Here is a 57,671-nt window from a genome sequence, read left to right on the forward strand (position 1 = left end):
GGCTCCCAGTAGACGACTGGGTTGATAGGCCGGATATGGAAGCCCTGTGAGGGGTGGAGTTGACCGGTACTAATAGGCCGAGGGCTTGTCCTCAGTTGCTCGCGTCCACTGTGTTGTTCTGAAACAACGACTGCCTTGTCGGCGGGTCGACAGTTTCATAGTGTTTCGGTGGTCATAGCGTGAGGGAAACGCCCGGTTACATTCCGAACCCGGAAGCTAAGCCTCACAGCGCCGATGGTACTGCAGGGGGGACCCTGTGGGAGAGTAGGACGCCGCCGAACAATTCTTCGAGAAAACCCTCGCCGGGGCACCCGGCGGGGGTTTTCTGCATTTCCGCACGCGGACCGGGCGTGGGGGAGCCGCGGGGGGAGGACGCCGCGGGGCCTTCCGGTGGGGGTGGGCCGGGCCGGGTCCGGCGGGGGAGGTGCCGGAGAGGGGGCGCTGCGGCCGCGGAGGCGCCGGGGGAGGGGGCGCCGGGGAGGCGCGGTGGTTCAGGGGGTCGCGGATCTGCGGAGCTGCCGGAGGCAGGCGGCGATCTCGGCCGGCGTCGACGGGCCGAGGGCGTCGGCGAGGCGGCCGTTGTGGAGGAAGACGACGCTGTCGGCGCTGGCGGCGGCTTCGGGGTCGGTGGTGACGAGGACCGCCGTGACGTCGAGGGCCTGGACCGCACGGCGCAGCGAGGCGCCGACGGCGCGCGCGAGTTCGGGCGAGTCGTCGTGTCCGGGGGCGTCGACCAGGAGCAGCCGTGGTGAGCCGGCCAGCAGGCGGGCCAGCATCGCGTTGTGCTGCTGTGTCCGGCCGAGCTTGCGCAGCGGCCGCCGCCAGAACCAGAGCCGGGTGACCCGGCTGATCTGCCAGGCCTGGCGGCGGCCGAGCCGGGGCGTGCCCGGGTCGACGAACTCACGGACCGTCACGTTCGGGTGGACGGGCTCGTGTTGGCCCCAGAGCGCGCCGACGGCACCCCGTTCACCGTCGGCCCAGTGGACCGTGCCGGTGGACGGGGTGGTGAGGCCGGCCATGCACTCCAGCAGCGCCGTGGTGCTGGCGCGTTCGTCCCCCATGACGGCGCAGAAGCGTCCTTTTCGAACGCCGAGCGAGAACTCGCGCAGCACCGCCGTGGGACCGTTCGTGCCCGGGTGGATTTTCGACACGTTTTCCAGCGTGACGGCACAGCCAGGTGCGGCTTCCCGCTCGGCCGGTGCTCCTCCCATCATGAATCCGCTCCCAGGCTTCCGTAAATGATGCGTGCGGCGACAAGGCATCGTGCTTGCATGCCCCGAACCTACTCGCTCGTAATGGGTTTAGGCCATGCTGCCCGCATCCGTTTGTATGGTGCACTTTCCTAGACCATGCGTGCCGGATCAGGATCGTGCCGGTGGTGGTGCCGCCGGTTCGTCGGTTCGGGGATCGTCGGAATAGGGCGAATTGTCAGAGAATTAGTCAGACCAGCGGATCTCCGCGCAGAAGGGCCCCGCCCAGCGGGGTCAGCGTGTGGTGGACCTTGTTGAGCGAGCGCAGCGTGGTGATGAGGCCGGCGGCCCGCAGGACGGCGGTGTGCTGGCTCGCGGCGGCCGTGGAGATGCCCACCAGCTCGCCGACCTCGGTGGTGGTGCAGGTGGTCGTCAGGACCTGCAGGACGGCCGCCCTGGTGCGCCCCAGGAGGGCTCCCAGGGCCTGGTCGCCGTCGGGCGCCGGATCCCACAGGTTCTCCCGCTCGCGGGGGACCGGGATGGGGTAGAGCAGCAGCAGGGGGCGGTTGCCCTGCTGCTCGATGAGGATCGGCGACCGGGAGAACAGGAACAGCGACGGGGCGATCTCCAGGCCGGTCGCCTCGAGCTTGATGTCGTTCCCGGTGCCGGGGACCTCAAGGACCGGCGGGCGCCAGCGGATCGCCGGGTGGAGCGTGCTGAGCAGCTGGTCGACCCCGCCGCTCATCATGATCTGCGCCCGGGCGTTGCGGTCCACCTCCAGGAGGGTCGAGACCTGGCTCCAGTACGGCTCGACCGCGATGCGGTGGAATGTCTCCAGATCGCGCAGGACGCGCGGTCGGAAGTCGGTTCCGGAGCCGGCCGAGGCGGAGTGTTCGAGAATTCGGTAGAGGTCCGGGAAAGGTCGTACGGTGCGGGCGAGTTCGGCCAGTGCCCGGCCGTCCCGTTCACCCGCGACCCGGCGGCGCCAGGAATGGAAAACCGGTCCTCCGCCGCCCGTGGCGAAGGTTTCCAGTGCGCACAGTGCCTCTCTCATCGGATCCGGATGTGCGGCCGACGACACTTTGGCCAGACTTGCCGGACTGAAGAATATGCGTCGCATTGCCAAGTCCCCCTTGAGGTCCGACGCGTTCGTGATCGGAGGTAATCGTTCTCAGGCCGGCATGGCGGCTGCTTCGATCACGTCCTCGGACGCACGGTCGGGCTCGTCGGGGAGAATCGGATAGAAGAGCGTCGGTCCGTCGGCAATGGCGTGGTCGTCCACCAGGACCGGGGAATCCGGCGCCAGGAAGTAGGACGGGGCGATCGTCAGCCCGACGTCCTCCAGCCGCAGGTCCTCGCTCTGCCCGGGAATCTCCAGCGAGCAGGTGGACAGCCGGAGCGTCGGGTGGAGGGTGCTCAACAGGCTTCGCGCGCCGCAGTCCTGGAGGATTTCCAGCCGCTTCGTGCGCTCGCTCTGGACGGTGTGCGAGATGACGTCCCAGTGGGGGGCGACCATGATGCGGTAGAAGGACTCCAGGTCCCGCAGGAGGCGGGTGTCGGCGCTGGTCCCGCCCTGTCGGGCGCGCCGGATCATGGTGTCCATGTCGGGGAACGGGCGGATGGTCCGGGCGAGTTCGACGAGCCGCCGGGTGGAGCCCAGGCGGTGGGCCGGGGCGAGCCGGCGCGCCGGGCCCGCGGGGCGGGTTTTATGCCATCGCAGCCGGCGTTTCGACTGGCGGTGTCGGGAGGCCAGCAGGTCCAGGGCGAAGAGTGATTCGCTGACCCAGTCAGGGGTCGGCATGATACGCGTTCTCAACAGGCTTGCCGACGTGAAGTGCAGACGTGGCACGAGTCCCCCATGAATGCCGTTGATGTGTGCGGGTCGGGAACGGGATCCACGGTGAGGTGGAAAGCCGACCCTGCGGTTCCGCAAGGTCGGCATGGCCATGCCCGTTCCCGTACCTACTACGCTACGTCGCACTTTAGGGGGGTGACAGTCGAGTCTTCGCCAGTTCGAAGGTGCAGTTCTCTGCACCTGATCCGGATAGCGGACTCGACTCGCTCCGCCCGCCTCCCGAGGCGGTCGTGACCCCAGGGGCGGAAGTGACGAGAGGGGCCGGAGGGGCCGGTGGGGTGATCGGCGCGGGCCCCTCCGCGGGGCCGGACGCGGTGACGCACCCGGGTCCGGACACGGGTCCGCGCCCTCGGCGGACCAGCCAAGAGCGCGGAAGTTCCTCCGGCGCGGGACCGATGTCCCGTCAGAGCGTGATGAGCACGTTGATCAGAACGCCAACGGCGACCACGGCGAGGACGACCCAGGGCCACATGGGGCGTTCCTTAGTGGGCTTCCAGCCGGTCGAATCGGGCATGACTGCTCCTGGCTTGTATTGGTACGGGGAGGTTTACGGCCGGGCCCCTCGGAAGACGGGGGACCCAACGAGGGGCCCGGCCAAGGGAATCGGTGCGGGAACTGTTTGTGCCCTGTTCACCGATTCCGGTCTGGGTTCACCGCGGCGCTCGACGGGAACGCCGGCGGTGACGCTGGTTCGGAAGACCAGTCCTCACGGGTAGTCGTGGTGGTCGAGGCAGGTCTGGCGCAGTTCCTTGATGCGGTCGTTCTGCTCTCCGATGTAACCCACCACGGTGCGCGCCGTACCCTTCTCCCGGATGTCGGCGTTGCGCATCTTCTCGGCGGTCGAGTGGATCGCGTCGCGGAGCTTGTCGTCGGGCGCCTGTTTGGACAGCCCGTCGAGCTCGTCGGCCCGCTCGCGCATCTTCTTGCGGGCCTCGTCCACGTTGTCGGGGAACGGGTCGGTGAAGGTCTTGCCGAAGATCTTCGCGCACAGCTCGATCCGGTCGGCCGCCTTGGTGCTGACCTCGCAGGCGGACGTTCCCGCGCCGACCAGGAGCGCGGCGGCCAGGGCCAGAACCGCTGTTCTGCTCCGCCGGCCTCCTGGCCCGGCCCCGCGGCTCCTCCGCGTGGGGTGCATGCTTCCTCCCTGGCTCCCGTGGGATCCGATGTGATGTGCCCGTCCTCCCGGCGTCGCTGCCGCCGTCGGATGACTCCATCCTGACGCCCGGCGAAGTGGTTTTCATGGGGGCTTACTTCCGATCGAAGGTGCAGTTCTCTGCACCTTTCTTCGTGCACGCCGGCGACTGTCCTGCGCGTTTTCGGCCCCGCTTAAAGACGTGGTGGGGGGTGGGCGCGGACATGGAGGCTGAGATCCGTACGGCCGGGGCGACGGGCGGTACCCGGGGTTCCGCCCCAGGGCCGTGCTGCACGGGGAGCGCAGGAGAGAGGGACGACGATGGGCCCAGCACGGACACTCGCGGAGAAGCTGTGGGAGCGCCACGTGGTGGCCTCCCGGCCCGGCGGACCGGACCTCCTCTACATCGACCTGCACCTGACCCACGAGGCCACCTCGCCGCAGGCCTTCGACGGGCTGCGGCTGGCCGGCCGCGGCGTCCGGCGCCCGGGGCTCACCCTGGCGCTGGAGGACCACAACGTGGCCACCACGCCCGACGCGGTCCTCGACCCGGTGAGCCTCGTCCAGCTGCGGACGCTGCGCCGCAACTGCGCCGAACAGGGCGTCGAGCTCTACTCGGTGGGACACCGGCGACAGGGCATCGTGCACGTCGTCGGGCCCGAGCTCGGCCTGGTCCAGCCCGGCATGACGATCGTCTGCGGAGACAGCCACACCGCCACCCACGGGGCCTTCGGCGCGCTCGCCTTCGGCATCGGCACCAGCGACGTCGAGCACGTGCTGGCCACCCAGTGCCTGGAGATCGCCCGGCCGCGCACGCTCGCCGTCGAGTTCACCGGCCGGCTCCCCGCGGAGGTGGGGGCGAAGGAGCTGATCCTCGCGCTGATCGCCCGGATCGGCGCCAACGGGGCGCAGGGACACCTCATCGAGTACCGCGGCGAGGCGGTGCGCGGGCTCTCCATGGAGGCCCGGATGACGCTCTGCAACATGAGCATCGAGGCCGGTGCCCGGGCCGGGATCGTCGCACCCGACGACACCACCCTGGAGTACCTGCGCGGCCGCCCGCACGCCCCCACCGGGGCGCGCTGGGACGAGGCCGTCGCCGACTGGGCCACCCTGGTCACCGACCCCGGCGCGGTGTTCGACCGTACCGTCGAGCTCGACGTGAGCGCGCTGACCCCGCTCGTCACCTGGGGCACCAACCCCGCCCAGACCGTGCCGCTGGCCGACGTCGTCCCGGACCCGCGCGGCTTCGCCGACCCGCTCGAACTCGCCTCCGCCGAAAGGGCGCTGGAGTACATGGGGCTGCGGCCCGGCACGCCGATGCGGGACCTCGCCATCGACGTGGTCTTCCTCGGCTCCTGCACCAACGGCCGGCTCGAGGACCTGCGCTCCGCGGCCGGCGTGCTGCGCGGGCGCAGCGTCGCCGACGGGACCAGGATGCTGGTCGTCCCCGGCTCGATGCAGGTGCGCGCCGAGGCCGAGGCGGAGGGGCTGCACGAGGTCTTCCTGGCGGCCGGTGCCGAGTGGCGCCTGCCCGGCTGCTCGATGTGCCTGGGCATGAACACGGACCGTCTCGAGGGCGTCGAGCGCTGCGCCTCCACCTCGAACCGCAACTTCGAAGGCCGGCAGGGCGCGCGGGCCCGCACCCACCTGGTGTCGCCGGCGGTCGCCGCCGCCACGGCGGTGGCCGGGCGGCTCGCGGCCCCCGCCGACCTGGCCTGACCGCCCCCGGCCCGGCCGGAGAGAGGACAGCACAGCATGGAACCCTTCGTGGAACACCACGGACGCGCGGTCGCCCTGCGCCGCGACGACATCGACACCGACCAGATCCTGCCCGGAGAGTTCTGCAAGCGGGTCACCAAGTCCGGTTACCAGGACGGGCTGTTCGCGCGCTGGCGGGCCCAGGGCGGCTTCGTCCTGGAGGAGCCCCGGCACGCGGGCGCGACCGTCCTGCTGGCCGGCCGGGACTTCGGCATCGGCAGCTCCCGGGAGCACGCCGTGTGGGCGCTGCGCGACGGGGGCTTCCGCGCGGTGGTGGCCACCGGCTTCGGTGACATCTTCCGCCGCAACGCCCTCAACAACGGGCTCGTCCCCGTCGACCTGCCGACCCCGGTGGTCGAGCCGCTGATGGACCTCGCCGAGTCCGCCGGGGGTCTGACGGTCACCGTGGACCTGCGGGCCGGCCTGCTGCGCTGGCCCGGCGGCGAGCACCCGTTCACCGTGGACGACCGGGCCCGTGCCCGGCTGCTGGAGGGGCAGGACGTGATCGCCGAGACGCTGCTGCAGGACGCCGCCATCGCGGCCTACGAGGCCCGCCGCCCGGCCTGGCTGCCGGAGATCCCGCGCGGCGCCTTCGACCGTGCGCGGCAGCAGCCGGCCGACGCGGTGGCGGGGGCGGCCCGATGACCGCCACCGCGCACCGCGACGCCGGCCGGCCCGATCCCGCGGCCCGCCCGGTGGGCGCCGGGCGGGTGGACGCGATGCCCGGCGGCGGACTGGCCGCGCTGCTCCTGGAGGGGCTGCCGCCGGGCACCGTCGACCTCGCCGTCGGCACCCCGGCCTACCCGGACACGCCGCCCGGGCTGGTCGAGGCGGCGGTGGCCGCGCTGCGCCGCGGGGTCCACCAGTACCAGGACCCGGCCGGCCTGCTCGCCCTGCGCGAGCGGATCGCCGCCGCGCTGCCCGGGGCGCCCGACCCGGTCGGCGAGATCACCGTCACCGTCGGCGGCAGCGAGGGCCTGGCCGTCGCGCTGCTCTCGCTGGTCGACCCGGGCGACGAGGTGATCGTCTTCGAGCCCTTCTACGAGAACTTCCTCAGCGCCGTCGCGCTCACCGGCGCGCGTCCGCGACCGGTGCGGCTGCGCGAGTCCGACTGGGGCGTCGACCCGGAGGAGCTGGCGGCGGCGTTCGGCCCGCGCACCCGCGCGGTGATCGTGAACAGCCCGGCCAACCCCACCGGGGCGGTCCTGGACCGCGCCACCCTGGACCTGCTCGCCGAGCTCTGCGGCCGCTGGAACGCCACCGTCGTCTCGGACGAGGTGTACGCGGGCTACGTCTACGAGTCGGCCGGCTACCGCTCGGTCGCCGAGGTCGAGGGCCTGGCCGACCGGTCCGTGGTGGTCGGCAGCCTCTCCAAGAGCCACTCGGTCAGCGGCTGGCGGCTCGGCTTCCTGCGTGCGGCGCCGGCCCTGACCGCGCTGCTGCGCAAGGTGCACGTGGCGACCACCGGCGGCGCCGCCGCCGCCCTGCAGCACGCCGCGGCCGACGCGGACCTGCTGCTGCCGGACCGCTGGGACCACGCGGCGGGGATGCGCGAACGGCGCGACCGCACCGTGGCCCTGCTGCGGGACGCGGGCTTCGCCCTCACCCGGCCGGCCGGCGGCTGCTACGTGCTGGCCCGGATCGACGGGCTGACCGACGAGCCCAGCCCGCGGTTCGTGCGCACGCTGCTCGCCGAGACCGGCGTGCTGGTGGCGCCGGGCACCTCGTTCTTCCTCGACCCGGCCGACGGCGAGCGCTACGTCCGGGTCGCGTTCAACCGTCCGCTCCACACCCTCGACACCGCTGCCGAGCGGCTTCGCGCCCGCAGCCCGCAGAAGGGAGTCACCCAGTGACAACCGCCATCAGCATCTCGACCGAAGCGCGGTACGACGGGTTGGTCCTCGGGATCTCCGCCGACACCACGGGCAACCGGCTGGTCGACCTCGGCCGGGAGCAGGGGTCGTTCATCCGCGAGCGGATCACCGAGCACGGCGCGGTGGTGCTCAGCGGCTTCGACTGGCAGGAGTGGCCGGAGCTGGACACCTTCGTCAACGCGGTGGTCGGCCGGCCGCTCGACTACACCGAGCGCTCCTCGCCGCGCACCGAGCTGCACCCCGGGGTGTTCACCGCGACCGACCACCCGGCGACCGAGGAGATCTTCCTCCACACCGAGCAGTCGTACAACCTGAACGTCCCGCGCTACCTGTTCTTCTTCTGCCGGCAGGAGTCGCCCGACGGCGGCGCCAGCCTGCTGGCCGACTGCCGCGCCCTGTACCGCGGGCTGCCCCGGGAGACCGCCGAGCGCTTCGAGCGCGAGGGGTACCTGCTGGTCCGCAACTTCCGCCCCGGCCTGGGCCTCTCCTGGCAGGAGGCGTTCGGCACCAGCGACCCGGACGAGGTCAAGGCCTACTGCGACGCCAACCGGATCGAACTGGAGTGGCTGGAGCGCAACCACCTGCGGACCCGCCAGCTGCGCTGGGCGGTCGCCGCCCACCCGGAGACCGGCGTCCGCTCCTGGTTCAACCACCTGACCTTCTTCCACGCCCGCACCCTGCGCGAGGACGTCGCCGACTTCCTCCTGGAGGAGTACGGCCCGTGGGGCATGCCGACCAACACCTTCCACGCGGACGGCAGCGAGATCCCGGACGAGGTGGTGCACCAGCTGCAGGCCGCGTACCGGGAGCAGCAGGTCGACGTCAACGTGCACACCGGTGAGGTGCTGGTCGTGGACAACATCAGCGTGGCGCACGGGCGGGCGCCGTTCGTCCCGCCGCGCGACCTGTTCGTCAGCATGGCCGGGGCGCACGCCTGGTCGGAGCTCCGCCCGGTGGAGCGGACGTCGGCGCCGGCGGTGGCGCTGCCGACCGCGCCGCGGTGACCGCGGCCGGCACGACGGCCGACGCCGCCGACGCGGTGGCCGCCGAGCCGGGCCCGCCGCCGCTCGCCCGCAACCGCGAGTACAACCTGTTGTGGACCGCGAACGTGGTCTCCCAGCTGGGCGCGCAGGGCACGCTGATCGCCTACCCGCTGCTGGTGCTGGGCCTCGGCGGCTCCGCGTTCGAGGCCTCGCTGGCGGAGTTCGCGATCGCGGGCTCGCGGGCGCTGGCCGCGCTGCCGGCCGGCGCGCTCGCGGACCGGGTCAGCCGCAAGGCGCTGATGCTGGTCTCGGAGCTCGGGCGGGCCGTGGCCCTGGGCCTGCTGGCGCTCCTGGTGGCGCTGGGGCACGCGCCGCTGGCGGTGATCCTGGTGGTGGCGGTCGTCGAGGGGGTCTGCACCTCCCTGTTCGGCACCGCCGACCAGGCGCTGCTGCCGGGCGTCGTGCCGGCCTCGCAACTGGCCGACGCGGTGACCCGCAACACCGCCCGCTACTACCTGGCGACCATCGTGGGCCCGGGGATCGGCGGATTCCTGTACGGCGTCCAGCGGTTGCTGCCGTTCCTCACCCAGGCCGTCACCTCGGCGCTCGCCTTCGTGACGCTGCTGTTCCTGCGCCCGCCGGCGCCGCTGCCCGCCGCGGACGGCCCGGACGCCGGCCGCGGGGACGCCGCCGACGGGCCCGGCGAGGGGCCGCAGGAGAGCACCCTGCAGGCGATGGCCGCCGGGCTGCGCTGGCTGCGCGGCAACCGGCCGGTGCGGGCCACCGTGCTGCTCGGCACCGCCTTCAACCTGGTGTTCAGCGGCCTGCTGATCACCGTGGTGGTGATGGCGCAGCAGGACGGCCGGTCCGGCGCCGAGATCGGGGCCATCGGGGCGCTGATCGGCGCGGGCGGCGTGCTGGGCGCGCTGTCGGCCGGAGTGCTGCGCCGCTCGCTCACCCCGTTCACCGCGCTGATGGTGCTGACCTGGGCGAGCGCCGCCCTGGTGCCGCTGCTCGCGGTGGTGCCGACGGGCTGGCCGGCCGGGCTGGTGCTGGGCGCGGCGGCGTTCCTGGCGCCGACCGCGACCGCGCTGGTGGCCGGCCACCAGATGATGGTCACCCCGGACGCCATGCGCGGCCGGCTGGCCGGTCTGATCGGGGTGTCGATGGGCGCCGCGGCGGCGCTGGGCCCGCTGCTGTCCGGGCTGCTGCTGGAGACCGTGCACGGGGTGCCCACCGTGTTGAGCTGTGCGGCGGCGTTCCTGCTGATCGCACTCGGCGTCGCCGCCACCCCCGCGGTGCGCGCCTTCCCCGCCCTGCCCGACGACCGGGGGCATCCGCCCGGGAGTTGAGGCCCGGGATCCGAGGTCCGGGGAACAGCGGACAGGGGCGGCGCCCGAACGGCGCCGCCGCTGTCCGTCTTCGCGCGTGCCGGCCCTGACTTGCCTAGTCCGTCACCGTGCTGATCGTCCGTCAGGCCCGGAGGTAGGTCAGCACGGCGAGGACCCGGCGGTGCCCGCTGTCCGGCGTCGGCATGTCCAGCTTGGAGAAGATGTTGCCGATGTGCTTGTTCACCGAGCTCTCGGCGATGAACAGCATCTCGGCGATGGTGCCGTTGTTGCGCCCCTCCGCCATCAGGGCCAGCACCTCGCGTTCGCGCTGGGTCAGCGAGGAGAGCGGGTCGTCGCCGGCCCGGCGGACCATCAGCTGCGAGATGACCTCGGGGTCCATCGCGGTGCCGCCGTCGGCGACCCGCTCCAGCGCCTGCAGGAACTCCTCGGCGCGCCCCACCCGGTCCTTGAGCAGGTAGCCGACCCCGGAGGCGCTCTGCGCCAGCAGCTCGGTGGCGTACGCCCGTTCGACGTACTGGGAGAGCACCAGGACGGGCAGGTTGGGCAGTTGCTTGCGGGCCTCGACCACGGCCCGCAGGCCCTCGTCGCGGAAGGTGGGCGGCAGCCGGACGTCCACCACGGCGACGTCCGGGCGGTGTTCGAGCAGCGCGGGCAGCAGGTCGTCCCCGTTGTCCACGGTGGTGCACACCTCGTGGCCCTCGCTGTTGAGCAGCAGCACCAGCCCCTCACGGAGCAGGGCGTTGTCCTCGGCGATCAGGATCCGCATGGAATCTCCACCTTCAGTACGGTCGGGCCCCCGGTCGGGCTGAACAGCTCGGTGGTCCCGTCGAATGCGGCGACCCGCCGCCGGAGTCCGAGGATCCCACTTCCGGCGCCCTCGGTGGCGCCGCCCTTGCCGTCGTCCTCGACCCGGATCGAGATCGCCTCCGGGGCGATCCGCAGCCACACCAGGGCGCTGCGGGCGCCGCTGTGCTTGGCGATGTTGGTGAGCGCCTCGGAGATCACGAAGTAGGCGGCCGCCTCGGCCGCGGCGGGCGCGCGCGGCGGCGCCCCGGCCGACTCGTCGATGTCTATCCGGGTCGGGACCCCGCAGAGCGCGGTGAGCGCCCGGACGGCGTCGGTGAGTCCGCGGTCGGCGAGCACCGGCGGGTAGATGCCGCGGACCAGGTGGCGCAGTGACTCCAGGGCCTGCTCGGCCAGGTGCTGGGCGGCGTCGACCATCTCCGGCACCTGTTCCGGGCGGTGGCCCAGCGCGCGCTTGATCATGCCCAGTCGCAGCGAGACCGCCACGATGCCGGCCTGGGCGCCGTCGTGCAGGTCGCGTTCGATCCGGCGCAGCTCGGCGTCGTGCGCGTCCAGCGCCTCGGCGCGGGTCACCGCGAGTTCGCGGACGCGCTGGGCGAGCGCGACCCGGGCGCGGGCGGTCAGCAGCCGGCGCGACATCCGGGCGTGCACCAGGGCCAGCCCGCGCATCGCGGCCATCGCCACCACGGCGTAGCCGATGCCGATGAACAGCGCCAGGAACGCCTTCGCCCAACCGTCGACGTTCATCAGGATGATGGAGTTGCGCTCGTTCTCGGCGAGCTTCCACCACACCGGTGCGGAGAGCCAGTTGAAGGCGTTGCCGCAGATGCTCAGGGCGAAGATGGACAGCGCCGAGCCGACCACGCCGTGGGTGATCAGCCAGACCAGGTCCTTGCGGACCGCCGGGTCGCGCAGCGAGGGCTTGCGGGGGCCGGTGCGGCCGGGTTCGAGGTCGCGGTAGGGGCTGCGGACCGTGGTCTCCAGCAGCCGCCCCACCCGCCTGCGGTGGAACTCGGCGTAGCTGCGCAGCAGCCGCAGGGTCCGCGGCAGCAGCAGGAAGCCGGTGCCGACCAGGCAGAGCGCGAAGACGACGGCGATCAGGTAGAACAGCACCAGACCGGCGAGGCCGGTCATCAGGCAGAGCAGCATGTAGCCGGCGGCCGGAGGGAAACGGGCCAGCGTCTGGCGGATCCACTGCTCCGGTTCCAGCCGCCGTAACTCCGCGATGCCGGGTGCCCGTACGGCTCCCAGAACTCCTCGTACGGCTTCTGAAACCTTCCGAGTGAACATCCCGATCACCCTACCACCGTCCCAAATCCGGCGCGGGGTGGCACTTTTCTGCACCATCGAGTCTCCAGTTCGTGCCCTGGTCCGGGCCCTGCCGCGGGACCTACCTTCGTGAACGTCAAGTGGTGCGTGCGAGTGGTGGAGGCCGGAAGTGAGCAGAAAGGCACGGGGAGCGCGGACGGAGGAGCTCCAGGGCGCGGCGCAGGAGGAGTACGCGAATCCGCCGCGGCCGGACGGGAGTGCCGCTCTGGACGCGCACTGGGTGGTCCGCCTCGACGGGGTCCGCAAGACGTACGGCAAGGGCGCCGGGGCCGTGCACGCGCTGCGCGACCTCTCCCTCGCCTTCGCCCGGGGCACCTTCACCGCGGTGATGGGCCCCTCCGGGGCGGGCAAGAGCACCTTCCTGCACTGCGCGGCCGGGCTGGACCGCCCGGACGCCGGTTCGGTGGTGCTGGGCGGTACGGAGCTGGCGCAGCTGAGCGAGGTCGAGCTGACGATCATGCGCCGGGAGCGGGTCGGCTTCATCTTCCAGGCGTACAACCTGATGTCGGCGCTGACCGTCGCCGACAACATCACGCTCCCGCTGATGCTCGCCGACCGCCGGCCGGACCACCAGTGGCTGCAGCAGGTCGTGACGCAGGTGGGACTGTCCGACCGGATGGGCCACCGGCCGTCCGAGCTCTCCGGCGGTCAGCAGCAGCGCGTGGCGATCGCCCGGGCGCTGGCGGCCCGGCCGGAGGTGGTCTTCGCCGACGAGCCGACCGGTGCGCTGGACACCCGCACCGCCCGCCAGGTGCTGCAGCTGCTGCGCGAGGTGGTGGACGGCCTCGGGCAGACCGTGATCATGGTGACCCACGACCCGGTCGCCGCCTCCTACGCCCACCGCGTGGTGTTCCTCGCGGACGGCAGCTACGCCGAGGAGATGACGCACCCCACCCCGGACCGGGTGGCCGAGCGGATGACCCGGCTGGGGGAGTGGTGAGTCGTGTTCAGGCTCGTCGTACAGACCGTCAAGGAGCGTAAGGCCGGATTCGTCGGGGCGTTCGTCGCCCTGTTCGGCGCGTCCGTGCTCATCACGGCCTTCGGCATCATCCTGCAGTCCGGCATCGGCAACGGGGTGCCGGTCCAGCGCTACTCCGGTGCCGCGGTCGTGGTCGGCGGTCAGAAGCACTTCACGGTCCACGAGGCCAAGAAGAGCAAGTCCAAGGACCTCAAGGACGCCGTCGGCGTCCCCGTCGACCTGGTCGACAAGGTGGCCCGGACCGAGGGCGTCGACCGCGCGGTGCCGGTGCTCACCTTCCCCGCGCAGGTCGTCTCCAACGACGGCGAGCAGCTCGTCAAGGGCGCCGACGACCGGACGACCAACGGCACCAACTGGGGCGCGGCGGCGCTCGGCCCGTACGACCGGGCCGGCGACGAGCCGCGGCGCGCCGGTGAGGTGGTGCTGGAGAAGTCCGTCGCCGACCACCGCAAGGTGAAGGTGGGCGACAGCGTCAGGATCGCCTCCACCCGGGACGCCTCCTCGTACCGGGTCGTCGGCATCGTGACCTACAAGGGCGGCGGCGGGGCGCTGCGCACCCCGCCGCTGTTCTTCTCCGACGACGAGGCGCGCACCCTGTTCGGCCGCACCGACCAGGTCAGCGCCATCGGCGTGCTGGCACCCGGCGGCACGAACGCGGGCAAGCTCGCCGACCGGATCGAGAAGGCGCTCAACGGCGCCCGCACCGACGTCTACACCGGCGACGGGCGCAGCAGCGTGGAGAACCCCGACGTCGCCTCGGCCCGGGGCAGCCTCAAGGAGCTGGCCGGCTCGCTCGGCGGCACCGTCGTGCTGATCACCATGATGGTGGTGGGCAGCACCCTGGCGCTCAGCGTGCACCAGCGGCGGCGCGAGCTGGCGCTGCTGCGCGCGGTCGGTGCCACGCCCAAGCAGATCCACAAGATGATCTCCGGCGAGGCGCTGGTGATCTCGCTGGTCGCCTCGGTGCTGGGCTGCTTCCCCGGCATGATCGCCGCGGGCATCCTGCGCGGGGCGCTCGGGGCCATCGGCATCCTGCCCGACGACTTCGAGTTCTCCTACGGCCCGATCCCGGCGATCGCGGCGGTGGGCATCGGGGTGATCGCCGCGCAGGTGGCGGCGTTCGCGGTGGCCCGCCGGGTGGTCTCGATCCGGCCGGTGGAGGCGCTCAGCGAGGCCCAGACCGAGCAGCCGGGCATCGGCGGCGCGCGGGTGACCATCGGGGTCCTGCTGTTCGTCCTCGGCTTCGGCGCGTCGCTGCTGCCGCTGTTCTTCGGCAGCATCTTCGCGGTGGCCGGGGCCGGCAGCGGCGGGCTGATCATGGTGATCGCGATCCTCATGCTGGCCCCGCCGGTGGTGGCCAGGGCGACACGGCTGATGGCCGCGCCCTTCCAGCGCCGCTTCGGCACCCTCGGGTTCCTCGCGGTGGCCAACACCCGGGCCAACGCCCGCCGGCTGGCCGCCGGCATCGGCCCGCTGATCATGGCCATCGGCTTCGCCTCGGTGCAGCTGTTCATCCCGACCACCACGTCGGGTGCGGCCGAGGACCAGGCGCGGGCGGGCGTGGTCGCCGACTACACCCTGACCAGCGAGGCCGGCGGACTGCCGGTCAGCGCGCCCGGGTTCATCAGGACCCTGGACGGGGTGGACGCCGCGGCCGGGACGGTGCGGGTCGACCTCTTCGCCTCCACGAAGATGCTGGGCTCCCCGGAGATCTTCGACTACAAGGCGCAGGGGCTCACCACGGGCAACCTGGACCGGGTCCTCGACCTGGACGTCTCCGAGGGCTCGCTGGACGCCCTCACCGCGGACACCGTGGCGATCAGCAGCGGGGCGTCCGCCACGCTCGGTGCGGGCGTCGGCGGCTCCGTCAAGGTGCACATGCCGGACGGGCAGACGCTGGAGCCGAAGGTGGTGGCCGTGTACCAGCGCGGCCTGGGCTTCGGCGACATCACACTGGCCTACGACACCGTGCTGCAGCACAGTTCGCGCCGGATGTACGACTCCGTGCTGGTGCGCGTCAAGCCCGGCGCGGACCAGAAGAAGGTGATCGGCGAGCTCACCGGGCTCAACGACCGCTACCCCGGGGTGCAGGTCCGCGACAAGGGCGGGCTGTCCGCTGCCCAGCAGAAGGCCGGGGTGGCCGGCCTGGTCGGCAGTGCGCTGCCACTGGTCCTGGTCTTCGGGTACATCGCGGTGGCCGTCGCCAACACCCTGGTGATGACCACACTGGCCAGAGCACGGGAGTTCGCGCTGCTGCGGCTGGTCGGGGCGACCCCGGAACAGGTCATGCGGATGATGCGCACCGAGACGCTGATGCTGATCGTGATCGCGGTGGTGGTCGGCAGCCTGGTGCCGATCGTGCCACTGGTGACGGTCAGTCTGGGGCTGACCGGCTCGCTGGTCCCGCACATCCCCCCGCTGCTGTACCTGGCGATCGTGGCGGCGACCTCGGCCCTGGCGGCCGCCGCCGTCCTGATCCCGACCAAGCTCGCCCTGCGCGCCCGCCCGGTGGAGGCCATCGGGCTGCGCGAGTAGTCCGGAGCACGGGGGCGGCCTCGCACCGCACCCTTTGCAGCACCGACCCGCCGATGGGGTCCGCGACCGCGGACCCCATCGGCGTTTCCGGGTTTCCGGCCGGGTTTCCCGGCAGGCCGGACGGCACGTCGTTCGGCAGGCCGGACAGCAGGTCGGACAGCAGGTCGGACGGCAGGTCGCAGTGCGGCAACCAGGGTCATTCGGCTGCAACTTAACGACCCTGACCGGCCCCGCCGCCCGGTGTTAGCCTGCATTCACCAGAACGAATTCCCCTTTTGCGTAATCCCCGTACCGACGAGCCGCGGACCGAACGCGGCCGAACGGGACTGTCGTGCTGCGCCTTTTTCGGATTCCGGTGAATGCGGTGGGTGGGTTTCAGTGAATTCACAGTCATGGCGTGAAAATGCCGGGCGGCTCGCGCGCGAACACGGCGTGCGGACGCTGCGGTGCGCCTTCTACGACGCCGGCGAACTCCGGGTCGCCGGGCCGGGCGCGGAGGCCGGGGCGGCCCCCGTCCTGCCGTTCGCCTCGCTCACCAAGCTCCTCACCGCGACGGTGGCCGTGCAGCTGGCCTTCGACGGAGACCTCGACCTGGACCGTCCGGTCGGCGAGTACCTGAACGAAGCGCCGTACTCCGCACTCGACATGACGATCCGTCATCTCCTGAGCCACTCCTCCGGACTGGTGACAGACGCCCCCGGCGGCGGCGGGCTGCGGGCCGCTGTCGAGGCGGAGCCGCTCTTCGCCCCCGGAACGGCCTTCTCCTACTCCAACGCCGGGTTCGCCCTCGCCGGGAAGGTCGTCGAGGCCGTCGCCGGGACGAGCTGGCGCACCGCCGTGACGGAGTTCCTGCTCCGGCCGCTGGGCGTCGAACCGGCCTTCCTGCCGGCCGGCGCCCACCCGCGCGACCTCGCCCCCGCGACCGCCGTCGCCGGAACCGTCACCGACCTGGTCGCCTTCGCCCGGCTGCACCTGGACGACCGCCCCGCCGCCCTGGCCGCCCTGCTCGACCGGGAGGCCGTCCACGAGATGGCCCGACAGGCCTTCGACACCCTGCCGTTCGGCCTGGCCGACGGCTGGGGCCTGGGCTGGGCCCGGTTCGGCAACGGCGCCGACCGCTGGCTCGGCCTGGACGGCGTCGGCGCCGGCGCCACCTGCCACCTGCGGATCCAGCCGGAACGCGGCACCGTCATCGCGCTGCAGGCCGACTCCCCGGCCGGGCTCGGCGCCTGGCAGGACCTGCTGGCCCTGCTCCGGGCCGACGGCGTGGACGTCCCCGGCCCCGCCCCGGCCCCCGCGGCCGGCGCCGGGCAGGAGCTGCCGGACTGCACCGGGCGGTGGGCCAACGGCGAGACCGTCTACTGGATCCGCCCCGGCGCCGCGGCGGACGACCGCGCCCTGCCCGGCGCCACCGTCCTGGTCGACGACGACGGGACGGAGTACGACCTGACCGGCCGGAGCGAGCGCGTCTTCGCCGCCCGGCACCCGCGGCTGCCCGAGGTGGAACACCTCGGCCGCTTCCTGCTCGACCCGGAGACCGGGCGCGCGGACCACATGCAGTTCGGCGGCCGCGTCCTGCGACGCGTCGCCTGAACAGGCTGGAGAGCGAACGTGACGATCACCAACGACAGTGCCCTGTCGCCGGCGCAGCAGCGCCTGTGGTTCCTGAACCGCTTCCAGGAGGGCGCCGCCGGCCACACCCACGCGGTGGCGCTCCGCCTGACCGGCGCGCTGCTCCCGGACCGCCTGCGCGCCGCGCTGGACGCCCTGGTGCGCCGGCACCCGCTGCTGGGCACCGTGCACCGCGAGGAGGAGGGCCGCTGCCGCCCCGGTGCGGCCCCCGACGGCGCGCCGTTCGCCGGGCTGCGCGCCGAACCCGTCGACCCCGACCGGGTGGACGAGGCGCTGGCCCGGGCCGCCGCGGAAGGCCTGGACCTCACCCGGGAGGCCCCGCTGCGGGCCCGGCTGCTGGCCGCCGGCCCGCAGGACCACGTGCTGCTGCTGACCGTGCACGAGATCGCCGCCGACGAGCGCTCGCTCGGCCTGATCCTCGACGACCTGGCCCGCGCGTACACCGCCGACCAGGACGCGGCCCCCGCACCCCAGTACGCCGCGGTGGCCGCCGCCGACCGCGCCCGCTACGGCGCCCCCGACCGGCCCACCGACCAGGCCGCCGCCGAACTCGCCCACTGGCGCGCCGTGCTGGACGGCGCCCCGTCGCAGCTGGAGCTGCCCGTCGACCGGCCGCGCCCGGCCGTCACCCGCTACGCCGCCGGCGAGTACCGCACCGCGCTGGACGCCCCGCTGACCGCCGCCCTCACCGGCCTGGCCGCCGACGCCGGCGCCGGTGTCGAGGCCGTGCTGCACGCCGCCGTGACCGTCCTGCTCGGCCGCTTCGGCGCCGGCCCGGACGTCCCCCTGGTCGGCAGCCTGCCCGGCCGGGACGACGCCGAACGCGCCGGAACGGTCGGCCCGTTGGCCAACCCGGTGGTGCTGCGCGCGGCCGCCCGGCCCGGCGCCGGCTTCCGCGAGCTGGTCCGCGCCTGCGCGGCCGCCGCCGACACCGCCCGCCGCAACGGCGGCGTCCCCTTCGAGACCGTGGTCGGCGCGCTGCGCCCGGAGCGGGCGCTCAACCGCCACCCACTGGCCCAGGTGGCCCTCGACCTCACCGAGGACCTGCCCGCCCGCCTGCCGTTCGGCCCGCTCGACGCCCGCGTCGAGCGACTGCCCCGCCGGCACTCCCCGTTCGACCTGCGGCTGGCCTTCCGCACCGCGCCGGACGGCGGGGGGCTGCGGCTGCACGTCACCTTCAGCACCGAGCTGTTCGACCCGGCCACCGCCCGGCGGCTCACCGACGCGCTGGTCCGCCTGCTGGCCGCCGTCGCCGCGCAGCCGGACCGGGACCCGGCCGACCACGACCTGCTGGACCCGGCCGAGCGGCAGGCCCTGCTGCACGAGTGGAACGCCACCGCGCGGCCGGTGCCCGACGCCGACGTCTCCGCGCTGTTCCGGGCCCGGGCCGCCGCCCAGCCCGACCGGACCGCCCTGATCGCCGGCAGCACCGTGCTCAGCTACGCCGAACTCGACGACCGCGCCGAGCGGTTGGCCGGCGAGCTGCGCCGCCACGGCGCCGCCCCGGGCCGGCTGGTCGCCCTCGCCCTGCCGCGCTGCGCCGACCTCGTCGTCGCCCTGCTCGCCGTCGCCCGCACCGGCGCCGCCTACGTGCCGCTCGACCCGGACTACCCGGCCGACCGGATCGGCTACATCCTCGACCACGCCGGGCCCTCCGCCCTGGTCACCGACACCGCGACGGCCGCCCGGCTGCCCGCCACCGCCGCGCACCCGGTGCTGCTGGACGACGCGCAGGTGCGCGCCCGGCTCGCCGCCGGGCCCGCCCCGGCACCGGGCCCCGCCGCCACCGCGGCCGACCCGGCGTACGTCATCTACACCTCCGGATCCACCGGCCGCCCCAAGGGCGTGGTCATCAGCCGCCGCGCGCTCACCAACTTCCTGGTCTCGATGGCCGACCTCTTCCCGCTGGCCGCCGAGGACGTCTGGACCTCCGTCACCACCATCGCCTTCGACATCGCGGCCCTGGAGATCTACCTGCCGCTGGTCGGCGGCGCCACCGTCGTCCTCGCCGACCGCGCGACCGTCACCGACCCGGCCGCGCTGGGCGCCCTGGTCACCCGCACCGGCACCACCGTCCTGCAGGCCACCCCCAGCCTCTGGCAGGCGCTCTGCGACGAGGTGCCGCAGGCGCTGACGGGCCTGCGGATGCTCGTCGGCGGGGAGGCCCTGCCGGCCGCCCTCGCCGAGCGGATGCGCCGCACCGGCCGCGAGGTCACCAACCTGTACGGGCCCACCGAGACCACCATCTGGTCCACCGCCGCCCGCCTCGACGACCGCCCCGGCGCGCCGACCATCGGGCGCCCGATCGGCAACACCCGGGTGCGCGTCCTGGACGAGGGGCTGCGCCTGGTGCCCGTCGGCGTCGCGGGCGAGCTGTACATCGCCGGCGACGGCGTGGGCACCGGCTACCTGCACCGCGAGGACCTCACCCGGGACCGCTTCCTGCCCGACCCGTACGGCGCCGACGGCGAACGGATGTACCGCACCGGCGACATCGTCCGCTGGGCCGCCGACGGCAACCTCGAGTACGTCGGCCGCGCCGACTTCCAGCTGAAGGTGCGCGGCTTCCGGATCGAGCCCGGCGAGATCGACGCCGTCCTGGAACGGCACCCCGCGGTGGCCCGGGCCGTCACGGTGGCCCGCGACTACGGCACCGCCGACACCCGGCTGGTCTCCTACGTGGTGCCGGCCGGCCCCGCCGGGGCCGACCCGGCCGAGCTGCGCGCGCACGCCGCCGCGACCCTGCCCGGCTACATGGTCCCGGCCGTGGTCGTGCCGATCGCCGGCATCCCGCTGACCCCCAACGGCAAGACCGACCGGTCCGCCCTCCCGGACCCGGGCTCCGCCGCGGCCGGCGCCGGGCACGGGCCGCGCAGCGCCCGGGAGGAGCAGCTGTGCGACCTCTTCAGCGAGGTGCTCGGGGTCGGCTCCGTCGGCGTCGACGACAGCTTCTTCGACCTCGGCGGGCACTCCCTGCTCGCCACCCGGCTGATCGGCCGGATCCGCTCGGTGCTGGACGTCGAGGTGCCGATCCGCACCCTGTTCGAGTCGCCCACCGTCGCCGGGCTGGCCGGCCGGCTGGGCGGCGTGCCGGCCCGCCGGGCCGGGCTCGTCCCGGTCGGGCGCGAGCGGCCGCTGCCGCTGTCCTACGGGCAGCAGCGGCTCTGGTTCCTGTACGACTACGAGTCCCAGGGCACCGAGTACAACTCGCCGCTGGGCCTGCGGCTCACCGGGCCGCTCGACGTCGCCGCCCTCGGCCGCGCCGTCGACGCCCTGGTCGAGCGGCACGAGATCCTGCGCACCACCTTCGCCACCGAGGACGGCCGGGGCGTCCAGGTCGTCCACGACCCCGCACCGCGGCCGCTGCGCCGCACCGACCTCGCGCAGGAGGGCGGAGCCGAGGGCCTGGACGCGCTGCTGCGCACCGGGCTGAGCCGCAGCTTCGACCTGCGCGGCGGCCCGCTGCTGCGCCCCTGGCTGATCCGGCTGGGCGACGAGGAGCACCTGCTGGTCCTCGACATGCATCACGTCGTCACCGACGGCTGGTCCAAGGAGGTGATGGCCCGCGAACTCGTCGCGCTGCTCGACCGGGAGACCACCGGCCGGCCCGCCGGGCTCGCCCCGCTGCCGCTGCAGTACGCCGACTACGCCGCGCACCAGCACGCCGAGCACGGCGAGCGGGAGGCCGCCGACCTGGCCTACTGGAAGGGCCGACTGGACGGCGTGGTGCCGCTGGAGCTGCCCACCGACCGCCCCCGGCCGGCCACCCGCAGCACCGTCGGCGCCGTCCACGCCTTCGAGCTCCCCGCCGCCCTGGTCGCCGACCTCACCCGGCTCTGCCGCCGCGAGGGCAGCACCCTGTTCACCGTGCTGACCGCCGGCGTCCAGCTGCTGCTGTCCCGCTACGCCCGCCAGCGCGACGTCGCGGTCGGCACCATCGTCTCCGGCCGCGAGCACAGCGAACTCGAGGACGTGCTCGGCTTCTTCGTCAACACCCTGGTGCTGCGCTCCCGCACCACGCCGGAGACGACCGTCGGCGCCTTCCTGGCCGAGGTCCGGCAGACCGTGCTGGACGCCTTCACCCACCAGCACCTGCCGTACGACCGGCTGATCGACGAGCTCAAGCCCGACCGCGACCCGAGCCGCACCCCGCTGATCCAGGCGGCGCTGATGCTCAAGCGCGCCCAGGACGCCCTGCCCGGCCCCGACGGCCTGCGGGTCGAGGAGGCGGCGCTGCCGCGGATGCACGCGCTGTTCGACATCGGCTTCGAGTTCGAGGAGCGCGACGGCCGGATCGGCGGCCTGGTCGAGTACAGCACGGCGCTGTTCGACCCGGAGACCGTCGAGCGGATCGCCGGCCACCTCACCGCCCTGCTCGCGGGCATGGCGGCCGACCCGGACCGGCTCGTCGACGACGTGCCGATCATGGGGGAGGAGGAGCGCCGGCTCGTCACCACCGGCTGGAACGCCACCGCTACCGACGCCCGCTTCCGCACCGCCACCGTCCACCGGCTGGTGGCCGAGCAGGCCCGGCGCACCCCGGACGCCCCCGCCGTCACCACCGAGGACCGCAGCCTGACCTTCGCCGAACTCGACGCGCTCACCGACGCGCTGGCGCACCGGCTGGTCGATCGCGGCGTCGCACCCGGCACCGTGGTCGGCGTCCGGACACTGCGCGGCGCCGAGATGACGATCGCCCAGCTCGCGGTGCTCAAGGCCGGCGGCGCCTACCTGCCGCTCGACCCGGAACTCCCCGACGACCGCACGCTCTTCGTGCTCGGCGACGCCGGTGTGCCGGTGCTGCTCACCCAGCGCGGCCTGGCCGGGCCCGGGGCGCCGGAGGGAGTCGAGACGCTCTACGTCGAGGACACCGCGGCGGGCACCCCGGCCGGTGGCCCCGACGGGCCGCCCGAGGTGGCCGTCGGCCCGTCCGACCTCGCCTACGTGATCTACACCTCGGGCTCCACCGGCCAGGCCAAGGGCGTGCTGATCGAGCACCGCGGCGTGGTCAACCTCTGCGACTGGTACCGGGAGTTCTTCGACGCCCGGCCGGGCGACCGGGCCACCCAGATGGTGCCGCCCGGCTTCGACCCCACCGTCCTGGAGCAGTGGGGCGCGCTCGCCTGCGGCGTCGAGATCCGCTACCTGCCCGACCGGGTGCTGGAGGACCCGCACCTGACGGCGGACTGGATCGTCGACCAGGGCATCACCCTGATCCTCGTCCCGGCGCCGCGGCTGGAGGCCCTGCTGGACCAGCCCGCGCTGTACCGGGGCCGGGTGCGGCACGTCATCACCGGCGCCGACGTGGTGCGCCGGCGGCTGCCGCGCGGCACCGCGTTCTCGCTGGCCAACCTCTACGGCCCGACCGAGACCACGGTGCTGACCACCGGCACCGTCCTGGAGTGCGAGGAGGACGCCCCGGCCGGGCGGCTGCCCTCGATCGGCCGGCCGATCGCCAACACCACCGGCTACGTGCTCGACGAGCGCCGCGCGCCGGTGCCGGTCGGCGTCCCCGGCGAGCTGTACGTCGGCGGTGCCGGGGTGGCCCGCGGCTACCTGGGCCGCCCCGAGCTGACCGAGGAACGGTTCGTCCCGGACCACCTCGGCGCCGGGCCCGGCGCCCGGCTCTACCGCACCGGCGACCTCGTCCGCTGGCTGCCCGACGGCACCCTGGAGTTCCTCGGCCGGATCGACAACCAGGTCAAGGTGCGCGGCTACCGGATCGAGCTCGGCGAGATCGAGACCGCGCTGCTCGACGACGAGAGCGTCGAGCAGACCGCCGTCGTCGCCCGCACCGGGCCGTCCGGGCAGACCGCACTGACCGGCTACGTGGTGCCCGCGGGCGGCACCGCCGACCCGGAGCGGATCAGGGCCCGGCTCGCCGAGCGGCTGCCCGGCTACATGGTGCCGCCGGTGGTCGTGGTGCTGGACGCGTTCCCGATGACCACCAGCGGGAAGATCGACCGCCGGGCCCTGCCGGAGCCGCAGGAACGGCGCCCGGCCGGCGAGCCGACCGCCCCGCGGGACGAGACCGAGGCGGCCCTGGCCGGGATCTGGGCCGACGTCCTGGGCGTGGCCGCGGTGGGAGCCGAGGACGACATCTTCGACCACGGCGCCAACTCGGTGCTCACCCTGCAGGTGACCGCCCGGATCCGCGAGGTGTTCGGCGTCGGCGTCTCGGCGCGGCACGTGTTCGCCGCCCGCACCGTGGCCGCCCTGGCGGACCGCGTCCGCAAGCAAGTACTCGAAGACGTGCGCCGGACACCGGCGGACCGGACCACGAAGCGCGGCGTCGCGCGGGGGAGCAAGCGATGACAGACCAGCGACACGGCGACGACACCACGGCCGCCGAGCCGGACGCCGACGAGATCCTGCGCCGCCGGCTGGCCACCGCGGCCGGCGGCGACCGGGACGCCGTCCGCCCCGGCGGGGACGGGCCGGCCCCGCTCTCCTTCGGCCAGGAACGGCTCTGGTTCCTGCAGGAGTTCGAGACCGACGCGGTGGAGTACACCACCTCCTTCGGCCTGCGGCTGCGCGGCGGCCTGGACCTGGGCGCGCTGCGCACCGCCCTGACCGCCCTGGTCGAGCGGCACGAGCCGCTGCGCACCGTCTTCACCACCGAGGACGGCGTCGCCCGCCAGGAGGTGCGCCCCGCCTACACCCCGGACACCGAGCCGGTGGACCTCGCCGGGCTCGGCGCCGAGGAGCGCGAGGCCGAGTTCGCCGCGCTGCTGCAACGCGAACTCGCCACGCCCTTCGACCTGTCCCGCGGCCCGCTGCTGCGCTCCACCGTGGTGCGGCACGCCCCGGACGACCACGCGCTCTTCCTCAACCTGCACCACATCGCCGCCGACGGCTGGTCCAAGGGCCTGCTGACCACCGAGCTGGGCGAGCTCTACCGGGCCGCCGTCGAGGGCCGCCCGCACACCCTCGCCCCGCTGCCGGTCAGCTACCGCGACTACTCCCGCTGGCAGCGCGAACGCTGCACCGAGGAGCTCCTCGCCGGCCAGCTGGACCACTGGCGCGAGGAACTGGCCGACCTCCAGCCGCTGGAGCTGCCCACCGACCGGCCCCGGCCCGCGGTGCGCACCACCGTCGGCGCCCTGCACGCCTTCCGGGTGGAGGCGGCGGTGGCCCGCGGCCTGGAGGAGCTCGGCGCCGAACGCGGCACCACGCTGTTCGCCGTGCTCGCCGCGGCCACCCAGGTCCTGCTGGCCCGGCACACCGGGCAGCGCACGGTGGGCCTCGGCACCGTCTCGGTCGGCCGCGACCGCTCCGAACTGGAGCCACTGGTCGGCTTCTTCGTGAACACCCTGGTCCTGCAGGGCCGGATCGACCTGGACGAGCCCTTCGGCGAGCTGCTGGAGCGCACCACCGACCAGCTGTGGGACGCCCTGAGCAACCAGGACGTGCCCTTCCACCGCCTGGTGGACGAGATCCAGCCCGAGCGCGACCCGAGCCGCACCCCGCTGGTGCAGGCCGCCCTGGTGCTGCAGAACGCGCCCGGCGGGCTGCCCGACTTCGGCGGCCCGGAGGTCTCCGAGTTCCGCGCGCCCTCGGTCTCCTCCATCTTCGACCTGACGCTGGAGTTCACCCCGGACGCCGACGGCGGGCTGGGCGGGACGGTGGAGTACAACACCGACCTGTTCGACGCCGCCACCGTCGACGCGCTCTGCACCCGTCTGCTGCTCCTTTTGGCCGGCGTGGCCGCCGACGCCGACCGGCCGGTCGGCGACCTGCCGCTGCTCACCGCCGCCGAACTCGCCCTCGTCACCGGCGAGTGGGCCGAGAACCGGGTGCCCTACCCGGCCGACCGGACGGTCCACTCCCTGGTCACCGAGCAGGCCGCGGCCACCCCCGACGCGATCGCCGCCTCCGACTCGGACGGCGAACTGACGTACCGTCAACTCGATGACCGGTCGGACCGGCTGGCCCGGCTGCTGGTCGAGCGGGGCGCCGGCTCCGGGCAGCACGTCGCGGTCTGCCTGCCCCGCGGGACGGGGCTGGTCGTCGCCCTGCTGGCGGTGCTCAAGGCCGGCTGCACCTACGTGCCGCTGGACCCGGACTACCCGGCCGACCGGCTGGAGTTCATGCTGGCGGACACCGCGGCCGCGCTCTGCGTCACCGACCGCGAGCTGCTCGCCCGACTGCCCGACCTGGCCGTGCCCGCCCTGCTCCCCGCCGAGCACGCCGCCGAACTGGCCGCGCTGCCGGCCGGCCCGCCGCGGACCGAGGCCGGCCCGGAGACCGCCGCCTACGTCATCTACACCTCCGGCTCCACCGGCCGGCCCAAGGGCGTCGTGGTCGAGCACCGCGCCGTCGTCCGGCTGGTCCACGGCGCCGACTACGCCCCGCTGCGGGCCGACGACGTGGTCGCCCAGGTCGCCGACGCCACCTTCGACGCCGCCACCTTCGAGTTCTGGGCGCCGCTCGTGGTCGGCGCGCGGATCGCCGTCATCACCAAGGACGTCCTGCTCGACCCGCCGGCCTTCGCCGCCGCGCTGGCCTCCACCGGCACCACCGCGATGTTCCTCACCGCCGGCGTCTTCAACCAGGTCGTCAGCCTGGAGCCGACCGCCTTCGGCGGCATGCGCCACCTGCTGGTCGGCGGCGAGGCGCTCAACCCGCGCCGGATCGCCGAGCTGCTGGCGGGCGGCCGCCCGCCGCAGCGGCTGGTCAACGCCTACGGGCCGACCGAGACCACCACCTTCGCCGTCACCCACCTGATCCGCGAGACCGACGGCGTGCGGGCCATCCCGATCGGGCGCCCGATCTCCAACACCGCGGTCTACGTCCTCGACGAGCGCCGCCGGCCCGTCCCGCCGGGCACCCCCGGCGAGCTCTGGATCGCCGGCCCGGGCGTGGCCCGCGGCTACCTGGGCCGCCCCGAGCTGACGGAGGAGCGCTTCCTCCCGTCGCCGTTCGCCACCGGGCCCGGCGAGCGGATGTACCGCACCGGGGACGTGGTGCGCTGGGCCGACGGCCTGGTCGAGTACCTCGGCCGCGCCGACACGCAGGTCAAGGTGCGCGGCTACCGGATCGAGCCCGGCGAGGTCGAGGCCGTGCTGGAGCAGCACCCGGGGGTGGCCGCCGCCCTGGTCGTCGCCCTCGCCGACGGCGACCACAAGCGGCTGGTCGGCTACCTGCGGGCAAAGCCCGGCGCCGCGCCGGCACCGCTCGACCTGCGCGCCTTCGCCGAGGAGCGGCTGCCGTCCTACAGCGTGCCGACGGCCTTCGTCACCCTGGACGCCTTCCCGCTCACCGCCAACGGCAAGGTCGACGTCCGGGCCCTGCCCGCGCCGGAGACCACCCTGGAACGGGAGGACTACCGGGCCCCCGAGGACCCGGCCGAGCAGGCGCTCGCCGAGGTCTGGTCGGAGGTCCTCGGCATCGACCGGGTCGGCGCCGACGACAACTTCTTCGAACTCGGCGGCGACTCCATCCTCAGCATCCAGGTGGTCGCCAGGGCCCGCCGGGCCGGCCTCGTCATCACCTCGAAGGACATCTTCTCCCGGCAGTCGCTCGCCGACCTGGCCCGCGCCGCCCGGCCCGTCGAGCAGGCCCCGGCGCCCGGGCCCGAGGCCGAGGACCACGAGCCGGCCCCGCTCGGCCCCGTCCAGGAGTGGTTCTTCGAACACCACACCCGGGGCGCGCACCACTTCAACCAGTCCGTGCTGATCACCCTGGACGGCGCGGTCGACGAGGCGGCGCTGGCCCGCGCGGTGGCCGGCCTGGTCGGCCGGCACGACGCCCTGCGCACCCGCTTCGCCACCGGCCCCGACGGCCGGCGCGTGCAGTTCGTCCCCGCGCTCGAACCCGGCAGCACGCCCTCCGAGGCCCGGATCGAGCGGATCACCCTCGACCAGGCCGCCCCCGAGGAGCGGGACGCCGCCATGCGCGCCCTCGCCGAGGCCGCCCAGGCCTCGCTGGACCCGGTCGAGGGCCCGCTGCTGCGCACCCTGTTCTTCGACCACGGCGCCGGCCGGCCGCCCCGCCTGCTGATCACCGTGCACCACCTCGCGGTGGACGGCGTCTCCTGGCGCATCCTGCTGGACGACCTGGAGGGCGCCTACCGCCAGGCCGTCCGGGGCGGGGCCGTCGACCTCGGCCCGGCCGGCACCTCCTACCGCGGCTGGGCCCGCCGGCTCGCCGCCCTCACCCGGGACGGCGGCCTGGACGCCGAGCTGGACCACTGGGCCCGCCCGGTGCCGGCCGGCTCCGCCGAGCTTCCCACCGACCGGGAGGGCCGCAACACCGTCGGCGAGACCCGTGCCGTCTCCGCCGGCCTGGACGCCGAGCGCACCCGGCAGCTGCTCCAGGACGTGCCGGCCGTCTACCGCACCCAGGTCAACGACGTCCTGCTGACCGCGCTCGGCCGCGCGCTGGCCCGTTTCACCGGCCGGTCCCGCACCCTGATCACCCTGGAGGGCCACGGCCGCGAGGAGATCCTCGACGGCGTCGACGTCTCCCGCACGGTCGGCTGGTTCACCTCGATCTTCCCGGTGCTGCTGGAGTCCCCGGCCGACCGCCCGCTCGGCCGGCTGATCCGCGACACCAAGGAGCTGCTGCGCGCCGTGCCCGCCCGCGGCGCCGGCTACGGCCCGCTGCGCCACCTGCGCGGCGACGAGCCGCGGGCCCGCGCGCTGGCCGCGGCGCCGCAGCCGCAGGTGAGCTTCAACTACCTCGGCCAGTGGAGCGACGCGGCGGCCGGCAGCGAGCTGTTCCGCGCCGTCGAGCCGGACTACGGCCGCGACCACCACCCGGACGAGGAACGGCCGCACCTGCTGGACGTCGTCGGCGAGGTCCGCAACGGCGTGCTGACCTTCGACGTCCACTACGCCCCGCAGCGCCACGACCGGGCCACCGTCCAGCGCTTCGCCGACGACTTCGCGGCGGCCCTGGCCGAACTCGTCGAACACTGCCTCACCCCCGGCGCGGGCGGCGCCACGCCCGGCGACTTCCCGCTGCTCAGCCTCGACCAGGCCACCGTCGACCGGCTGGTGCCGGCCGGCTCCTCGGTCGAGGACGTCCACCCGCTCACCCCGATGCAGAGCGGCATGCTCTTCCACACCCTCAACCAGGACGGCGTCGGCGCCTACTCCGACCACGTCGCCTTCCGGCTGGAGGGCGTGCGCGACGTCGACGCGCTGGCCGCCGCCTGGCAGCACGTCGTCGACCGCACGCCCGCGCTGCGCACCCGGCTGGTCTGGGACGGCGTCCCCGAGCCCGTCCAGGTGGTCGAGCGCACCGCCGAACTGACGGTCCGCCGCCTCGACTGGACCGGCCTGCCCGCCGCCGAGCTGGAGCGCCGGGTCAGGGCCCTGATCGACGAGGAGCGCGCCACCGGGATCGAGCTGTCCCGGGCGCCGCTGATGCGCCTGGCGCTGGCCCGCGAGGACGAGCGGACGGTGCGCGTCGTGTGGACCTTCCACCACGCAGTGCTGGACGGCTGGAGCACCTCGCACCTGTTCGCCGACCTCTTCGCCGCCTACCGGGCGCTCACCGACGGCCGGGGCGCGGCCCCCGCGCTGCCCGAGCGCCGGCCCTTCCGCGACTACGTCGCCTGGCTGGCCCGGCAGGACAAGGACGCGGCCGCCGCGCACTGGAGCGCCCTGCTGGGCGACCTGGACGCGCCGACCCCGCTGCCGTTCGGCCGCACGGTGCCGCAGGGCCACGAGTCGCAGTCCGCCGGTCAGGTCCGGGTCGGCCTGTCGGGCGCGGAGACGGACGCGCTGGTCGCGATGGTCCGGCGCCACCGGCTCACCCTCAACACCGCCGTCCAGGGCGCCTGGGCGATCCTGCTGGCCCGCCACTCGGGGCAGCGCGACGTCTGCTTCGGCACCACCGTGGCCGGCCGCCCGACCGACCTGCCCGGCGCCGACACCATGGTCGGCAACCTGCTGAACACCCTGCCGCTGCGCACCGCCGTCGACCCGGACGCGCCGCTGGTGGAGTGGCTCGCGGCGCTGCAGGCCGACCAGGCGGAGTCCCGCCGCTTCGAGTACTCCTCGATCGCCGAGATCCAGCGCAGCAGCGGCGTCCCGCGCGGCAGCGCGCTCTTCCAGACCCTGGTGGTGTTCGAGAACTACCCGGGCAACGGCGCCGCCGCCGAGCGCCACGGACTGCGGCTCAGCGACGTCCGCGCCGTCGACACCACCAGCTTCACGCTTGACCTCACCGCCTACGACGACGACGGCTCGCTGACCCTGCTGCTCTCCTACGACCCGGCGCTCTACGACCGGGCCCGGGCCGAGGCGCTGGCCGACCAGCTGGCCGTCCTGCTCGGCAGCATGCCGAGCGCCCCCGAGCAGCGGGTCGGCGACGTCCCGATGCTGTCGCTGCGCGCCCGCGACCGGGTGCTGTACGAGTGGAACGACACCGGCACCCCGGGCAGCGACGCCTGCCTGCACGAGCTGTTCGCCGAGCAGGTCCGGCTGACCCCGGACGCCGAGGCGGTGGTCTTCGAGGACACCTCGCTGACCTACGCCCAGCTCGACGCCCGCGCCAACCGGCTGGCCCAGCACCTCGTCGGCCAGGGCATCGGCCCGGAGACCGTGGTCGCGATCTGCCTGGACCGCGGCCCGGACACCGTCGTCGCCGCCCTCGGCGTGCTCAAGGCGGGCGCCGCCTACCTGCCGCTGGACCCCTCCCACCCGGCCGAGCGGCTGCGCCTGGTGCTGGACGACAGCGCCGCCGCCATGCTCGTCACCCAGCAGGACCTCGCCGAGCGGCTCCCGCTCTGCGACGCGACGGTGCTCTGCCTGGACGCCGACCGCGCCGAGATCGACAGCTGGCCCGCCGAGGCGCCCAGCACCGAGGTCACCCCGGACAACCTGGCCTACGTCATCTACACCTCCGGCTCCACCGGCCGGCCCAAGGGCGTCACGGTCGAGCACCGCAGCGTCGCCCGGGCCGCCGCGGCCTGGCGCGAGGCGTACCGGCTCGACCAGGCGCCGGCCCGCCAGCTCAACCTCGCCAGCATGGCCTTCGACGTCTTCGTCTCCGACCTCACCCACGCGCTGACCACCGGCGGCGCCCTGGTGCTCTGCCCGAAGGAGGCCACCACCGACCCGGCCCGCCTGTTCGACCTGATCGAGCGCCACCGCGTCACCCACGTCGAGACCGTCCCGTCGCTGGCCAACGCGCTGGCCGACGAGGCCGCCCGCACCGGCCGGCCCTTCCCGCCGCTGCGCTACCTGGCCGTCGGCTCGGACAACTGGCGCACCGACGACTGCCGCCGGCTGCTGGCCGCCGTCGCCCCCGGCACCGTGGTGCTCAACTCCTACGGCGTCACCGAGGCCACCGTCGAGTCCTCGTACTTCACCGTCACCCCGCAGTCGCTGCCGGACGTGGCGAGCGTGCCGATCGGCCGGCCCGTCCCGGGCACCCGGATGTACGTCCTGGACGCGGACCTCGAACCGCTGCCGGTCGGCGTCGTCGGCGAGCTCTACCTCGGCGGCTTCGGCGTCACCCGCGGCTACCTCAACCGCCCCGACCTCACCGAGGAGCGCTTCAGCGCCGACCCGTTCACCCCGCACCCCGACGGCCGGCTCTACCGCACCGGCGACCAGGCGCGCTTCCTGCCCACCGGGGACGTCGAGTTCCTCGGCCGCGGCGACGACCAGGTCAAGATCCGCGGCTTCCGGGTGGAACTGGCCGAGATCGAGGCCGTGCTGCGCCGCCACCCCGACGTCCTGGACGCCGTCGCGGCGCTGCGCACCGAACCCGGCGCCGTGCTCACCGGCTACGTGGTGGCCGTGCCCGGCACCGACCCGCAGAGCGCCGACCTGCGCCGGTACCTGGAGGGCTCGCTGCCCCGGCACATGGTGCCGCAGGCCTTCGTCCGGCTCGACCGGCTGCCGCTGAACGCCAACGGCAAGGTCGACCGCCGGGCGCTGCCCGCGGCCGCCGCCGACGACCGCCCCGCCACCACCAGGACCGCCCCCCGCACCCCCGCCGAGCAGGCGCTCGCCGGGCTCTGGGCCGAGGTCTTCCGGGTGCCCGAGGTCGGCGTCGACGACAACTTCTTCGACCTCGGCGGCGACTCGATCCTGAGCATCCAGGTCGTCTCCCGGGCACGCCAGCTGGGCCTGCGCCTCAGCTCGCAGGACATCTTCAGCCACCAGACCATCGCCGGGATCGCCGCGGCGATCACCACCCACGAACCCGAGGAGCCGGCCGGCGTGAACACCGAACCCGTCACCGGAAGGGCGCCGCTGACCCCGATCCAGCGGGCCTTCTTCCAGCACCACACCGAGGCCCCGCAGCACAGCACCATGTCCGTGCTGGCCGAGCTGCGGGAGCTCCCCGACGAGGCGCACCTGCGCACCGCGCTGGACGCGCTGCTCACCCACCACGACGCGCTGCGCACCCGGTTCCGCACCGTCTACGGCCGCTGGCAGCAGGAGATCGCCGCCCCCGGCGACGCCTGGCCGCTGGAGCGGCTGGACCTCGCCCTGGAGGCCGACCCGGAGGGCGCGCTGCTGGCCGCCGCCACCGCCGCCCAGGCCGGCTTCGACCTGGCCGAGGGCCCGCTGGTGAAGGCCGTGCTCGCCGACCTCGGCGGCACCGCCGGCGCCCGGCTCTTCCTGACCGCCCACCACCTGGTCGTCGACGCGGTCTCCTGGCAGATCCTGCTGGGCGACCTGGAGACCGCCTACCGGCAGGCCGCCGCGGGGCGCCCGGTCGACCTCGGCCCGCGCGGCACCTCCTTCCCGGACTGGTCCCGGCGGCTGTCCGAGCACACCGCGGTCGGCGGCTTCGACGAGGAGCTCGACCACTGGTTCGCGGCCGGCCGCGCGGCCGCCGCGCCGCTGCCCGCCGACGCCGACGGCACCCCGACCGTGGCCACCGCGGCCGCCGTCCGGGCCGCCCTCGACGCCGGGACCACCGACGCGCTGCTGCGCGAGGTCCCGGCCGTCTACCGCACCCAGGTCAACGACGTGCTGCTGACCGCGCTCGCCCGGGTCCTCGCCGACTGGACCGGCGGCTCCGCCGTCCTCGTCGACCTGGAGGGCCACGGCCGCGAGGAGATCTTCGACGACGTCGACCTGAGCCGCACCACCGGCTGGTTCACCAGCTCCTTCCCGGTCGCCCTGGACACCGACGCCGGCGCCGACTGGGGCGCCCGCCTGCGGTCCGTCAAGGAGCAGCTGCGCAGCCTCCCGCAGCGCGGCATCGGCTACGGCGCGCTGCGCCACCTCAGCCCCGCCGGCGCGCCCGGCGAGCTGCTCGCCGAGGGGGCCCGCGCCCAGGTCGGCTTCAACTACCTCGGCCGGGTCGTCGACGGCCACGACGGCGCCCTGCTGCGGGACGTGCGGCTCGGCTACGGCGACGAGCAGTCGCCCGCGGAGCTGCTGGAGTACCCGCTCGACATCGTCGCGTACGTGCGCGACGGCGAGCTGGGCTTCGAGCTGTTCCACTCCACCGCCACCCACACCACGGAGACCGTCCAGCGGGTCGCCGACCAGCTGGTGGCGGCCCTGCGCGGGATCGTCGCGCACTGCCGGGAGGCCGGTGCCACCGCCTCCGGCGCGACCCCCTCGGACTTCCCGCTCGCCCGGGTCGACCAGCCGCTGCTGGACGAGCTCGGCCGCGCCGGCCGGATCGCCGACCTCTACCCGGCCACGCCGATGCAGCACGGCCTGCTGTTCCACAGCCTCACCGAGGAGGGCGAGGGCGTCTACCTCGGCCAGCTGTCCTTCCTGCTGGAGGGCGGCGTGGACCCGGACGCCTTCGCCGAGGCCTGGCAGCGCCTCGCCGACCGCACCCCGATGCTGCGCACCGCCTTCGCCCGGGTGGACACCGACCAGCCGCTGCAGGTCGTCCGGGAGAAGGTCACCGTGCCCGTCGAGCGGCTGGACTGGCGGGACCTGCCCGCCGCCGAGCGCGAGGAGCGGCTCGCCCGCCACCTCGCCGAAGACCGCACCCGCGGCATCGACCTGGCCGCCGCGCCGCTGATGCGGCTGGCCCTGATCGACGAGCCGGACGGCGCCCTGCGGGTCGTCTGGACCTCGCACCACCTGCTGCTGGACGGCTGGAGCAGCGCCGAGCTGGTCTCCGAGGTGGTCGACGACTACCTGCGGCTGACCGGCCACGACCGGCCCGCCCCGGCCGCCCGCCGCCCGTTCCGCGACTACGTCGCCTGGCTCGGCGAGCAGGACCTCGGCGACGCCGAACGCTACTGGCGCGGGCTGCTGGACGGCTTCACCGCCCCGACCGCGCTGCCGACCGACCGCACCGGCGAGGAGGCGGCCCGCCAGGGCAGCGAGGCGACCAGCGTCTTCCAGCTGGACCGGGCCACCACCGAGCGCCTCGCCGAGGTCGCCCGGCGCCACCGCCTCACCACCAACACGCTCGCCCAGGGCGCCTGGGCCCTGCTGCTCTCGCGCTACTCGGGCGAACGGGAGGTCTGCTTCGGCTCGGCCGTCTCCGGCCGCCCCGCGGACCTGCCCGACGTCGAGTCGATGATCGGCCTGTTCATCAACAACCTGCCGGTGCGGGTGGAGGTCAGGCCCGAGCAGCCCGTCCTCGACTGGCTGGGCGACCTCCAGCGCGGTCAGGTCCAGGCCCGCAGCCACGAGTACGTGTCGCTGGCGCAGATCCGCGGCTGGACCGGACTGCCCGCCGGCGTCGACCTGTTCGACAGCTACGTGGTCGTCGAGAACTACCCCTTCGACGGCGAGATGGGCTCCGACCAGGGCATCGGCATCCGTGACGTGCGCTCGCAGGAGCCCACCAGCTACGCGATGGTGCTGGCGGTCTTCGCGGGCGAGCGGCTCTCCTTCCGGCTCGCCTACGACCCGGGGCTCTTCGACGCGGACACCGCCGACCGGGTCACCGGAGACCTGCGGGCCCTGCTGGAGGACCTCGCGGCCGAGCCCGGGCGCACCCTGGCCGAGCTGCCCGCGCTCGCCCCCGCCCACCGGGAGCTGCTGGTCACCGGGTACAACGCCACCGAGACCGCGCTGACCGACGACGCCCTGGTGCCCGGGCGGTTCGCCCGCCGGGCCGCGCAGACCCCGCAGGCCGTCGCGCTGGTCCACGACGGCGAGCGGCTCACCTTCGCCGAGCTGGACGAGCGGGCCAACCGGCTCGCCCACCACCTCGCCGACCGGGGCGTCGGCCCCGAGGTGCCGGTCGCGGTCTGCCTGCGGCGCGGGACCGGCCTGATCACCGCACTGCTCGCGGTGCTCAAGGCGGGCGGCGTGTACACCCCGCTGGACCCGGCCGCCCCGGCCGAGCGGCTGCGGCTGCTGGTCGAGGACGTCCGCCCCCGGGTGGTGATCGCAGACGAGGCGACCGGCGCCCTGCTGACGCTGCCCGCGGACGTCGACCTGCTCGCCCCGGACCGGGAGCGGGACGCGATCGCCGCCCGGCCGGCCACCGCGCCCGAGGTGGCGCTCGCCCCCGAGCACGCCGCCTACGTCATCCACACCTCCGGCTCCACCGGCCGGCCCAAGGGCGTGCTGATCGAGCACGGCAGCCTGGCGAACCTGTTCGACAGCCACCTGCGGACGGTCTTCGAGCCGCTGCGCGAGGCCTGCGGCGGCCGGCAGGTCCGGGTCGCCCACCTGGCGCCCGCCTCCTTCGACGCCTCGTGGAACCCGGTCCTGTGGATGGTCGCCGGGCACGAGCTGCACCTGGTCGACGACGAGGTCCGGCGCGACGCGCACGCCCTGGTCGCGTACCGCGCCGAGCAGCGGATCGACTTCCTGCAGACCACCCCGTCCTGGTTCCGCCAGCTGGACGACGCCGGACTGCTCGACGACGGCGCCCACCCGCTGCGCGGCGCCGCGCTCGGCGGCGAGGCGATCGGCCAGGCCCAGTGGGACCGGCTGCGGGCCCGCACCGGCCTGCTCGCCTACAACTTCTACGGGCCCACCGAGGCCACCGTGGACGCGCTGGTCTGCCGGATCGCCGACAGCCCCCGGCCGGTCCTCGGCCTGCCGGTCCAGAACGTCCGGGCCTACGTCCTCGACCCCGAGCGCAACCTCGCCCCGGTCGGCGCGCCCGGCGAGCTGTACCTGGCCGGCGACGGCCTGGCCCGCGGCTACCTGGGCCGGCCCGACCTGACCGAACGGGCCTTCCTGGCCGCCCCGTTCGACCCGAAGGAGCGGCTGTACCGCACCGGGGACCGGGTCCGCCGGCTCTCCGACGGCCGGCTGGAGTTCCTCGGCCGGCTCGACGACCAGGTCAAGCTGCGCGGCTACCGGATCGAGCCGGGCGAGATCACCGCGGCCCTGGACGAGCACCCGGGCGTCGCCGAGTCGGTGGTCCTGGTCCGCGGCGAGGCCGAGCACGCCCGCCTGGTCGCCTACCTGCGCCCCGCCGCGGGCGGCCTGCCCGGCGGCGCCGAACTGGCCGGCTACCTCGCGGAGCGGCTCCCCGCCCACCTGGTGCCGGCCGCCTACACCGAGGTGGCGGAGTTCCCGCTCACCCGGCACGGCAAGATCGACCGGGCCGCGCTGCCCGACCCGGAGGAGACGGCCGTCGAGGCCGCCGAGGAGTGGGTGGAGCCGCGCGACGGGACGGAACGGCTGATCGCCGGGATCTGGGCCGAGACCCTGCACGTCGAGCGGGTCGGCGCGCACGACAGCTTCTTCGCCCTCGGCGGGCAGTCCCTGACCAGTGTCCAGGCGATCACCAGGATCAAGCAGACCTTCGGTGTCCGGATCGCGTTCCGCAGCCTCCTCGAGAACCCCACCGTGGCCGCGGTCGCCCGGCTGGTCGAGGACGCGCTGCTGGAGGAACTCGAGCGAGAGGCCGCGCGCCAGTCGGCGCCCGCGGCGGAGTGAGGGACGACGACCATGAGTGAAGTCCGGACGACCACGTCCCGGGAGGACCGCATCGCGGCCCTGCCCGAACACCTCAGGGCCCTGCTGCGGGACCGGCTGGCGGGCGCCGAGGCGCCCGCCCCGGAGGCGGCCGCGCCCACCGCGCTGCGCACCGTCGAGCGCGGCCGCCCGCTGCCGATGTCCTTCGCCCAGCAGCGGATGTGGTTCCTCTACGAGTTCGACCCGCTGGCGGTCGGTTACAACTCCTCGTTCGCGCTGCGGCTGCGGGGCGAGCTCGACCACGCCGCGCTGCGCCGTGCGCTGGCCGCGGTCGTCGACCGGCACGAGGCGCTGCGCACCACCTACGACCAGGTGGACGGCGTCCCCGTGCAGGTCCCGCACCCGTCGGTGGACATCCCGCTGCCGGTCGTGGAGGCCGTCGGCGGGAGCGCCGAGGACCGCGAGGAGGAGCTGCTGCGGCTGGTCCGCGAGGAGGCGGTGCGGCCCTTCGACCTGCGCACCGGCCCGGTGCTGCGGACCCTGCTGGTGCGGCTCTCCGAGCGCGAGCACGTCCTCGTGCTGAGCATCCACCACATCGCCCACGACGGCTGGTCGCTGTCGATCGTCACCCGGGAGCTCGGCCAGTACTACGCGGCCGCGCTCCAGGGCCGCGAGCCGGACCTCCCGGCGCCCGGGCCGCAGTACGCGGACTACTCGGTGTGGCAGCGCGAGCGGCTCTCCGACGGGCGGCTCGACGAGCAGGTCGACTACTGGCGCGAGCAGCTCGCCGGCGTGCCGGTGCTGGAGCTGCCGACCGACCGGCAGCGCCCCGCGGTGCCCACCGGCGCCGGCGCCTTCCACGAGTTCACCGTCCCGGCCCGGACGCTCGCCGGGCTGCGCGAGCTCACCGAGGCCTCCGCGGCGACGCTCTTCATGACGCTCACCGCCGCCACCCAGCTGCTGCTGGCCCGGCTCTCCCGGCAGGAGGACGTCGCCGTCGGAACGCCGGTGGCCGGGCGCGACGAGCCCGAGCTGGCGGACCTGGTCGGGCTCTTCCTGAACACCCTGGTGCTCCGCGCCCGGCCCGAACCCGACCTGAGCTTCCGGGAGTTCCTGGGCCGGGTCCGGGACACCGTGCTGGCCGGCTTCGACCACGCCGAGGTCCCGTTCGAGCGGGTGGTGGACGCCGTCCAGCCCGAGCGCGACCCCAGCCGGATGCCGCTCGCCCAGGTGCTCGTCGTCCTGCAGAACGCCCCCGAGGCGCGGCTCGACCTGCCCGGGCTGACCATGGAGCAGCTCGCCCTGCCGCAGGCCAGCACCGGCTTCGACCTGGTGGTGGCCTTCGAGGAGCGGCCCGACGGCAGCCTCTGGTCGGCCCTGGAGTACAGCACCGACCTGTACGACGAGGCGACGGTGCGCCGGTTCGCCGGCCACCTCACCACCCTGCTCGGCTCGATCGCGGCCGACCCCGACCGGGCGATCGGCGCGCTCGACCTGCTGAGCCCGAAGGAGCACCACCGGCTCACCGTGGACTGGGCCCGCAACCCGGTGGCGTTCCCGGAGCAGGAGCCGGTGCACCTGCTGGTCGCCAGGCGGGCCGCCGAGCGGCCCGACGACCTCGCGGTGGTGCGCGGCGAGGAACGCCTCAGCTACGCCGAACTCGACCGGATGGCCGGGCTGCTGGCCGGGGTGCTGCGCGAGCGCGGCACCCGCCCCGGCGACGTGGTCGGCATCTGCTGCGAGCGCGGGCCCGCGCAGGTGGCCGCCACCCTCGCGGTGCTCCGGGCCGGGGCGGCCTTCCTGCCGCTCAACCCGCGCTTCCCGGCCGCCCGCCGGGAGCTGATGCTGGGGGAGACCGGCGCCCGGTTCGTCCTCACCCAGCGCTCGCTGGCCGCCGCGCCGGGCGAGTCCGCCGCCGAACCGCTGGTCCTGGAGGACCTGCGGCCGCTGCTGGAGGCGCACACCGGGGAGGTGCCCGAGGGCCTGGCGGTGGAGCCGGACGCGCTCGCCTACGTCGTCTACACCTCCGGCTCCACCGGCACGCCCAAGGGCGTGCTGCTGGGCCACGGCGGCCTGACCAACATGATCAACGCCTCCCGGCTGATCGTCGGCACCGGCCCCGCCCACACCGTCTGCCAGCTCTCCTCGCCGAGCTTCGACGGCGCGGTCTGGGAGACCTTCCTCGCCCTGGTGTCCGGTGCGGCGCTCGCCGTCCCGGCGAACGAGTCCGAGGCGCTCGGCACCGAGCAGCTGCGCGCCATGGCGGCGGGCCGGCCCACCGTGCTCGGACTGCCGCCGGCGGCGCTCGCCGCCGTCGACCCGCAGGCGCTGCCGGCCGGCTCGGTGGTGCTCGCGGTCGGCGACCGCTGCCCCGTCGGCCTGGCCCGCAGGTGGTCGCGGGTGCACCGGTTCATCAACGGCTACGGCCCGACCGAGAACACCGTCGGCGCCACCATGTTCGAGGTCGGCGCCGAGGAGGGCGGCGACCGGCTGTCCATCGGGCGGCCGCTGCCCAACACCGAGGTGTACCTGCTGGACGGGCAGGGCAACCCGGTGCCGCCCACCGTCACCGGTGAGATCCACCTCGGCGGCCGCGGCGTCGCCCAGGGCTACCTGGGCCGCCCCGAGCTGACCCGCCGGAGGTTCGTCCCGCACCCCTTCGACGAGGACCCGAAGGCCCGGCTCTACCGCACCGGCGACCTCGCCGCCTGGCTGCCGGACGGGCGGATCGACTTCCGCGGCCGCGCCGACGACCAGGTCAAGATCCGCGGCTTCCGGGTCGAACCCGGCGAGATCGAGGCCGCCATGCAGCGCCACCCGGCCGTCGCCGAGGCCGCCGTGGTGGTCCGCGAGAGCGACCGCGGCAAGCAGCTCGTCGGCTACCTGGTCGCCGCGGACCGCCACGAGCCGGGCGGGGCCGTCCGCGAGCTCCGCGAGGCCCTCACCGAGGAGCTGCCCGCCTTCATGGTGCCGGCCGCGCTCGTCCCGCTGGACGCGCTGCCGCTCACCGTCAACGGCAAGGTCGACCGGGACGCCCTCCCGGACGCCCGGGAGGCGCTGGCCCGGGCCGTCACCCCGCCCGACGGCCCGGTGGAGACCGCGCTGGCCGAGGTGTTCCGTTCGGTGCTGGGCGTCCAGGAGGTCGGCGCGGAGGACGACTTCTTCCTGCTCGGCGGGGACTCCATCCTCTCCACCCAGGTGGTCGCCCGGGCCCGCGAGGCGGGCCTGCACTTCACCGCCCGGGACCTCTTCCAGCACAAGACCGTGGCCGCACTGGCCAGGGTGGCCGGCACGGGGGAGGACGAGCCGGAGGAGGCGGACCCGTACCGCACCGGCCCCGTCCCGCTGACCGCCGTCCAGCAGTGGTTCTTCGACCACCACACCGTCAACCCGGACCACTTCAACCAGTCCGTGCTGTTCGAGCTGGTCCCGGGCGCCGACCTCGCGGCGGTGCGCGCGGCCCTGGCCGGGCTGGTCGACCGGCACGACGTGCTGCGCGCCCGCTACACCCGCGACGACGCGGGGCGGTGGTCCCAGGAGGTCGCCGAGGTCGCCGAGGAGTCCGACGGCCACTGGGGGTTCGAACCGCTCGACCTCGCCGGCGCGGACGACGCCACGGTGCGGGAGCGGACCGCCGAGGCCTTCGGGCGGGCCCAGCGCGGCCTGCGGCTGGCCGACGGCCCGCTGCTGCGCGCCGTCCTCGCCGACCTCGGACCGGACCGCCCGGCCCGGCTCTTCCTCACCGCGCACCACCTGGTGGTGGACGGCGTCTCCTGGCGCATCCTGCTGGACGACCTGCGCGCCGGCTACGCCGAGCTGGCGGCCGGCCGGCCGCTGCGCCCCGCCCCGCGCTCCACCTCCTTCGGGCAGTGGTCGCGCCGGCTGCGCGAGCACGCCCTGGCCGGCGGCTTCGACGACGAGCTGGCGCACTGGCGGGCCCTGCCCGCGCCCGCCGGCGAGCCGGCCGCGGCCGGCCGCTTCGGTGACCGGCGCACCGTGCGGCGCACCCTGGGCGAGGAGGAGACCGAGGCGCTGCTGCGCCGGGTGCCCGGGGTGCTGCGCGCCCAGGTGCACGAGGTGCTGCTGACCGCACTGGCCCGGGCGCTCGCCGTCCGCGGGTACGCCGAGGAGGGCGGCACCGTGGTCGACCTGGAGGGCCACGGCCGCGAGGAGATCCTGGACGGGGTCGACCTGTCCCGCACCGTCGGCTGGTTCACCACCATCTACCCGGTGCTGCTGGACGCGCCCGCGGACCTCGCACCGGCCGCCGCGGTCCGGGTCGTCAAGCGCCGGCTGCGGGCCGTCCCGCGCCGCGGCCTCGGCCACGGCGTCCTCGGGCTGGTGGCCGCCGGCGGCCGCGAGGACCTGCGGGTCCCCGCGTCGCGGGCGCGGATCGGCTTCAACTACCTCGGCCAGTGGGACAACCAGCTGCCCGAGGGGGACCGCCTGGTGCTGCGCCACCTGGACCACGGCGGCGGCGACCACGAGCCGGACGAGACCCGCACCTACGAGCTGGACGTCGCGGCCGCCGTGGAGGGCGGCCGGATGGAGCTGTCCTGCGTGCACGCGGGCGGCCGGTTCGACGACGCCTCGGTGACCGCCCTGCTCGGGGCGATGCACGAGGCGCTCGCCGAGATCGTCCGGGCCTGCGGATGACCGGCCGCCGCGGCACCGGCCGCGCCGCCGCCCACCGCCGCACCCGTCGACCCGGGGAGGGGAACCGGTGAACGACCAACCCTGGCTGGTGGTCCCCCGGCCGCGCCCGGAGGCCACCCGGCGGCTGGTCTGCCTGCCGCACGCCGGCGGCAGCGCCGGGTTCTACCGGCCGTGGGCCAACCACCTGTCGGCCACCGTCGAGCTCCAGCTCGTCCAGTACCCGGGGCGCGAGGAGCGGGTCGAGGACCCGTTCGTCGACGACGCGGCCACCCTGGTGGAGCAGTTGACGCGGGCCCTGCTGGAGACCGACCGCCCGGGCGTAGAGACGGTGGTCTTCGGGCACAGCATGGGCGCGCTGCTCGCCTACGAGACGGTGCTCTCGCTGCAGGCCCACGGGCTGCCGGTGGCCCGGCTGGTGCTCTCCGGCTACCCGCCGCCGCAGACGGCGGGCGGGCCGGCGGCCCCGGTCGGCCCGAGGAGCGACGAGGACCTGCTGCGGACGGTGGCCGGCCACGGCGGCACCCAGATGTCGATCTTCGACGACCCGGACATCCGGGAGATGGTGCTGCCGATCCTGCGCAACGACTACCTCCTGATCGACTCCTACCGCTCGGCCGGGCCCCGCCCGGTCGAGTGCGGGATCGTGGTCCTCACCGGGGACTCCGACGTCACCGTGACCCCGGAACGGGCCCGCGGCTGGGAGGCGCTGGCCGGCAAGGAGTTCGCCTGCCACGTGCTGCCCGGCGGGCACTTCTACCTGACCGCGCAACGGGCCCGGGTCATCTCCCTGCTGCACGACCACCTGCTGGACCGCGGCTGAGCCGGCCGCGACCCGCCCCCGCCGAATTCCGCGCGTTCCGCGGGATCCGGCGAGTTCGCCGACGGATGGCACCCGGCACTATCGGGTCGCCATCCGTTCGGCATGCCCGGAATACCCCCGCGAAGGCCGGGGCGCGCTGGAGTGCGTGTTTCCGCTGAGGCTTAAAAGCCTGTTTCCGGCGGCTCCGCTGCCGGAGGATTTCGAGCCATGGGACAGCCCGGGGCTCCGGGTTGAACGACCGGCTGAGAGGGTCAGGAATGCTTGGCAACGTCGTCATCGTCGGCGGTGGGACATCCGGTTGGATGACCGCCTCGTACCTGCGCGCCGCATTCGGCGATCGGATTTCCGTCACGCTGGTGGAATCCAAGCGAATCAAGACCATCGGGGTCGGTGAGGCGACCTTCAGTACCGTCCGGCATTTCTTCAACTACCTGGGCCTGCCCGAGCACGTGTGGATGCCCAAGTGCAATGCCACCTACAAGCTCGGCATCCGATTCGAGAACTGGCGGCGCAAGGGCCACTACTTCTACCACCCCTTCGAGCGCCTCCGGGTCGTCGACGGCCTGCCGCTCACCGACTGGTGGCTGAACAGCCGCTCCGGCGACCGCTTCGACCAGGACGTGTTCCTGATGGCCGCGATCTGCGACGCCGAGCGGTCCCCGCGCCACCTGGACGGCACCCTCTTCGAGCAGGAGTTCAAGGAGGGCGCCGACACGGCCGACCGCAACACGCTCACCGAGCAGGACACCCAGTTCCCGTACGCCTACCAGTTCGACGCCTCGCTGCTCGCCGACTACCTCTCCGAGTACGCCACCGAGCGCGGCGCCCGGCACATCGAGGACGACGTCGTCGAGGTCGTCCAGGACGAGCGCGGCTGGATCAGCGGCGTGCGCACCAAGGAGCACGGCCTGCTCGAGGGCGACCTGTTCATCGACTGCACCGGCTTCCGCGGCCTGCTGATCAACCAGACCCTCGAGGAGCCCTTCGACTCCTTCCAGGACACCCTGCCCAACAACCGCGCGGTGGCGCTGCGCGTCCCGGTCGACATGGAGAAGCGGGGCCTGCGCCCCTGCACCACCGCGACCGCCTCGGACGCCGGCTGGATCTGGACCATCCCGCTGTTCGGCCGCATCGGCACCGGCTACGTCTACTCCGACGAGTACACGACGCCCGAGGAGGCCGAGGCCACCCTGCGCGCCCACGTCGGCCCGGACGCGGAGGCCCTGGAGGCCAACCACATCCGGATGCGGATCGGCCGCACCCGCAACGCCTGGGTCAACAACTGCGTCGCCATCGGCCTGTCCAGCGGCTTCGTCGAGCCCCTCGAGTCGACCGGCATCTTCTTCATCCAGCAGGGCATCGAGGAGCTGGTCAAGCACTTCCCGGACGCCGACTGGAACCCGGCGCTGCGCCGCTCCTACAACCGCACGGTGGGCAACACCATCGACGGCGTGCGGGAGTTCCTCGTCCTGCACTACAAGGCCGCGGCCCGCGCCGACAACGCCTACTGGCGGGACGCCAAGACCCGCGTGATGCCCGACGGCCTGGCCGAGCGGATCGAACTGTGGCAGGCCAAGCCGCCGACGGAGAACACCATCTACCCGCACTACCACGGGTTCGAGTCCTACTCGTACCTGGCGATGCTGCTCGGCCTCGGCGGCGTGGAGCTCAAGGCCCCGCCGTCCGTCGCCCTGCAGGACTCCACCCGGGCGGAGAAGGAGTTCCAGCTCCTGCGCGACCAGTCCGCCGAGCTCGTGAAGCGCCTGCCCAGCCAGTACGAGTACCTCGCCCAGATGCACTGACCCGCCGGAGCCCCGAGGAAGGAGGCACCATGGACAGTCTTCCGTACGTACCGGCCGCGGTGACGCTCGCTCTGCTCGTCCCCGCGGCACTGCTCGGACGCCGGCTGGCCAAGCTGTTGCGGCAGCCTGAGATCGTCGGCGAGATCATGGCCTGCCTCCTGCTCGGCGCGCTGCTGGCGAGTCAGTGGGACTGGAAGCCGGCCGGCATGGACGGCGGCGCCGTCCTGGAGAAGGCGGGCCACCTCGGCCTCGCGCTCTTCCTGGTCGGCGCCGTCCACGAGATCAGGGCCGGCGGCAGCCGGCTCGGCGGCCGGACCATCGCGCTGACCGCCGCCGGCTCCCTGCTGCTGCCGCTGGGCTGCGGCGTGGCGTTCGCCGCCTGGGTGCTGGCCGACGGCTCGCCGGCCCTGCGCGGCGACGCCCCGGCCGGGGTCCTGGTCCTGATGCTGGCGATCGCCCTCGCCGTCACCGCCGTCCCGGTGCTCGCCGGCATCCTGGACGACCGCGGCATGCTGAACACCGCGATCGGCCGGCTCTGCATGGCGGTCGCGGTCTCCATCGACGCCGTCACCTGGTCGATGCTGGCGATCGCGGTCGGCCTGGCGCACGGCGGCGGGAGGATCACCCCGTACGCGGTGTTCGCCGTCGGCCTGCTGGTCGCCTGGGCGATCCGGCGGGCGGGCGCCGCACCGGTGCCCCGGGCCTGGGCCGAGCGGGTCCCGGTCGCGGTGCCGATCGGGCTGACCGCCGCCGCGGCCGTCGCCGCCGCGCTGACCACCTCGCGGCTGGGCCTGACCGACGTGCTCGGCGCCGTGCTGGTCGCCCTCGCCCTGCCGGGCGACGACGGCGCCGGCCCGTGGACCAGGGCCGCGCACACCGTCGGCGGCTGGGGGCGGCTCGCGCTGCCGCTGCTGTTCACGGTGACCGGCATGGGCCTCGCCTCGGCGCCGCTCAGCGTCTTCTCCTGGCAGGCCGTCCTGCTCTCGGTGGTGCTCGCGATCCTCGGCAAGCTGGTCGGCAGCTACGCCGGTGCGCGGGCGGCCGGCCGGCCCCCGGTCGAGTGCATGAAGATCGCGGTGTTCCTCAACGCCCGCGGCCTGACCGAACTCGCCGTCCTGCAGGCCGGCTACCAGGCCGGGATCCTCACCCCCGCGCTGTTCCTCGCGCTCGTGGTGATGGCCCTGTTCACGACGGCGCTCAGCGGCCCGCTGCTGTGGGCCATCGACCGGTTCACGGCGCCCGAGGCCGCCCCCCGGACCGCGGAGCCGGCCGTCCCCTACCCCGTCGAGCGGTGAGCCACGTGGAACTCGTCACCTCAACCCCCTCCGACTTCCGGACCTTCATGTCCGGCTTCCCGAGCGGCGTCTCCGTCGTCACCTCGCTGGACGACGCCTCGCGCCCGTGGGGCATGACCTGCTCCGCGCTGTGCAGCGTCACCGTCGACCCGCCCACGCTGCTGGTCGGCATGCGGGCCGAGAGCCCGACCCTGCGGGCCGTGCTGCGCAGCGGCGCCTTCGCGGTGAACCTGCTGCACGCCGACGGCCGCGGCACCGCCGAACTGTTCGCCTCCGGCGACCCGGACCGCTTCGACGCCACCCCCTGGCGGCTGCCGCCCGGCGCGGGCGGACCCCACCTGGTGCGCGACGCCCACGCGGTGGCCGACTGCCGGGTCAGCCAGCTGGTGCCCGTGGGCGGCCAGCGGATGGTCTTCGGCGAGGTCGTCCGGATCACCGAACTCAGCGACGCGCCGCCGCCGCTGCTCTACGGGAGGCGACAGTTCAGCACCTGGACCGCCTGACCAGAGGGTTCCCACCCGACCCCCGAGAACACCGTTGTGGAGGAGAGATGACAGCTCAACCCACTGACGCGGACACCCCCCGGCGCGCACCCGCCCGCGACCAGGGCATCCAGCGCCACAGCGCGATGCCGGTCCGGAAGTACCGGCCCTACGAGGCGGTCGGCCTGCCCGACCGGACCTGGCCGGGACGCCGCGCGGAGCGCGCCCCGCTGTGGTGCAGCGTCGACCTGCGGGACGGCAACCAGGCCCTGACCGACCCCATGGACACCACCCGCAAGCGGCGGATGTTCGACCTGCTGGTCGGGATGGGGTTCAAGGAGATCGAGGTCGGCTTCCCCACCTCCTCCCAGGACGACCACGCCTTCCTGCGCCACCTCGTGGACACCGACGCCATCCCGGAGGACGTCGTCGTCCAGGTGATGACGCCGATCCGCGGCGACTTCATCGAACGCACCGTCAAGGCCCTGGAGGGCGTCCCCCGCGCCGTCCTGCAGATCTTCAACCCCACCTCGGAGGCCCAGCGCCGGCTGGTCTTCCGCAAGGACCGCGCGCAGATCACCGCGATGGCCCTGGACGGCGCCGAACAGGCCCTCAAACTCCAGGACTCCATCCCCGGCACCGAGATCTACCTGCAGTACGCGCCCGAGTCCTACACCCAGACCGAGCCCGACTACGCGCTCGAACTCTGCAACGCCGTCCTCGACTTCTGGGCCCCGCGGGCCGCGCACACGCTGCGGATCAACCTGCCCTCCACCGTCGAGGTCTTCCCGCCGCAGGAGTTCGCCGACCGGATCGAGTACACCCACCGCAACCTGCTCCACCGCGAGCGCACCATCCTCTCCGTGCACCCCCACAACGACCGCGGCAGCGGCGTGTCCGCCGCCGAACTCGCCGTGCTGGCCGGGGCCGACCGGGTCGAGGGCACCCTGTTCGGCAACGGCGAGCGCTCCGGCAACGTCTGCCTGGTCACCCTGGCCATGAACCTGTTCTCGCAGGGCGTCGACCCGATGCTCGACCTGCGCGACATCGACGGCGTCCGCCGGATCGTCGAGAGCTGCAACCAGATGCCCGTCCACGCCCGCCACCCGTGGGCCGGCGACTTCGTCTACACCTCCTTCGCCGGCTCCCACCAGGACGCCATCGCCAAGGGCCTGCGCGCCCGCGAGGAGTCCGGCCAGGACACCTGGGACGTGCCCTACCTGCCGATCGACCCGCGCGACATCGGCCGCGACTACCAGGCGCTGATCCGGATCAACACCCAGTCCGGCAAGGGCGGCATCGCCCACCTGCTGCGCACCGAGTACGGCATCGAACTGCCGCGCCGCCTCCAGATCGACTTCGCCTCCGAGATGCAGGCGGTCTGCGAGGAGATCGGCGGCGAGATCACCGGCGACCAGCTGTGGAGCCACTTCGTCGAGCGGTACGTGGCGCTCGGCACCGAGGCGGTGCCCGGCCTGCCCCGGCCCGAGCCGCTGGCGGCGGAGCCCGGCGGCGCCCGCTGGACGGAGGCGGCCGCCGCGGCCGTCGCCGGGTACGGGCTGGACGCCGTCGTCCAGGGGCTCACCGTGGACCGGGCCGGCGCACCGCTGAACGCCGTCACCGCCGCCTTCGAGATCGTCGTGGACTCCCGCTCCCACTGGGGGGTCGGCATCGCCGACGAGGAGGGCGAGGCCGTCGGCCGGGCCGTCCGCGCCGCCGCCCTGCGGGCGCTGCTGGACACCGAGCCGGCCGGCGTGTCCGGAGCCCGCTAGCGAGGCCGCCGAGGGCGGGGGAGGGAGGGGGCGCAGATGCCCTGGAACACCTTGATCGACGTGGCGCGGGAGGACGTGCTCCCGCTCACCGCCCAGATCCGGGACGGCATCAAGCGGGAGATCGCCGAGGGGGCGCTGCACCCCGGCACCCGGCTGCCGTCGAGCCGTCAGCTCGCCGAGGACCTGCGGGTGTCCCGCAGCGTCGTCGTCGAGGCCTACGGGCAGCTGGTGGCCGGCGGCTACCTGGAGGCCACCCGGGGCTCGGGCACCCGGGTCGCCGCCCACCTGGACCGCGGCACCCGGCCGCCGACCCTGCTGAGCGACGCCCGCCCCGCCCCGGTGGTCCGCTGGGACCTGCGGGCCGGCGGCGCCGACGCCTCCGCCTTCCCGCAGCGCGAGTGGCTCGCCGCCTACCAGCGGGCGGCGCGCCGGCTCGGCCCGCGCGACCTCGGCTACCCGCCGGTGTCCGGCGTCCCGGCGCTGCGCGCCGAACTCGCCCGCTACCTCGGGCGGGCCCGCGGCGTGCACACCACCCCGGAGCACGTGATGGTGGTCTCCGGGTTCGCCCAGACGCTCGGCCTGGTCTGCGCCACGCTGCCGCGCACCGGCCTGGCCGCCCTCGCGGTCGAGGACCCGTGCCACCCGCAGCAGCGCCAGTTCATCGTCGAGTCGGGCCTGGACTGCCCCTCCGTCCCGGTCGACGAGCACGGCATCGACGTGGCCGCCCTGGCCCGCACCGGCGCCCGGGCCGTCCTGGTCACCCCCGCCCACCAGTTCCCCACCGGTGCCGTGCTCAGCGCCGAGCGGCGGGCCGCGCTGGTGCGCTGGGCCGAGGACGTGGACGGCTGGATCATCGAGGACGACTACGACGGCGACCTCTGGCTGGACCACGGGCGCCGGCCCACCGCGCTGCAGCGGCTCGCCCCGACCCGGGTGCTCTACGCGGGCACCGCGAGCAAGTCGCTGGCCCCCGGGATGCGGCTGGGCTGGCTGGTCGCCCCGCCCCGGCTGCGCCGCCGGCTGGAGGAGGTCCGGGCCCAACGCGACCTGGGATGCGACGTGTTCACCCAGCACGCGTTCGCCGAGGTGCTCGACAGCGGAGAGCTCGACCGGCACCTGCGGCGCCAGCGGGAGCGGCTGCGGGCCCGCCGGGAGGTCTTCCACGAGGCCGTCCGGCGCCGGCTGCCCGGCGCCCGGATCACCGGAGCCTTCGCCGGCCTGCACGCCTACGTCCAGCTCCCGCCGCGGGTGGACGAGGCCGCGCTGGTCGCCCGGGCGCTGCGCCGCTCGGTCCTGGTGCGCGGCGCCCGCAGCTACCACCACCGCTCCTGGCAGGCCGGCCCCGCCCTGGTCGTGGGCTACGCCGGGGTGCCCCGCAGCGGGGTCGCCGAGGCGGTGCGGGAGCTGGGCGAGGCCTACGCGCAGGCGGCGGCCGACGGCTGCCTGCGCAGCGCGTAGGGCCCGCCCGGCTCCACGGGGACCGGGCACGACGGACGACGGAGAGTGAGGAGGACCCGATGGTGACGACGAGCCCGGGCGGCGCGCCCGCCCCGCTCGCGGTCCGCGCCGCGGCCTGGCACCTGCCGGAGCACCGGGTGCCGGTCGGCGAGCTGGCCGAACGCGAGGGCCTGGACCGCGAGCGCAGAACCGTCCTCGCCGGCCTCGGGATCGACACGGTGGCCGTCGACACGGGGCTCGGCGCCACCGCGATGGCCGAACGGGCCTGCCGCGGCGCGCTCGCCCGCGCCGGTGTCGCCGCGCAGGACCTGGGCGCCCTGGTCGTCGTCGAGTCCCGCGCGCCCGAGACGCTGATCAGCTCCGAGGTCACCAGGCTGCAGGCCCGGCTGGGCGCCGACCGGGCCCTCGCCTTCGGCGTCGGCGGCCTCGGCTGCGTCTCGCTCGGGCCGGCCCTGCTGGCCGCCCGGGGCCTGCTCGCCGCCGACCCGGACCTGCACCACGTGCTGGTCGCCCACGCCTCCACCCCGGCCACCCCCGGCCGCTACCGGCACCCCGTCACCGTCAACGGCGACGCCGGCCAGGCCCTGCTGCTCGCCCGAACCGGTCCGGTCCGGATCCTCGACCTCGTCCAGGAGACCAACGGGGCCCACTGGGACCTCTTCCGGGTCGACTACCGGGACCGCCCTTGGGAGCAGTGGCGGGAGGAGTGCCGCGACCTGCCCGGCTACTCCTTCCGGCTCGCCGTCGAGACCAGGAACCGGCTCGCCGCGCTCCTGGCGGGCCTGCTGAAGCGGCACGGCCTCGACCGCGCCGACATCGCCGGCTACGCCAGCCAGAACCTCTCCGCGGGCGGGCTGCGCTTCCTGGAGGAGTCGCTGGACGTCGAACTGCTGCCGGAGTGCCGGGAGAACCTGGCCCGCTACGGCCACCTCGGCCCGAACGACGTCCTCCTCAACCTCTGGACGGCGCTGGCGGACCGGAGGCTGGCCGAGGGCGACCGGGTCGTGCTGGTCAACGTCAGCCCGGTGGCGGCCTGGAACCTGCTGCTGGTGGAAATCGGACCCTGGGAGAGCACCGCGTGACCGACACCGCGATCGAGATACGGGAGTTCCTGACCGTCGCCCTGCGCCGGCCGGTGGAACCGGACGAGGACTACTTCGCCCTGGGCCTCGCGGACTCGCTGTTCGCCCTGGAGCTGGTGGTCTTCGTCGAGGAGCGGTTCGGGATCCGGATCGAGGTGGAGGACCTCGAACTGGACAACTTCCGCACCGCCGAACGGATCGCCGCGCTGGTCGCGGGCAAGCACGGCGGGCCCGCCGCGGGCGACGAGACGGGCGCCGGCCGTGCCGCCCGCGGCTAGCGGCGCCCGGGCGGCCGTCCCGGACGCACCGCGGCCCGCGGGCGCCCCGGGGCTCCCCGCGGCCGTCCCGGACGTCCCCGCGGCCGTCCCGGACGTCTCCGTGGTGGACGCCGCCGCCGACCTGGCCGCCGCGGTGCGCGAGGACGCCGGCCGCTGGGACGAGCGGGGCGCCCTGCCCGACGAGGCGGTCCGCGCGGTCGCCGCCGCCGGGCTGCTCGCACCCGACCTGCCGGCCCGCCACGGCGGAGCCGGCGCCACGCCCGTCCAGCTCGGCGAGGCGGTCGCGCACCTGGGCGGCGTCTGCGGCGCCCTGCGCGCGCTGCTCACCGTCCAGGGCATGACGGCGGCCGCCCTGCTGCGCTGGGGCAGCGCCGCCCAGCGCGAGCGCTGGCTGCCCGCCCTGGCCTCCGGCGAGCGGCTCGCCGGCTTCGCCGCCACCGAGCGGGAGGCGGGCAGCGCGCTCGCCGAGGTCGGCACCCGGATCGAGGACGACGGCGAGCAGCTGGTGGTCACCGGCGCCAAGCGGTGGGTGACCTTCGGGCAGAGCGCCGACCTCCTGCTGGTGCTCGGGCGCACCGCCGCCGGCCCGACCGCCGTCCTGGTGGAGGGCGACCGCGCCGGGATCGGCCGCGAGCCCGTCGCCGGCCAGCTCGGCCTGCGCGCCGCGCGGATCGCCCACCTCACCTTCGACCGGGTGCGGGTGCCGCGGGAGAACCTGGTGGCGCCGGCCGGGGCGGGCCTGACCCACACCGCGGCGGTGGCCCTGGACCACGGCCGCTTCACGGTGGCCTGGGGCTGCGTCGGCATGGCGGAGGCCTGCCTGGCGGACGCCGTCGAGCACGCCGTGCGGCGGGTCCAGGGTGGGGTCCCGCTGGCCGAGCACCAGCTGGTGCGCTCCCTGCTCGCCCGCTCGGCCGTCGACGCGGCGGCCGCCCGGGCCCTGGCCGAACGGGCCGCCCAGGCCCGGGCCGGCTCGCCGCTGGGCGCCGTCACCGAGACGGTGGCCGCCAAGTACGCGGCGGCCGGGGCGGCGAAGGCGGTCGCCGACCGGGCCGTGCAGGTGCTCGGCTCGGCGGGCTGCGAACCGGGGGGCCGGCCGGGCCGGTTCTACCGGGACGCCAAGGTGATGGAGATCATCGAGGGCAGTCCGCAGCTGGCCGAACTGCACCTCGCCGACCGGCTGTTGCGCCGGGCGGTGCGCCGATGAGCGCCCCGCGCGGGGCCACCGCGCCGGGCGGCGGGGCCGGGCCGGAGCGGCCGACCGTCAAGGTCCTGGTCTGGGACCTCGACGACACCCTGTGGGACGGCACCGTGTTGGAGGGCGACGACCCGGCGCCGTTCCCGGCCGCCACCGCCGCGCTGCGGGAGCTGGACGGGCGCGGCGTCCTGCACGCCGTCGCCAGCCGGAGCGACCGGGCCGCCGCCACCGCCCACCTGGAACGGCTCGGCCTGCACGAACTGTTCACCGTGCTGGAGGTCGGCTGGGGCCCGAAGTCCGGTGCCGTGCGGCGGATCGCCGAGGCGATCGGCATCGGCCTGGACACCGTCGCCTTCGTCGACAACGACCCGGTCGAGCGCGCCGAGGTGGCCGCCGCCCACCCGGAGGTGCGCTGCTACCCGGCCGAGCAGGTCGGGGCGCTGGCCGGACTGCCGGAGTTCCGGCCGCCGTTCGTCACCGCCGACGCCCGCGAGCGGCGGCTGCGCTACCGGGCCGAGGCCCGGCGCGCGCAGGCCGGGGGCGAGTACCAGGGCACGCCGCAGGAGTTCCTGGCCTCGCTCGACCTGACGCTGACCGTCCGGCGCGCCGAGCCGGGCGACCTCGCCCGGGCGCACGAACTCACCGTCCGTACCCATCAGTTGAACACCACCGGCCGCACCTACGACCTGGCGCGGCTGCGGGCGCTGTGCGGCTCGCCGGACCACCGGGTGCTGGTCGCCGAACTGACCGACCGCTTCGGCGACTACGGCACGATCGGCCTCGCGCTCAGCGAGCGCATCCGGTACGCCGCGGGGGAGGGCCCGGCCGAACCGGCGGAGGTCCTGCGGCTGCTGCTGCTCTCCTGCCGGGTGATGTCCCGGGGCGTCGGCCCGGCGCTGATCGGCCACGTGGTGCGCAGCGCGCTCGCCGAAGGGCGGCGCCCCCTGGCCGAGTTCGTCCCGACCGAGGTCAACCGGGTGATGCTGGTCAACCTCCGCTTCGCCGGGTTCACCGTGCTGGGCCCGGCGGAGGAGGGGCGGCTGCTGCTCGGTTACCCGCCGGCCGCCCCGCCGCCCCCGCCCCCGGGCCACCTGCGGCTCATCGCCCCGCCGCCCGCCGAAGCCCCGCCGCCCGCCGAGACCCCGCCGCCCGCCGACACCCGGGGGCCCGCCGAATCCTTGCGGCCCGCCCCTGCCGGCCCCGGGCCGGCGGCCCGCCCCGAACCCCCGGCCACGCCGTGACCAGGAAGGACACCGTGCACACGCAGGACACCACGCCCCGGGACACCGCCGGGAGCGGTGCGGGCACCGAAGGACGGATCCCGGTCGGGATCGTCGGCGCCGGCACCATGGGCACCGCCGTCGCCCAGGTCTTCGCCTCGGCCGGGCACCCGGTGGTGGTGGTCGACCGCCACCGCCCCGCCCTCGACGCCGCCCCGGGCCGGCTGCGGGACGGCCTGCGGGCCGCGCGCCTGCTGGGCCGCCGACCGGCCGCCGACGAGGCCCGGCCCACGGCCGCGGAGACCGTCGGACTGGTCCGCTGGACGGACGAGTTCGGCCGCCTGGCGGAGGCCGGATTCGTCGTGGAGTGCGCCTCCGAGCGGCTCTCCGTCAAGGAGCGGGTGCTCCGGGAGCTCGACGAGGTCTGCGCCCCCGAGACGGTCTTCGCCTCCTGCACCTCGGCCGTCCCGGTCCGCCGGCTCGCCTCCTACACCGACCGGCCCGACCGGGTGCTCGCCACCCACTTCATGAACCCCGCCTACCTCAAGGAGACCGTCGAGGTGGTGCGCGGCCCGGCGACCACCGCCCGGACGCTGGAGACCACCCTCGCCCTGCTCGCCGGGGTCGGCCGCCGCGCCCACGTGGTGCGCGACTCGCCGGGCTTCGTCTCCAACCGGGTGCTGATGCCGATGGTCAACGACGCGGCCGCCCGGGTGCAGGAGGGCGTGGCCGACGCGGAGACCGTCGACCTGATCTTCCAGGACTGCTTCGGCCACGCCATGGGGCCGCTGCGCACCGCGGACCTGATCGGGCTCGACACCATCGTGGACACCCTCGACGTCCTGCTGGAGACCACCGGGGACGAGCGCTACCGGCCCTGCGGGCTGCTGCTCGACCTGGTGCGCCGCGGTCACCTCGGCCGCAAGACCGGGCTGGGCTTCCACGCCTACGGGACGCGGCCGTGACCGCCGGGCGGCCGGCCGCCGACGTGCTCGACCTGATCCGGGAACGGTTCCGCACGGTGCCCGACCGGACGGCCGTGGTGGTCGGCGGGGAGTCCCTGACGTACCGGCGGCTCGACGTCGCGACCCGGGAGCTGGCCGCCCGGCTGGCCGCAGCCGGCGCCGCCCCCGGCGGGCTGGTGCTGGTCCACCGCCGTCAGGGGGTGCGGACCGTCGTCGGCATGCTGGCCGCCCTGCGGCTCGGCGCCGCCTGGTGCGTCCTGGAACCCGACCGGCCCGCCGCCGCGGTCCGCGCGCTGCTGCGCGACGGCGGCTGCGGCGTCCTGGTGCACGACGAGGCGGACCGGGCCACGGCCCCCGCCGCCGTCCGCGAGCTGGTGGCCGGCTGCGGCCGGCCGGTCGCCCTGGTGCCCGAGACCGGCCCCGCGCCGGCCGCCGGCCCGCTCCCGGACGCCGCCGTGCCCGCCTCCGCGCCCGCCTACGCCGTCACCACCTCCGGCACCACCGGCGAGCCCAAGGCCGTCCTGGTCTCCCGGGGCGCCCTCGCCGCGCTGGTCGCCTCCCGCGACGAGGACCCCGCCGCGACCACCTTCACCGCCTCCCGGCTCTCCTGGGACGGCCCGCTGCTGATGCTGCTCCACACGCTGTGCGGCGGCGGCACCGCGGTGCTGCCGGACGAGCGGGCCCTGCCCGACCCGGAGGCCTGCGCCGCCCTGGTGCGGCGCCACCGGGTCGAGGTGGCGGTCTGCCCGCCCTCCTTCCACCGGCTGATGCTGCCGTACCTGGCGGGCGCCGACAGCCACCTGCGCCGGTGGATCGTCGGCGGCGAGGCCCTGCCGGCCGCGCAGGCCGCCCGCCACCGCGCCGTCCTGCCGGGCACCGCACTGCGCAACGAGTACGGGGCCACCGAGACCACCGTGACGGTGGTCGCCCACGACGTCCCGCCCGCGCCGGCCGACCCCGTCCCGATCGGGCGCCCCACCGCCGGGGCCCGGATCCACCTGCTGGACGGGCGACTGGCGCCGGTGCCGCCCGGGCGGACCGGCGAACTGTACGTGGCCGGCCCGCAGGTCGCCGAGGGCTACGCCGGCCGGCCCGTCGACACCGCGCTGCGCTTCGTCCCGGACCCGTTCGCGCCCGCCCCCGGCGCCCGGATGTACCGCACCGGCGACCTCGCCGCGGCCGACGCCACCGGCGCCCTGGTCTTCCGCGGCCGGGCCGACGGGCAGCTCAAGGTGCGCGGGGTCCGGGTCGAGCGGGAGGAGGTGGAGGCGGCCCTGGCCCGCCACCCCGCCGTGCGGCAGGCCGCGGTGCTCGCCGTCGCCGACCCGGCGGGCGGCACCGCGCTGGCGGCCTTCTGGTCCCCGGTGGACCAGGCCGCGCCCGGCCCGGGGGCGGGGGAGCTGGTCGCGCACTGCGCGGCCCTGGTCGGCGGGCCGGCGGTGCCCGAGCGGTTCGTCCGGGTGGCGGCGTTCCCGCTGGCGCCGTCCGGAAAGACCGACCTGCGGGCGCTGCGCGCGCTGCTCCCGGCGGTACCGCAGGCCGGGGGCCCGGACGGCGGGGGCGTGGAGGGCGGGGGCGTGGACGGAGAGGCCCCGGTAGGCCAGGACCGGGGCACCGGTGCCGCCGTGGCGGTGGTGACCGGGTTCTGGGCGGACGTCCTCGGCCACCGCGACTTCGGGCCCCGGGACGACTTCTTCGCCGTCGGCGGCAACTCCCGGCGCGTGGTCGACCTGCACCTGCGGCTCGAGCGCACCTGGCCCGGCGCCGTCCGGGTAGGCCGGCTCTTCGACCTGCGCACCGTCGCCGACCAGGCCGCCGCCGTCGCCGCCACGGCCCCGCCGCCCGGCCCGCCGGAGCACCCGGGCCCCGGACCGGGCACCGCGTACGAGGTCTGACGGACGAACCGGCGAACGCGCACCGAGCCCGAGGAACGGGAGCAGAGACAGTGACCACCAGCCCCACGACGGCGCCCCGCGACACCGACATCGCGGTCGTCGGCATCGGCGCCCGCTTCCCCGACGCCGACGACCTGGCCGCCTTCCGCGCCAACCTCGCCGCCGGCCGGGACTCGGTGGGCGCCATGCCGGCCGCCCGGGCCGCCGCCACCGGACTCGACCCGGACGCCCACCGCCTCCCGATGGGCCACCTCGCCGACGTCCACACCTTCGACCACGCGTTCTTCGGCCTCTCCCGGCGCGAGGCCGCCCTGATGGACCCGCAGCACCGGATCGCCCTCGTCCTCGCCCACCGGGCCGTCGAGGACGCCGGCTACCCCGTGGACGCCCTGCGCGGGCACCCGGTGGCCGTGGTGCTCAGCGCCGCCGCCTCCGGCTACCGGGCCGCCGCCGCCGAACCCGGCCCGCTCGGCGCCCTCGGCAACGTCCCCTTCGCGCTGCCCGCCCGGATCGCCCACGTGCTCGGCTTCACCGGCCCCTGCTACGCCGTCGACACCGGCTGCAACGGCTCGCTCGTCGCCGTCCACCAGGCCTGCCGCGAACTGCGCGACGGCGAGGCCGCGTACGCGCTCGCCGGGGGCTTCAGCCTGCGCCCCGAGGGCCTGCCCGCCCCGCAGACCGAGGGGATGACCGAACTCGTCTCCCCGGGCGGGCGCTGCCGGGCCTTCGACGCCGACGCCGACGGCACGGTGAGCGGAGAGGGCGGCGCCGTCCTGCTGCTCACCACCCTCGGCCGGGCCCGTGCCGACGGCGCGCCCGTGCACGCCGTCATCCGCGGCAGCGCCGTCCGGCACAACGGCCGGGCCGCCGCCACCATCAGCACCCCGAGCGCGCCCGCCCACGCGGCCGTCATCGGCGCCGCCTGGCGCGCCGCCGGCCTCGACCCGGCGCTGGCCGGCTACCTGGAGGCGCACGGCTCCGGCACCCGGCTCGGCGACGCCGTCGAACTGGAGGGCCTGGGGCAGGTGTTCGGCACCCGCGGCTTCGGCGGGCGGGGCCGACGGCTGCCGATCGGCTCGGTCAAGACCAACATCGGCCACCTCGACCACGCCGCCGGGATCGCCGGCCTGGTCAAGGCCGTCCTCGCGGTCGGGCACGGCGAGCTCTACCCCTCGCTGCACTTCCGCCGGCCGGTGGACGCGGCGGCCCTCGACCCCGTCGAGGTGGTCACCGAACTGCGGCCCTGGGAAGGCGCGGAGCGGATCGCGGGCGTCAGCTCGTACAGCCTGGCCGGCATCAACGCCCACTGCGTCGTCCAGCGGCCGCCCGCGCCCGCGCCCGCCGCGCCGCGCCGGGCCGAAGGGCCGCGGCCGGCCCGGCTGGTCGCGGTCTCCGCCCGCAGCCGCCCCGCGCTGGCCGCGCTCTGCGCGGACCTCGGCGCCGCCCTGGCCGGACCGGCCGCCGGCGCCGACCTCGACGACGTCGCCCACACCCTCAACTCCGGGCGCGCCCACCACCGGTACCGGCTCGCCGTGGCGGCCCGGGACACCGCCGGACTGGCCCGCGCCCTCGCCGACCGGGCTCCCGGGCCGGGCGAGCCGGTCGCCGACGCCGCGCCCGGCGGCCGCGGCGGGCCGCCCGCCGTCTGTCTGCTGCTCTCCCCGGACGCCGCCCCCGTCGCCCCCGGCCCGGCGCCGCTGCCCGCGGACCTGCCCGCCACCGGCCGGGTGGAGGCCGACCTCCTGGCCGGTCAACTGGCCCTCCACCGCGCCCTGCTGGCCGCCGGCGTGCCGGTCGAGACGGTGCTCAGCAGCGGCGTGTCCCGCTACGCGGCCCGGCACCTGCTCGGCACCCTCACCGCCGCGGACACCCGGGAGCTCGCCGCCGGCGCCGAGGCCCCGCCGCCGGACCGGGACCGCCTGGTCGCGGCCGCCGAGCGGCTCACCGCCGCCGGACCGGTGGTGTTCGTCGACCCCGGCCCGGGCGGGGTGCTCGGCCGGCTGCTCGCCGAGCGGTTCGGTCCGCACGGGCAGGACGGCGCCCGGCTGGTGACCGTCCCCGCCGAGGCCGCGGCCGCGGGTGCGGGCACGGCCGCCGACGGATTCGAGGCCCTGCTCGGCCGGCTGTACGAGGCCGGCGTCGAGCTCGACTGGGCCGCGCTCGGTCCCGCCCCCGGCACGGCCCGCCGGCTGCGGCTGCCCGGGCACCCGCTGGCCGCCACCCCGTGCTGGCTCCGGCCGCCGGCCGCACCCGCCGCGCTCGTCCCGTCCGTCCCGGTCGCTGCCGCGCCCGCCATCGCTGCCGCGCCCGCCACCGCCGTCGCGCCCGCCCCCGTCGAGCGGCCGGAGGACCCGCAGCCCTGGCTCGCCGGCGTGCTGGCCGAACTGCTGCACAGTGAGCAGCCGCTCGGCCCGGCCGACCACTACTTCGAGCTCGGCGGCAACTCGATCATCGCCCTGCAGCTCGCCGACCGCGTCGAGGCCCGCTTCGGCTTCCGCCCCAAGCTGCTCGACGTCTACGAGCACCCCGAGGTCGGCGCCCTCGCC

The 57,671-nt window shown here is 75.1% G+C and carries 30 protein-coding genes and 2 rRNA genes (1 of these 32 running past the window's edge); 26 read left to right on the forward strand and 6 right to left on the reverse strand.

The genetic code is table 11. The annotated features are described in order from the left end of the window. A 23S ribosomal RNA gene (locus ACFYUY_RS00005) occupies nt 1–93 on the forward strand; the annotation flags it as partial. A 71-nt stretch (nt 94–164) separates the two neighbouring features. Further along, a 5S ribosomal RNA gene (rrf, locus tag ACFYUY_RS00010) occupies nt 165–281 on the forward strand. 210 nt (nt 282–491) lie between these two features. Here the strand turns inward: rrf and ACFYUY_RS00015 are convergent. The 4 genes from ACFYUY_RS00015 to ACFYUY_RS00030 form a co-directional block, all read right to left on the reverse strand. Next, complete coding sequence (locus ACFYUY_RS00015; RefSeq protein ID WP_360214046.1) at nt 492–1,151, reverse strand: ATP-binding cassette domain-containing protein; 660 nt, start codon at nt 1,149–1,151, stop codon at nt 492–494. Between the two features lie 289 nt (nt 1,152–1,440). Continuing rightward, nucleotides 1,441–2,244, reverse strand: a complete 804-nt coding sequence (locus ACFYUY_RS00020) for a winged helix-turn-helix domain-containing protein (RefSeq protein ID WP_360214048.1) — start codon at nt 2,242–2,244, stop codon at nt 1,441–1,443. A 117-nt stretch (nt 2,245–2,361) separates the two neighbouring features. Beyond that, nucleotides 2,362–2,991: a hypothetical protein gene (locus ACFYUY_RS00025; RefSeq protein ID WP_360214050.1), complete on the reverse strand. Its 630-nt coding sequence runs from the start codon at nt 2,989–2,991 to the stop codon at nt 2,362–2,364. A gap of 760 nt (nt 2,992–3,751) precedes the next feature. Continuing rightward, entirely contained in the window at nt 3,752–4,180 is a 429-nt protein-coding gene (locus ACFYUY_RS00030; RefSeq protein WP_360214052.1) for a hypothetical protein, read from the reverse strand. A gap of 318 nt (nt 4,181–4,498) precedes the next feature. Between ACFYUY_RS00030 and leuC the strand changes: the two genes are divergently transcribed. From leuC to ACFYUY_RS00055, 5 genes are read left to right on the forward strand one after another with little or no spacing between them, the layout of a single operon-like run. Then, nucleotides 4,499–5,899, forward strand: a complete 1,401-nt coding sequence (gene leuC, locus ACFYUY_RS00035; RefSeq protein ID WP_360214054.1) for a 3-isopropylmalate dehydratase large subunit — start codon at nt 4,499–4,501, stop codon at nt 5,897–5,899. A gap of 36 nt (nt 5,900–5,935) precedes the next feature. Continuing rightward, on the forward strand, nt 5,936–6,583 hold the full coding sequence (leuD, locus tag ACFYUY_RS00040; RefSeq protein ID WP_360214056.1) for a 3-isopropylmalate dehydratase small subunit: 648 nt from the start codon (nt 5,936–5,938) through the stop codon (nt 6,581–6,583). Further along, the gene (locus ACFYUY_RS00045) at nt 6,580–7,791 is read left to right on the forward strand and encodes a pyridoxal phosphate-dependent aminotransferase (RefSeq protein WP_360214058.1); all 1,212 of its coding nucleotides are present in this window, start codon (nt 6,580–6,582) and stop codon (nt 7,789–7,791) included. The genes leuD and ACFYUY_RS00045 overlap by 4 nt, the downstream gene beginning before the upstream one ends. Beyond that, nucleotides 7,788–8,816: a TauD/TfdA family dioxygenase gene (locus tag ACFYUY_RS00050; protein ID WP_360214060.1), complete on the forward strand. Its 1,029-nt coding sequence runs from the start codon at nt 7,788–7,790 to the stop codon at nt 8,814–8,816. The genes ACFYUY_RS00045 and ACFYUY_RS00050 overlap by 4 nt, the downstream gene beginning before the upstream one ends. Continuing rightward, complete coding sequence (locus tag ACFYUY_RS00055; protein ID WP_387896665.1) at nt 8,813–10,147, forward strand: MFS transporter; 1,335 nt, start codon at nt 8,813–8,815, stop codon at nt 10,145–10,147. Before ACFYUY_RS00050 ends, ACFYUY_RS00055 begins: the two co-directional genes overlap by 4 nt. Before the next feature lie 121 nt (nt 10,148–10,268). On the opposite strand, the gene ACFYUY_RS00060 is transcribed toward ACFYUY_RS00055, so the two are convergent. Next, nucleotides 10,269–10,913, reverse strand: a complete 645-nt coding sequence (locus ACFYUY_RS00060; protein ID WP_360214064.1) for a response regulator transcription factor — start codon at nt 10,911–10,913, stop codon at nt 10,269–10,271. Beyond that, the gene (locus tag ACFYUY_RS00065) at nt 10,901–12,241 is read right to left on the reverse strand and encodes a sensor domain-containing protein (RefSeq protein ID WP_360214066.1); all 1,341 of its coding nucleotides are present in this window, start codon (nt 12,239–12,241) and stop codon (nt 10,901–10,903) included. Before ACFYUY_RS00065 ends, ACFYUY_RS00060 begins: the two co-directional genes overlap by 13 nt. A gap of 244 nt (nt 12,242–12,485) precedes the next feature. On the opposite strand from ACFYUY_RS00065, the gene ACFYUY_RS00070 reads away from it, so the two are divergent. The 19 genes from ACFYUY_RS00070 to ACFYUY_RS00160 all read left to right on the forward strand — a co-directional run. Beyond that, nucleotides 12,486–13,220, forward strand: a complete 735-nt coding sequence (locus ACFYUY_RS00070; protein WP_360214112.1) for an ABC transporter ATP-binding protein — start codon at nt 12,486–12,488, stop codon at nt 13,218–13,220. A 3-nt stretch (nt 13,221–13,223) separates the two neighbouring features. Beyond that, on the forward strand, nt 13,224–15,794 hold the full coding sequence (locus ACFYUY_RS00075) for an FtsX-like permease family protein (protein WP_387896667.1): 2,571 nt from the start codon (nt 13,224–13,226) through the stop codon (nt 15,792–15,794). Nucleotides 15,795–16,172: 378 nt separating this feature from the next. Next, nucleotides 16,173–17,387: a serine hydrolase domain-containing protein gene (locus tag ACFYUY_RS00080; protein WP_360214070.1), complete on the forward strand. Its 1,215-nt coding sequence runs from the start codon at nt 16,173–16,175 to the stop codon at nt 17,385–17,387. 18 nt (nt 17,388–17,405) lie between these two features. Further along, nucleotides 17,406–23,741, forward strand: coding sequence for an amino acid adenylation domain-containing protein (locus tag ACFYUY_RS00085; protein ID WP_387896669.1), 6,336 nt, complete (start codon nt 17,406–17,408; stop codon nt 23,739–23,741). Then, nucleotides 23,738–36,223 (forward strand): amino acid adenylation domain-containing protein, encoded by a 12,486-nt coding sequence (locus ACFYUY_RS00090; RefSeq protein WP_387896671.1) that lies wholly within the window; start codon nt 23,738–23,740, stop codon nt 36,221–36,223. Before ACFYUY_RS00085 ends, ACFYUY_RS00090 begins: the two co-directional genes overlap by 4 nt. 12 nt (nt 36,224–36,235) lie before the next feature. Then, nucleotides 36,236–40,858 carry an amino acid adenylation domain-containing protein gene (locus ACFYUY_RS00095; RefSeq protein WP_387896673.1) on the forward strand — a complete coding sequence of 1,541 codons (4,623 nt, stop codon included), beginning with the start codon at nt 36,236–36,238 and terminating at the stop codon, nt 40,856–40,858. A gap of 67 nt (nt 40,859–40,925) precedes the next feature. After that, on the forward strand, nt 40,926–41,678 hold the full coding sequence (locus ACFYUY_RS00100) for a thioesterase II family protein (RefSeq protein ID WP_387896675.1): 753 nt from the start codon (nt 40,926–40,928) through the stop codon (nt 41,676–41,678). 257 nt (nt 41,679–41,935) lie between these two features. Then, entirely contained in the window at nt 41,936–43,480 is a 1,545-nt protein-coding gene (locus tag ACFYUY_RS00105) for a tryptophan halogenase family protein (RefSeq protein WP_360214080.1), read from the forward strand. A gap of 29 nt (nt 43,481–43,509) precedes the next feature. Beyond that, nucleotides 43,510–44,775: a cation:proton antiporter gene (locus ACFYUY_RS00110; protein ID WP_360214082.1), complete on the forward strand. Its 1,266-nt coding sequence runs from the start codon at nt 43,510–43,512 to the stop codon at nt 44,773–44,775. Then, nucleotides 44,772–45,278: a flavin reductase family protein gene (locus ACFYUY_RS00115; RefSeq protein ID WP_360214084.1), complete on the forward strand. Its 507-nt coding sequence runs from the start codon at nt 44,772–44,774 to the stop codon at nt 45,276–45,278. Before ACFYUY_RS00110 ends, ACFYUY_RS00115 begins: the two co-directional genes overlap by 4 nt. A gap of 47 nt (nt 45,279–45,325) precedes the next feature. Then, complete coding sequence (locus tag ACFYUY_RS00120) at nt 45,326–47,029, forward strand: 2-isopropylmalate synthase (protein ID WP_387896678.1); 1,704 nt, start codon at nt 45,326–45,328, stop codon at nt 47,027–47,029. A gap of 36 nt (nt 47,030–47,065) precedes the next feature. Beyond that, nucleotides 47,066–48,487 (forward strand): PLP-dependent aminotransferase family protein, encoded by a 1,422-nt coding sequence (locus tag ACFYUY_RS00125; RefSeq protein WP_360214088.1) that lies wholly within the window; start codon nt 47,066–47,068, stop codon nt 48,485–48,487. 59 nt (nt 48,488–48,546) lie between these two features. Then, nucleotides 48,547–49,569 carry a 3-oxoacyl-ACP synthase gene (locus ACFYUY_RS00130; protein ID WP_387896680.1) on the forward strand — a complete coding sequence of 341 codons (1,023 nt, stop codon included), beginning with the start codon at nt 48,547–48,549 and terminating at the stop codon, nt 49,567–49,569. Then, nucleotides 49,566–49,847 (forward strand): acyl carrier protein, encoded by a 282-nt coding sequence (locus tag ACFYUY_RS00135; protein WP_360214092.1) that lies wholly within the window; start codon nt 49,566–49,568, stop codon nt 49,845–49,847. Before ACFYUY_RS00130 ends, ACFYUY_RS00135 begins: the two co-directional genes overlap by 4 nt. Then, nucleotides 49,831–51,054 (forward strand): acyl-CoA dehydrogenase family protein, encoded by a 1,224-nt coding sequence (locus ACFYUY_RS00140; RefSeq protein ID WP_387896682.1) that lies wholly within the window; start codon nt 49,831–49,833, stop codon nt 51,052–51,054. Before ACFYUY_RS00135 ends, ACFYUY_RS00140 begins: the two co-directional genes overlap by 17 nt. Beyond that, nucleotides 51,051–52,286 carry an HAD-IIIC family phosphatase gene (locus tag ACFYUY_RS00145; RefSeq protein WP_387896684.1) on the forward strand — a complete coding sequence of 412 codons (1,236 nt, stop codon included), beginning with the start codon at nt 51,051–51,053 and terminating at the stop codon, nt 52,284–52,286. Before ACFYUY_RS00140 ends, ACFYUY_RS00145 begins: the two co-directional genes overlap by 4 nt. 14 nt (nt 52,287–52,300) lie before the next feature. Continuing rightward, nucleotides 52,301–53,230, forward strand: a complete 930-nt coding sequence (locus ACFYUY_RS00150) for a 3-hydroxyacyl-CoA dehydrogenase family protein (RefSeq protein WP_387896686.1) — start codon at nt 52,301–52,303, stop codon at nt 53,228–53,230. Continuing rightward, the gene (locus ACFYUY_RS00155; RefSeq protein ID WP_387896688.1) at nt 53,227–55,125 is read left to right on the forward strand and encodes a non-ribosomal peptide synthetase; all 1,899 of its coding nucleotides are present in this window, start codon (nt 53,227–53,229) and stop codon (nt 55,123–55,125) included. Before ACFYUY_RS00150 ends, ACFYUY_RS00155 begins: the two co-directional genes overlap by 4 nt. 50 nt (nt 55,126–55,175) lie before the next feature. Further along, a protein-coding gene (locus ACFYUY_RS00160; protein ID WP_387896689.1) for a condensation domain-containing protein crosses the window boundary here: on the forward strand, nt 55,176–57,671 show its 5' portion. Its footprint extends 2,190 nt past the window's final position; only the first 2,496 of its 4,686 coding nucleotides appear in the window; the start codon lies at nt 55,176–55,178; its stop codon lies beyond the right edge, outside the window.

Source organism: Kitasatospora sp. NPDC004745, from assembly GCF_042873275.1.
GTDB lineage: Bacteria > Actinomycetota > Actinomycetes > Streptomycetales > Streptomycetaceae > Kitasatospora.

Bases quoted from the DNA above. Each gene is read 5' to 3' on its own strand.
- ACFYUY_RS00020 (WP_360214048.1), bottom strand. From the start codon at position 2,244: ATGAGAGAGGCACTGTGCGCACTGGAAACCTTCGCCACGGGCGGCGGA.
- ACFYUY_RS00025 (WP_360214050.1), bottom strand. From the start codon at position 2,991: ATGCCGACCCCTGACTGGGTCAGCGAATCACTCTTCGCCCTGGACCTG.
- ACFYUY_RS00030 (WP_360214052.1), bottom strand. From the start codon at position 4,180: ATGCACCCCACGCGGAGGAGCCGCGGGGCCGGGCCAGGAGGCCGGCGG.
- leuC (WP_360214054.1), top strand. From the start codon at position 4,499: ATGGGCCCAGCACGGACACTCGCGGAGAAGCTGTGGGAGCGCCACGTG.
- leuD (WP_360214056.1), top strand. From the start codon at position 5,936: ATGGAACCCTTCGTGGAACACCACGGACGCGCGGTCGCCCTGCGCCGC.
- ACFYUY_RS00045 (WP_360214058.1), top strand. From the start codon at position 6,580: ATGACCGCCACCGCGCACCGCGACGCCGGCCGGCCCGATCCCGCGGCC.
- ACFYUY_RS00060 (WP_360214064.1), bottom strand. From the start codon at position 10,913: ATGCGGATCCTGATCGCCGAGGACAACGCCCTGCTCCGTGAGGGGCTG.
- ACFYUY_RS00065 (WP_360214066.1), bottom strand. From the start codon at position 12,241: ATGTTCACTCGGAAGGTTTCAGAAGCCGTACGAGGAGTTCTGGGAGCC.
- ACFYUY_RS00090 (WP_387896671.1), top strand. From the start codon at position 23,738: ATGACAGACCAGCGACACGGCGACGACACCACGGCCGCCGAGCCGGAC.
- ACFYUY_RS00095 (WP_387896673.1), top strand. From the start codon at position 36,236: ATGAGTGAAGTCCGGACGACCACGTCCCGGGAGGACCGCATCGCGGCC.
- ACFYUY_RS00105 (WP_360214080.1), top strand. From the start codon at position 41,936: ATGCTTGGCAACGTCGTCATCGTCGGCGGTGGGACATCCGGTTGGATG.
- ACFYUY_RS00110 (WP_360214082.1), top strand. From the start codon at position 43,510: ATGGACAGTCTTCCGTACGTACCGGCCGCGGTGACGCTCGCTCTGCTC.
- ACFYUY_RS00120 (WP_387896678.1), top strand. From the start codon at position 45,326: ATGACAGCTCAACCCACTGACGCGGACACCCCCCGGCGCGCACCCGCC.
- ACFYUY_RS00125 (WP_360214088.1), top strand. From the start codon at position 47,066: ATGCCCTGGAACACCTTGATCGACGTGGCGCGGGAGGACGTGCTCCCG.
- ACFYUY_RS00130 (WP_387896680.1), top strand. From the start codon at position 48,547: ATGGTGACGACGAGCCCGGGCGGCGCGCCCGCCCCGCTCGCGGTCCGC.
- ACFYUY_RS00145 (WP_387896684.1), top strand. From the start codon at position 51,051: ATGAGCGCCCCGCGCGGGGCCACCGCGCCGGGCGGCGGGGCCGGGCCG.